A 53,753-nucleotide genomic window follows, 5' to 3' on the forward strand; every position below is an offset into this window, starting at 1 on the left:
GAGCGCGAGCCGCAGTCCGACGACCTCGGCCACGCCGCCGATGATCACCGGCCCGAGCATGAGCCCCGCGTACCCGAGCGTCGCGACCTGGGCGAGCGCGAGCCGCAGTCCGACGACCTCGGCCACGCCGCCGATGATCACCGGCCCGAGCATGAGCCCCGCGTACCCGAGCGTCGCGACCTGGGCGATCGCCGCCCCGGCCCGCGCGGGGTCGTGCTCGCCCGCCGCGGAGAACACCTGCGGCACCATGGTGGCCAGGCCCAGGCCGAACAGCCCGAACCCGGCGATCGCCACGGCAGGCTCGGCGAGCAGCAGCGCGAGGCCGAGCCCGGCGGCGGCCAGCACCCCCGACGCGCGCACCAGCGCGACGGGCCCGAACCGCAGCGCGAGCCGGTCGCCCGCGAACCTGCCCACGGTCATCGCGGTGGAGAAGGCCGCGAACGCGATCGCCGCCAGACCGGTCGCGGCGCCGAGGTCGTTGTGCAGGTAGACGGCGCTCCAGTCACCCGCCGACCCCTCGCCGAGCAGCCCCGCGAACGCCATCGCGCCCATGAACACCACCCTGCCGTGCCACCTGACGCGCCTGCCGGGGGGCCGCTCGTGGTGGGCGGGCGAGGAGGGCAGCAGCGAGCTCCGGGCCAGGACGGCCAGGACCGCCAGCGGGATGGTGACCACGGTGAACGTGACGCCGGGGGAGACCTCCAGCCATGCCGACAGCGCGCCAGCCGCGGCGCCGACCAGCCCGCCCGCGCTGTACATGCCGTGGAAGGAGGACATCAGCGGCCTGCCGTACGCGCGCTCCACCTCGACCGCGTGGGTGTTCATCGACACGTCGAGGAAGGCGTTGAGCAGCCCCCACACGAACAGGACGACGATCAGGACGGCCAGGTTCGGGGCGAACCCCGCGGGGATCATCGCCAGGCTGCAGGCCGCCCCCGCGGGGGTGACGACCCTTGCGCTGCCGAGGCGGTCGGTGAGGCGCCCCGCGACCTGCATGCCGGTGACCAGGCCGACGGCGACCGCCAGCAGGGCCAGGCTGAGCTGGCCGTCGCCGAGCTGCAGCGATGCCTTGACGGTGGGGATGCGGGCGGCCCACACTCCTGAGACGAGGCCGAGCAGGGCGAAGGAGAAGCAGACGGCGACCCTGGCGCGGCGTGCGATCACTCGGTGAGTCTGTCAGACGAGCACCTTGTCGACGAAGGCCGACAGTTTGCCCCTGGTGCGCTCGATCTGCTCCTCCACCGAGAGCGACTCCTCCATCCGGCCGCCCGGGTCGGGGGACTTCACGCCGCGAACGTAGAGCGAGCAGTCCAGGTCGGTGCAGATGTAGACGCCCACGGAGTTGCTCTGCCGTCCCGCCTCGCCGGCCCTGCGGGCCGTCATCAACGACACGCCGTTGCCAGGGTGGGTGGTCAGGCACAACGAGCACATGCTGCGCTGCAGGAAACTGCGCTGCTGGGCGGGGAACCTGAGCGCGACGCCGACGAGCCGCCCGGCGTGCTCGGTCACGATGTAGCTGCGCTCGGGCGCGCCGGGGTCGCGCCAGCCCAGGAAGTCCAGGTCCTCCCATGATCTGCCGGCGAGATCACGTGGTACGGCCAGGCGCTTGGCATCGCCCTTGGAACAGTTGACGAACGACGCACGAATATCCTGCTCGGTGAGTGGCTTCATGCGGCGAACGGTATCCTTGCCTAGGAGTATTAGGCAAAGGAGTTTTCGTGGCGCGTGCTGGGCTGACGACCGACCGCGTGGCGACCGCCGCGGCCGACCTGGCGGACCGGATCGGCTTCGACAAGGTGACGATCTCGGCGCTGGCGCGCGGGTTCGGGGTCAAGGACGCCAGCCTGTACTCCCACGTCAGGAACCTGCAGGATCTGCGCAACAAGGTCGCGATGATCGCCGCTCGCGACATGGCCGAGCGCATCGTGCCCGCCGTCGCCGGCCGGGCGGGCAAGGACGCGCTGGTGGCCTTCGCCCACGCCTACCGCGACTACGCGCTCGCCCATCCCGGACGCTACGCCGCTGGGCAGAGCCAGCTCCCGCCCGAGCTGGTCGCCGAGTCGCAGGCGCACCAGCGCGTCTTCGAGGCGTGCTACGCGCTGCTGCGCGGCTACGGCCTGTCCGAGCCCGACATGACCGACGCGGTGCGGGTCCTGCGCAGCGCCTTCCACGGATTCGTGAGCCTCGAGGCGAGCGGCGGCTTCGGGCATCCCCGCGACGTCGGCGCGTCGTGGGAGCGCGCCATCGACGCCCTCCACTCGATGCTGGAGCACTGGCCCAGCTGATCAGCGCGGTAAAGCGGTGGCACCTGGCGTCGACGGCGGCGGTCGGTCATGTCGCTGGCGTCGACGGTGACGGCGACGGTCAGGCAGCGGTCAGGCGATGGCGGCGCCTGGCGTCGACGGTGACGGCTGCGGTCAGGCGGTGGTGCCGGCGTCGACGGTGATGGCGGCGCCGGTGATGTTCCTGCCGCCCTCGCCCGCCAGGTGCGCGACCGTGGCGGCGACGTCGCCGGGGTCGAGGTAACGGCCCAGCGCGGTGTAGGCCCGCTCCTGCTCCGCCTCGGGGCTGTCGGCCGGGTTCATCTCGGTGTCGGTCGAGCCGGGATGCACGAGGTTGACCGTGATGCCGCGCGGGCCCAGATCCCTGGCCAGGCCCTTGGTCAGGCCGATCAGCGCCGACTTGCTCATCGCGTAGAGCGTCCATCCCGGGTACGGCACGCGCTCGGCCAGGCTGCTGCCGATGCTGATGATCCGCCCGCCGCTTGTCATGTGCCTGGCGGCGGCCTGGGCGAGGACGAACGCGGCGCGGGCGTGGACGGCCAGCGTGGTGTCGACCTCGTCGAGCGTCACCTCCTCCAGCGGGCCGAACGGCGCGATGCCGGCATTGCTGACCACGATGTCGATCCGGCCGAAGGCGGTGACCGTACGCTCGACGGACGCGACGAGCTGGGCGGCGTCGCTCGCCTCCGCCTCCACGGCCAGCCCGCGGCCACCGGCGGCTTCGATCTCCTTGACCACCGCGGCGGCGCGTTCGGCCGAGCGCGCGTAGGTGATGACCACGTCAGCGCCCTCGGCGGCCAGCCGCGCGGCGATGGCGGCGCCGATCCCGCGGCTTCCTCCGGTGACGAGTGCGACCTTGCGCGTCATGACATGCTCCTTATCCGGAATGCGTTCCGCTTGAGAGTAAAGCGGAATGCGTTCCGGTTGCAAGGGGTCCAGTAGCCTGGTGATCGTGAACGCCGTCGCGAACCCGCGGCGCGAGCGGGTCGACGCCGCTCGCAACCGGGCGAAGATCCTCGCCGCCGCCGCCGACATCGTCGCGATCCAGGGCGTCGAAGGGCTGTCCATGGCGGAGGTGGCCGCGGCCGCCGGCGTGGGCGTCGGCACGCTGTACCGGCGCTTCGGTGATCGCTCGGGGCTGGCGTACGCGCTGATCGACTCGCGGGAGCGGGAGTTCCAGGCGGCCTTCATCGAAGGTCCGCCGCCGCTGGGGCCGGGCGCGGGCGCGCCGGAACGGATCCGGGCGTTCCTGCACGGGCTGACCGACAGGACCGTGGAGCAGCTGGACCTGTTGCTGATGGCGGAGACCGCCTCGCCGTTCGCCCGGTACGGCGGCGCGTACGACGCCTACCATGCCCACCTGTCGATGCTCATCGGGCAGGTCAGGCCGGAGGCCGACGGCTACGTGCTGGCCGACGCGCTGCTGGCGCCGCTGGCCGCGCCGCTGCTGGCGCACCGGCTACGGGCGTGCGGGGTGACAGCCGAACGCGTGAAGGCGGGCCTGGACGACCTGGTGGCCGCCTTCGCCTGACCGGCCGCCCTGGGCTCGGCGCCGAGTGCGGCACCATGCGGACGCGGGAGCGCTGCCCTCCCGCCCGGGGCTCGCGCACGGGCGGGACTGTCGGTGGCGGGGTGCAGGATGGTCGGATGAGTTCGTGGCAGGAGTTCGAGAAGCAGGCGCCCGACCTGGCGACGCGGGTCCGCGGCCTGTTCGACACTCGCCAACACAAGACGCTGGCCACCATCAGGAAGGACGGCTCGCCACGCATCAGCGGCACCGAGGTCGACTTCAGGGACGGCGAACTGTGGCTGGGGTCGATGCCGGGCGCGATGAAGGCGCTCGATCTGCGGCGTGATCCGCGGTTGGCCCTGCACGCGGCGCCGACGACGCCGGACGAGGACGACCCGTCCCAATGGGCGGGAGACGCGAAGCTTTCGGGCAGGGCGGTCGAGGTCACCGATCCGGAGGTGGTGGCGAGGTTCGAGATGCCGGGTGAGGGCCCGCACCTGTTCCGGATCGACGTGACGGAGGTGGTGTGGACCAGGGTCGAGGGCGACCAGCTGATGATCGACATGTGGCACGAGGGCCGCGGTGTCCGGCGGGTGGAACGCCAGTAGGAAATCTACTTTGTAAAGGCATCGGGCTGGTTCGACCCGACGCCTCAGTGCACGGAGAAGCCGCCGTCGACGTAGAGGATCTGCCCGGTGACGAAGGCGGCGGCCTCGCCGGCCAGGAAGACGGCGGCGCCCGCGAAGTCGGCCGGCACGCCGTTGCGGCCGACCATGTGGCGGGCGGCGAGCTCCTCGACGCGTCCGGGGATCGACTGGGCGGGCTCGGTGAGCGGGGTGAGCACGAACCCGGGAATGATCGTGTTCACCCGCACGCCGTACGGTGACCATGCCTCGGCCTGGGAGCGGGTCAGGCCCGCGATGGCCGCCTTGGCCGCGCCGTACACACTGCTGTTGCCGAAGGCGCTGACCGTCTGCTGCGAGCCGATGTTGATGATCCTGCCCCAGCCCTGCTCGACCATGTGGCGGGCGACGTGCTGGCCGAGCAGGTAGGGGGCGGTGAGGTTGACGGCGATGGTCTGCTCGTAGTCGTCGTCGGTGAGCTCGGCCATGGGCTTGCGGATGTTGTTGGCCGCGTCGTTGACGAGGATGTCGACCTCGCCCGACTCGGCGCAGACCCGGTCGACGTCGGAGCGCACGCCGAGGTCGGCGCTGATCCACGAGGCTTTGACGCCGTGGGCGTGGAGTCTGGCGGTGGCCTGTCGCAGCTCTGGTTCCCTGCGGGCGACGATGGTGATCTCGGCGCCCGCACGGCCGAGGGCTTCGGCGATGGCGTAGCCGATGCCGGAGCTGCCGCCGGTGACCAGTGCCTTGCGGCCGTGCAGGGAGAAGAGCTCGCGCAGGTAGTCGGACACGAGGCGACAAGCTATCACTCGCGCGGATGCCGCCTGGATCAACCCCGGAGTTGGCGGGTGATGGAGGGGTCGGTGATGGCGGTGTCGTTCGCCAGCAGGAAAGCCTTGCTGAGGATGAGCGCCAACCGGCCGTCCTCCTCGAACGGGAGGAACAGCCCGGCATGGGGGTCGCGTCCGGAGACGATGCACAGGTAGGCGTCGTTGGGTTCCATCAGGATGTTCGCCGACCCCAGGTGGATCTTGTAGGTGCGCAGGTCGCCCCGGACCACCAGGAAGCGGTCGGTCATGGTGCACCGGTCGGCGATGGCCGTACGCCCGATCAGTCGCGACAGCGCGTCGCGGCGCACCTCGGCGGAGGGCGGCAGCGCCGCGAACGAGCCGGTCCGCCAGTAGTCGCGCAGCCGGTCGGGCCCTTGATCGGCCCACTGGGGGTCGGCCGCGATCGAGGTGACGGCCACGAACAGGTCGACGTCGCGCATGGCCTCGCTGAACACCAGCGGCGGGACCTGCGTCAACGGCGCCTGGTGCCATCTGCCCTCGGCCGACCGGTGGAAGCGGACCTGGTCGGTGAGCGCGTAGCCCTCGTCGTACAGACCGTGGTCCAGCGTCACCCGCCACTGTCCGCCCGCCAGCACCCGCCGGGCACCGTCCCCTTCGCTGCCGCCGTCCCACCACCCCAGGTATTCGGACTGCCAGCCGCGCTGTTTGAACAGCGCGCGGAGCTTGCGGTAGTCGACCACGTGCCCGGCGAACCGGTTGGAGTAGGTGGCGGTCGTCTCCTCGGCCGGGGTGAGCAGGTAGACCTCGCGGAAGGCCTGCTTGTACGGCTGGCGCAGCTGCTTGTCCTGCACCACCTCGCGCCAGGCGCGGACCTCTTCCAGGGACGCGCGGGCCGGATGCCACAGCCGTACCGGCACGTCGGGCACGGCCAGCCCCAGTTCGCTGCGCCACACGCCGGGCGAGATCTCGAACTCCCAGATCAGCCGGTCGGTGAGTGAATGGCCCTCCAGCTGCCGGTACGGCGGGGCCGTCTGGCTGGTGTATCCGGCTTCCAGCGCCCTGATCAGGGTGGCCTGCTGCTGCAGCGTCTGCTTGGCCAGCTCGCGCAGCCGCTTGACCTCGTCGGGGTGCTCCCGCCTGACCGCCGCCGGGACGGCCTTCAGCTTCTTGTCGCCGTGCCACCACGACAGCTCGACCCCGCCGTCGGTGGAGATCACCGCGGTGTGCTCGCCGACGGCCTGCCGTACCCGCCCGTCGGGCAGCCGGAAGGCCACCTCCAGCCGGTCGGCCAGGGCGGGCTCGATGCGCTTGAACATGCGGTCCAGTTGCTTGGGCACTCCGGCGTGCCGGGTGGTCTGGCGGGCGGCGCGCAGTGAGGAGATGGCCTCGGGGGTCGGGTGGTCCTCCACGGCGCGGGCGATTTCGAACAGCAGCCCCTGCGACGGCAGGGTCTTGGCCTGGGTGGGCGCCACCGCGATCCCGCGCAGCAGCCTGTCCAGGAGGTCGGGCAGCCAGGGCTCGTCGCGGAAGAGTGCCAGCCGTACGGCCCGGCCGAGGGTGGCCTTCTCTCCGTCGTCGAACGCCTTGTCCGCCTGGTAGGCGATCTCGCCGGTGTGGATGGCCGCGACGCGGGCCTCGGCCGCCTCCAGCGCCGTTCGGGCGAATTGCGGGTAGCCGGGCTGGCCGTTGAGCCATTCGATCACCCGGGGGAGTGGCGGGGCGGGGTATGGCTGGTCCCGTACCGTCTCGGCGAACAGCGCCCGCCGTTCCACGTCCCAGCCGAGCAGCAGGTCGATCTCGGCGATCGCGATGGGCCCGCGCCCCTCGGCGAGCTGGGCGCGCACGTCGGCGTCCATGGCCGCGATTCCCGCCGCCACCAGCACGGGGAAGGGTTTGACAGGTCGTCTTTCCTCGCGCAGCAGGAATCCGACCAGCTCGCGGGCCGGCGCGGCCATCCGCTGCCTGGTCTGTTCGTCGAGCGCGCGCTGAGCCGATATCGGGCTGCCGTCGTCGACGGGGACCGGCGCGCACAGCGCGGTGCTCAGCTGGGAGGCCTCGGGCCAGTACGTGGCGTCCTTGGTGGCCCCGGTGATCAGATCGAGCAGGCGCTGGGCGAGGGGGGAGAGGTGCATGCCGATGTCTATAGCAGTCGTGAACGACAGAAGCCTCGGTGTCGGCGGCTACGGGGTCTCGTCGGCGGGGGTGCGCTCGGCCAGCCGTTCGTAGCGCTGGCGGGCGGCCTGTGGGGTGCCGAGGCCGAGGCCGAAGGCGATCTCGGACCAGGTCATGCCGCGCCCCCGTGCCATCTGCAGCAGCCCTGCCTCCAGCGCGTCCAGCTCGCCGCGCACCAGCGGGATGAGGCTCAGGGCGGCGGTGATGTCGGGCTGGTCCACCTCGGGTTCGCCGTCGTCGAGCTGGGCGGCCCCGCTGAGCAGGAACGAGACGAGCCTGACGGCCTCGTGCGGGGCGATGGCGGAGGAGTGGATCTGGCGGCTGCGCTGTGCGTCGGTGGCCGCGTGGCGCTCGGCGATGCGCAGCAGGGAGGCGTGGACGCGGTGGGCCCGCGCCTGGTCGGGGTGCGGGGGAGTGAAGGGGTCGGTCGATGTCATGTGATCAGCATGGCGGGACCAACAAACTGCTGTCAACTCATCATTGTGAACATTCTGTTCATAGCGTGGTCTTTGCGATGGCGTGACCGTCGGGAACGGCGACCGCGGGAAACCCTCCACCTCATGACGCGCGACCCGGGAGATCCCGAGCGGGCGGCAGCGCAGCCCGGCGTCTCGTCCGGCCGGGCAGGGGTCTCGGGCATCGCCGCGTCGACGTGGCTCGGCCTGGCCGCCGCCGGCACCATCGGCGCGCTGTTCGGCACTCCGGTCGCCGCCGCGCTGATCCGGGGGTCGAAGTGCAGCGGAACGAAAACGTACGCTAAGCCCGTTCTTGCAGGTCAACCGTGAGGTCTTTCCTCCCTGGTCGCGGGCGGGTACGGGTTCGCCGTGTTCCCGCTCCCGGTGGCCGACGAGCTGCCGGGCACGGCCGCGGTGCGAGTCGCCGCACCCCGCCAGGTCCACCGGACCGAAGCGCCCCACCCGAGGAACCCGGACGATCGGGGTGCGCGCCGCCGTCACCGCGCTCATGCACCCCTGAGGCGCTCCGGTCCAAGCCTCAGTAGGCCGTGACCCGGTCGGGTTCCGGGGCAGGTTCGGTCGCACGGTCCTGCCTGTGGCCGCCTGCGGTGGGCCGCGGGCGGATCGGCCACCACATGGCCCGGCCGAGGAGTGCGGCAAGGGCGGGGAGCAGCACCAGCGACACGACGAGCGCGGAGAGCATGATGCCGAGCGTCATCGCGAAGGCCATCTGCTCGTTGCCCGGGGACGTGATGAGGCTGGCGAAGGAGGCGGCCAGTACCACGCCGGCCGTCGCGATGGCCGGTGTCGTGTGCTGTACGGCGCGGGCCACGGCGGCGCGAGCCGTACCCGGTCGCCGCAGCTCCTCCCGGATCCGGTCGGTGATCAGGATGTTGTAGTCGGTGCCCAGCGCCACGACGAACAGGAACAGCACCAGCGGGAGGGCGAAGCTGACGCCCGGCTTGCCGAGAACGTGCTGGAACAGCAGGGTGGCGGCACCGAGGGTGGCGGCGAAGCCGAGCCCGACGGAGAGCATCAGGATCACCGGTGCGAGCAGGCTGCGCAGGAGCAGCAGGAGGATCAGTGCGATCAGCCCGGCCGCGACCGGGAACACGATCTTCAGGTCGTGGTCGACGGCGGTCGACATGTCGGCGATGATCGCCGGCGTCCCGCCCACGTGTGCCGTCGTCCCGGCGGGCGTGTGCTGGGCGACCGCTGCCCGGATCGGTCCGGAGGCCAGGTCGCGGGCCTGCTGGCTCTGCGGGTCCGCGGTCGGGTAGAGATCGATCCGCGCAGCACGGTGGTCCTTGTTCAGGACGGTCCGTGCGACCTGGCCCACGCCCTTGACCTGGGTGAGCGCACGGGAGAGACCGTCGAGCCGGTCTGCTGTGAGGGCGCCGCCGTCCGTGGCGGTGACGAAGACGCTCGTCGGGTCCGACACGCCGGCTGGCAGCGTGCGGGAGATCTCGGCCGCGGTGGCCGCGGCGGGGGTCTGGGCACCGGAGCCGCCCTGACCGTAGTCCATGCTGATGCCGATCAACCCGGCGGCCAGCGCGGCGAGCAGGGCGACGGAGGCGGTCAGCATCATCAGTGGTCGTCGCGTGACCAGCGTGCCCAGGCGGGCGGCACGACCCTCGCGCGGCTCGCCGCTCAAGGCCGCCCGGGAGGGCCAGAACATCTTGCGCCCGGCGGCCGCGAGCAGCGCCGGCAGCAGGGTGAGGCTGCCGAGCAGCATCACCAGGACCGCGACGGCGATCGCGGGGCCCATCGAGCGGAACTGCCCGAAGGTCGCCAGGCCCAGTGTGGCGAACGCGGCCACAATGGTCAGCGCCGCCGAGGTGATCGCGGTGCCCACCCGGCCGGAGACCTGTGCGGCCACCTCGCGGGCGGACTGCTCGGGCCTGGCCCGCAGCTGCTCGCGGAAGCGGAACAGCAGGAACAGCAGGTAGTCGATGCCGATGCCGAACAGAACCACGTTGATCAGCCCCGGGGTGCTCGCGTCGAGCTTGAGCCCGGTGAGCATCGCGGCACCCGCGACGGCTCCCGCCGCCACGAAGCCGATCACGGCGACCGCGAGCAGCGGCAGCAGGGCCGCCAGCACACTGCGAAACACCAGCACGTTGAGCAGGATGATGAGCCCCATGATGAGGCCGCTCCCGACCGTCGTGGCGGTCTTGCGGGAATCGACGGTGTCGACGGTGTCGGCGAGAGCACCGGTGAAACCGGCACGCATCCCCGCCTCGGAGAACTGCGTCCGGGCGGCCTCCCGGAAGGTCCGGTAGACGCCCTGGACCCCCTTGTCCGCGCGATTCCCGATCAGCTCGACGGAGAGCAGTTCGAAACTCCGGTCGGGCGCCGTCATCGCCACGGCGATCCGCGGGGTCTGGGAGCGGTCCGGGACCAGGAACTGCTGCGGGCCGTCGTCTTCCCTGGGCATGATCACCCGGCGCTTGGCCAGCTTCGCCGCCTCGGCCCCGACCCGCTTCTGGTCGGCGGCGCTGAGTGCCTTGCCGTCGGACCGGGCGACCAGCACCGTCACCGTGGTGGCGTCGGGGTTCACCCCGAACTGCTCCTCGGCGATGTGCAGCGCGGCGGCCGAGTCGTAGCTCCGGGGCAGGAAGTCCCCGGTCTGGTTCTGGGTGACGCGGTCGAACAGCGTCGGGGTCAGGGCACTCAGTGCGACACCCAGCGCCGCCCAGAGGGCGATGACCTTCCATGGGTGTCTGGTGGAGTATCCGGTCAGGGCGCGGATCACGATGTCCTCCGGCGGACGGACTTGAATGCGGACGTCTGCCGGGGGCTCCCGGCCGGTATCCAGACCATCACTCCGAGAGGCGGCAAGCCTCCTGGCAACGGATGATCCGGACCGGGGCCCTGGGTCCTTCCCGCGGCTCGCGACCAGGCCCCTGGTCCTGGTCCTGGTCCGCGAACCACCGTCGCCGGTGCTGGCACCGCGGCTGCTGTGCAACCCTGGTCCGGGGGCCAGGAGGCCGGATACAGGGGGAACAGACATGCCCAGGAGCCGACACGTCGGGCCTGGCGATGCCCGAAAGCTGCCGCATATCGACAGCGCCGAGCCGCCGTGGACCCGTAACGACGCACTCGTGACCGGCGGGGCGTGCGTGATGAACCTGCTCAGCTACGTGTTCTTCAACGCCCCCGACGGCCGGCACGCCGTGAGCGTGACAGGGTTCCTCCTCGTCGCGCTGGCAGCCCTGCCGCTGCTCGCCCGGCGCCGCCACCCGGTCGCGGCGCTCGCCGCCGTACTGGTACTCGATGCGACGGCCACCCTGACCGTGCCGCTGCCCACGCACTTCGGTGCCGTCCTGGTGGTCGCCCTGTACTCGGTCGCCAGGGCCTGTCCCGGCTGGGTTACGGCGGTCGCGGCCGCCGCAACGGTATCGCTGACGTTGCTGAGCCAGAGCAACGGCCGCATTCCGCCCTGGCAGGACGCCGTTACCTCGCCCCTCACCACCCTGATCGTCGTCGGCACCGCCATGGCGGTCAACCGTTGGCAGCGGGAGGTAGCGGCCAACCGCAGACTCCTTGCCGACCGTGCGGTGGCCGACGAACGCCGCCGCATCGCACGGGAGTTGCACGACATCGTGGCCCACCACATCACCACCATGCAGCTGATGGCCGGCGGAGCCCGGGCCAACATCGCCCAACCGGAGGTGGTCCGGGACGCCCTGGTCACCCTGGAGGCCTCCGGGCGGCTTGCGCTGCGTGAGATGCGGCAGCTCCTCGACGTGCTGCGGGACGGCGACGAACCGGAGGCCGCGCCGTCACAGCCCCAGCCAGGCGCCGACGACCTCGGCCGCCTGGTGGCCGAGTCCCGCCTTGCCGGACTGCCGACCGAGTTCAGCGTCCACGGGCCGCAGCGCCCGTTGCCGCCGACCGTCGGCCTCACGGTGTTCAGGATCGCCCAGGAGGCCCTCACCAACGCCCGCAAGCACGCGGGGCCCGCCCGCGCGTCCGTACGGCTGACGTACGGACAGGATCGGGTCACCGTCGCGGTGCGGGACGACGGCGGGGGCACACCGCCGCAGGAGGGGGCGCCGACGGTGGGCTCCGGCGGATACGGCCTGATCGGCATGCGCGAGCGCGTCGCCCTGCACAGCGGCACCCTCACGGCCGGCCCGCAGGCCGACGGGGGGTTCGCCGTGGTGGCCGACCTGCCGCTGACCACGGACGAGGCGGCCGAGGCAGCCGTCCAGCACGAGGGGGCACGCCGATGACCGGGACCGGGCCGACGCCGCCGCCGCCGCCGCCGAGGATCAGGGTGCTGATCGTGGACGACCAGCCGCTGGTACGGCGCGGGCTGTCGCTGATCCTCTCCCCCGACCCGTCCTTCGAGGTGGTGGGAGAGGCCGAGAACGGCGCGCAGGCCGTCACCCTCGCCCGCCAACTGCACCCCGACGTCGTGGTGATGGACATCCGGATGCCCGTCCTCGACGGGGTCGGCGCGACCAGGGAACTCGCCGCCACCGTGCCCGGCTCCCGGGTTCTGGCCCTCAGCACCTTCGACATGGACGAGTACCTCGTGGGCGCCCTGCGCGCCGGAGCCTACGGGTTCCTGCCCAAGGACAGCTCCCCAGAGGACCTGAGCGCGGCGATCCGCACCGTCCACGCCGGCGAGGCTGCCGTCGCCCCGCGCCTGCTCACCCGGCTGATCTCCACCTACGTACGCGCACCCCACGGTGCGCCACCGACCCCCACGGGCCTGGGTGAACTCACGCCCCGCGAGGTCGAGGTATGGCGTCTGATGGCCACCGGCCTCGACAACACCGGGATCTCCCGCGTCCTGGACATCAGCCTCTCCACCGTCAAGAACTACATCACCAGCATCTTCGACAAGCTCGCCGTCCGCGACCGCGCCCAGGCGGTCATCGCGGCCTACGAATCGGGCCTGGTCACTGCCCGAGCGGCAGTCGGCGACCCGCCGGGCGACGGGCACACCGGATAGCGGGGACCGGTGCGCTCACTTCCCGCACAGGGTGGTGTCGAGAAGGGCCAGGACATCGGGGGCCCTGCTTGGCGGGTGCGCCGGCGGCGGCGACGGCGGGGCAGTCCTCGGTAGCACCGGTGCGCGTCCGGGGATGTCACCACCGCGACCCCAGCTCAGCGCGCCGCAGCTCAGCGGCGTGCTGGCCAGCCCGAGGCCGTACCGGGCGCCGGACCACCATCCGGCCTCGTCGGAGACCTTGACAGTGGTACGCGTCTGGGCAAGCTGCTCGGGCTTTGAGGAGCTTGCCGCCGAGCAAGGCGGAGAAGAAGCGGTTCAGATCGCTCGGGGTGGAAACGATCTGGCCGGCCGCCCAGGCCAGGAGGGGTCCATCTCCGTGATGTCCTGCAGCGGCGCCCTCGGCCTCTCCGCCGGCCCCGGCCGGATCACCTTCGCCGCGATCAGGTACTCGCACACCGGCCGGAACAACAGCGTCGGCGAGTCGTGCTCCATCGCCCGCGCCAGCAGGAGTTCGTCCAGCTACTTCAACTACAGCTCGCCCGCCGGCCGCCGCCGCAGGTACTTCGCCACCAATCGCAGATGATCCGTCCGCGTCTTCACTCGCCGCCTGTACGAGCGGATCGAATCCGAGTCGATCTGAAAGCTGCTCAGCCAGCCGCCGCGGCAACACATGATCATCGCTACCGGTCCTGCCGCACGGGATGATCTCAGTCGGTCGGTGAGGTGCCGCAGAGTGCGTTGTCGATCAGGCGGGCAGTGGCTTGGCCCTGCTCTCGTGTGCCGGGGTAGGTGGTGCGTGAGACGATCACGCTGGTGCGGCCGTCCTGGGTGACGGCGTTGTCGGTGATGAACCCGGGTGTGCCGCCGGGGTGCGACCAGGCCGTGACCCCGCAGCTCAGTTGCTGCTTGGCCATGCCCAGGCCGAACTCCCTGCCGGGCGCGCCGATGGGAACCGTGGTCGTCATCTTCTTCAGCTGTTGCGGCGGCAGTAGCTTCCCGCCCAGCAGCGCACGCCAGAACCTGCTCAGGTCGCCGGTGGTGGTGACGGCCTCGCCCGCCGCGCCGGCCCAGCCGAGACTGAGCAGGGTGGCGCGGAACGGCCGGGAGGTCTTGGCGTCCTGGGTGTAGCTCTGCACGTGCGGCTTGGGCAGGAGCGGGGAGTCGCCGGGCAACGTCGTGTTCCGCAGCCGCAGCGGCGTGATGATCCGGCGCTTCACCTCCTTGCGCCAGGAGTTCCCGGTGGCCCGCTCGATGACCAGCCCGGCCAAGAGGTAGTTGATGTTCGAATAGCTCCAGCGGGAGCCGGGGGCGAAGAGCGGGCGGTGGCCGACGCTGAGAGCCACCAGCCGCCGCGGGTTCATGCGCAGGAACCGGTAGGTGCGGTAGCCCCGCTCGGTGCGCATCTTCTTCTCGATGTCGCCCACGGAGTCATACAGGCCGCTGGTGTGCTGGAGCAGGTGTCTGATGGTGATCGCGCGCCCGTCGTTGCCGTTGCCGCGCACCAGTCCGGGAAGCCACCGTTCGACGCTGTCGTCAAGGGACAGGCGGCCCTCCGCTTCCAACTGCAAGATCACAGCAGCGACGAAGGTCTTGGTGTTACTGCCCATCCGGAAGTGCCCGTCGAGCGGGATCGGCACGTTGCGGCCCCACACCGCCGTACCGCTCGCCGCGGCCAGGTCACCGCCGGGTGAGACCACCCGCGCCTGCACTCCCAGCGTGCCGGCGTCGCGGATCGCATCCAGATCCGCCTGCAAGGCCGCCCGATCGTATCCGGACGACGATGCGTGAGCCGGACCCACCGCCAGCGCACCGACGGACGCGGCCACGGCCGCTGACGCCACGACCGCATGGAAACGACGCCAGCCCACACTCTTCATAATCATTCTTTGCCTCCCGGCAGATTCAATGCTGCCCATGGGTGTCTGGTGGAGTATCCGGTCAGGGGGCGGATCACGATGTCCTCCGGCGGACGGACTTGAATACGAACGTCTGCCGGGGGCTCCCGCCCGATATCCAGTCCATCACTGCGAGAGGCGGCAAACCTCCTGGCAGCGGATGATCCGGACCGGGGCCCTGGATCCTTCCCTCGGCCCACGACCAGGACCCTGGTCCTGGTCCTGGCCCCGATCCGGATACGGCTCCGCTGACTGCCGCCGCCGGTGCTGCCACCCGGTGGCGGCGCTCACCGCCGTCCTTGGTACTCGATTCGACGGCCACCCTGACCGTGCCGCGGCCCAGGCACTCGTCACCACGGCGAACCCCCGTCGGCCTGCGGGCCGACGGTGAGGGTGCCGCTGTGCAGGGCGACGCGCTCGCGCATGCCGATCAGGCCGTATCCGCCGGAGCCTCCGCCCCGCTGATCGCCGCGGGGACGGGCGCGATCACCACCGTGCTGATCGCCGACCCGATCCTGTCGGTCCAGGTGCCGGACTACACGCCGCGGGGCTTGCCCTGATCGTCGTGGTGAAGCTGGCCGCGTTGCTGGTCGCCTCCACCGTCGCGTTCGTCGGCGGCCGGATCTTCGCCGCGGTCTTCGCCGGGGTCGCGCTGGGGCTGCTGGCGGCCTCGCTCGTGCCGGCCGTACCGGTGAGCCTGGCGATCGTCGGCGGGGTGATGGGCGTGGTGCTGGCGATCAGCGGCAGGGGTGGCTGAGCCTGTTCATGGCGGCGGCCATCGTGACCGGCCTCGACCTGCTGCCGGTGCTGTGCCTGGCGGTGCTGCCCGCGTGGCTGCTGGTGACCGGCAAACCACACATGATCATCGAGGAGGAGGGGGTGTGACCCCGGTCAGGAGGCGCCGTGGAAGCGGCGGTGCAGCTCACGCACCTCCTCGTCGAGGCCGGGAACCGGTCCCTCGACCGCCAGGCCGGGGACGACCTCGTTGATCGGCAGCGTCCGCACGGGAGGCGCGGGAGCTCCCAGCTCGGCCAGCCAGCCCGCCAGTTGCTGCGACGAGGCCACGTACACGATGCGGCCCAGGCCGACCCAGCCGTGCGCGGCGGCGCACATGGGGCAGTGCTCGCCCGAGGTGTAGACGGTCGCCGCCGCGCGCTGCTCGGGGGTGAGGTTCGCCGCGGCCCAGCGGGCGAGCTCGAACTCCGGGTGGCGGGTCTGGTCGCCGGAGGCCACGTGATTGTGGTCCTCTTGGAGGACCTTTCCGTCGCCGGCGACGAGCACGGAGCCGAACGGCTCGTCGCCTGCCTCCAGGGCCTCGGCCGCCAGCTCCACGCAGCGGCGCAGGTGCCGCAGGTCGGCGTCGCTCACCATGATGACCTCCCCGAAAGCGCGATCTTCACTGCCATGGTAGGCCGCGCCGGCCGTACCCCCTGGCAGGCGTGTACGGCCGGCCGCGCGGTCCAGTCGTACTCGTGCGGCACGGTCAGGGCTCCTGGGTGTGCTGGTCGACGCTGGGGTGGACGGCGACGATGATGCGGTGGTCGCGCCCGCCCTCGGCGGACTCGTCGTGGTATTTGCTGACGAGGGCGGTGACGGCGGTGGCCAGTTCCTCGGCGAAGGCGGCGCGGTCGGCGGCCGAGGCGAAGCGGACCTGGCCGTCGATGGCGAAGGTGGCCACGCGCTTGCGCGCCTTGGCCGCGCCGGTGATGAGCAGGCCGACGTCGCTGACGAGCCGTGCGGCGACGGCCAGCAGCCAGCGGGCCGACAGGCGGTCGGGCGCGCGGCTCGGGTCGGGCTGGACGCCGGCCAGTGCGCGGGGGGAGATGACGTAGGAGGCGGCGGTGGCGCGCATGACGCGCTCGGTGACGTTGCCTTTCCTGCGTTCTTCGACGAGTTCGACCAGGCCGTGCTTCTCGAGGGTCTTGAGGTGATAGTTGATCTTCTGCCGGGGGAGGCCGACCTTGGCTGACAGCATGGTGGCCGAGTTGGGGTCGGCCAGCTCGGCCAGGAGCCTGGCGCGGATCGGGTCCAGTGAGGCCTCGGCGGCCGCGGGGTCCTCGATCACCGTCACGTCGAACATGCCTCCACTGTCGCACCGACAATAATAGTTGTCAATGATGGTGAAGGCTGTCGGCCTGCGCCTGGAGGAAGGCGCATTCGGCGGCGTTGCCCGCCAGCGCGATCGCCGTCGCGTACGCCTCCCGCGCCGCCGCGGGGCGGCCGAGGCGGCGCAACAGGTCGGCGCGGACGGCGTGGAACAGGTGGAAGGCGCCCAGGTCGAGCTCGTCGACCAGCTCCAGCGCCGCCTCGGGCCCGGCGACCTCCGCCACGGCCACCGCCCTGTTGAGCGCCACGACTTGGCTCGGCGCGATCGCCATCAGCTGGTCGTACAGCGCGAGAACCTGCCGCCAGTCGGTGGCGGCGCCGTCGCTGTGCACGGCGTTGATCGCCGCCTGGATCTGGTAGGGGCCAGGCCGGTCGCGGCGCAGGCAGGCGCGGACGATCGCCTGCCCCTCGGCGACCAGGCCGCGGTCCCACAGCGCGCGGTCCTGCTCGGCCAGCCGTACCAGCCGGCCCTGCTCGTCGGCGCGGGCCGCGCGGCGCGAGTGCAGCAGCAGCATCAGCGCCAGCAGCCCCCACACCTCGCCCTCGTCGGGCATGAGCTCGGCCAGCAGCCTGCCCAGGCGGATCGCCTCGGCGCACAGGTCCTCACGCACCAGACGCGCGCCCGCGCTGGCCGCGTACCCCTCGTTGAAGATCAGGTAGACGGCGGCCAGGACGGCGCGCAACCGGTCGGGCAGGTCCGCCTGGCGGGGCACGCGGTAGGGGATCCCGGCGTCGCGGATCTTGCCCTTGGCCCGGACCAGCCGCTGGGCCATGGTCGGCTCCGGCACCAGGAAGGCGTGGGCGATCTCGCCCGTGCTCAGCCCGCCCAGCAGCCGCAGCGTGAGCGCCACCTGGGCGGCGGGCGCGAGCGAGGGATGGCAGCAGGTGAAGATGAGCCGCAGCCGGTCGTCGTGCACGGGCCCCTCCCACTCGGGCTCTTCCTGGGCCGCCAGCAGCGCGGCCTGCGCGTGGCGGTCCTGGCGTGAGGCCTCGCGGCGCAGGCGGTCGATGGCGCGGTTGCGGGCGGTGGTGATGATCCAGCCGGCCGGGCTGGGTGGCGTCCCCGTCACCGGCCAGCGGCGCGTCGCCTCGGCGAAGGCGTCCTGGACCGCCTCCTCGACGAGGTCGATGTCACCGAAGGAGCGAACCAGGACGGCGACGGCGCGGCCGTACTCCTGACGGAAGACGCCTTCGACGGACGGCACGGCTGTCAATCCACCAGAGGGCGGACCTCGATCGGCAGGGTGGTGGCGAGGCTGGCCTTGCGCCCCCAGTCCAGGGCCGCGTCGAGGTCGGGCGCCTGGATGACGACGAAGCCGCCGACGTGCTCCTTGCCCTCGGTGTACGGCCCGTCGGTCAGCAGCGGCTCGCCGTCCTTGGGGCGGACCACGGTGGCGGTGCCGGCCGGGTGCAGGCGCCCGGTGAACACCCAGGCGCCTGCGGCCTTGAGCTCCCGGTCCCACTCCTCGACGTCGCGCATGATCGCCGCGAGGGTGTCGGGCGCGGGCGGCTCGCCGTCGGGCTGGTAGATGCTGAGCAGGTACTGCTTCATGGTGACCTCCTGGATGTCTTGTCACCCTCTACACGAACGGGCTGCCGCCGGATCGACACCTGCCCCAGAAGATCTTCCAGGACGTGCGCGGGAAGGCGCGCCGGTAGCCGCCCGCGAGTACATCCGCGACCGCACCCTGGAAGGCCACGAATCCGCACCATCGGCGGCGCCAGCGTCACCGACGACACTATGCTCACCCTCGCCCTCCACCTTTGCGAGCAGAACCTCTGCCTGCGCGACATCGCAGCCAAGCTCGTCATCACCAAGGGTAAAAGCACCCCTCTCCCGCCACTGTCCTACGAAACCGCTGGTGGATCGGCTCTGCCAAGACCGGCGGGAAGGCGCGAGGGTGCCACGGACGTTTGAAACGCTTGTTTGCGGCACTGGTAAAATCGCCCGCGTGGGAGTCCCCGAGGATTTGCTGGCCGCCGCCAAGCAGTGCCTGTCCGAGCGCGGATACGCACGCACAACCGTCCGAGACATCGTCGCCGTCTCCGGCAGCAACCTCGCCGCGATCAACTACCACTTCCGCTCCAAAGACGCCCTGCTCGCGCAGGCGATGATCGAGACGACCGGAGAAGCGGTCGCAGAGGTCCTCAAGGCGTTCCCAGATGACTCCCAGGAGTGGTTCGAGCCGTTCTGGGCGGAACTGATCGAGTCCTTCCGAGCCAATCCGATGGTGTGGCGAGCCAACGTCGAGACCCTGGCGCAGGCGCCTCATCTCCCCGGAGTGCGAGCCCGCCTCGCTGAGGGGCAGGAGCTCGCCCAGCGCGAACTGGGCCAGCGCCTGCCCCACCAGGACGAGGCGGGCGCTCAGGTACTGTTGACGCTGCTCATCGGTCTGCTGGTGCGATGGCAGATCGATCCGGACAACGCCCCGACGGCCCACGACCTGGCCGCCGGTATTCGGTCGGTGGCTGACGCAGCCGCCGGCTAACGCATGACGTGCCGTCCGGAGCGGTCCGGGTGAGGCCGCGGCTGGCCCGCACGCCGTACAGAGCGCAACATGACTGGCGCGAGCAGCGCCATCAGGGAAAGACCCGCCGCGGCGGCGATCATGGCGTAGTGCTGGCCCTGGGTGAAGGCCTCGCGGGCCGTGGCGGACAGGGTGATCCCTGCCGGTTCGGACAGGTGCCGCGCTGTCTCCAGGGCGCCGCCGAGGGTGTCCAGCGCCGACGCGGGAGCGCCGGAGTCGGCGAGGTGTCCTCGGTAGACGGCCGTGCCGATGCTGCCGAGCAGGGAGATGCCGAGCGCGCCGCCGAACTCGGTGGCCACCTGCGACAGCCCTGCCACTGAGCCCGCCCGTTCCGGCGGGGCGGTGGCGATGATCAGGTCGGAGGAGACGGTCAGCACGAGGGTGACGCCGCCGGCCATCAGCATGATCCCGGCGATCAGCAGGCCGGTCTGGCCGGTCACGTCCAGTTGGGACAGCAACGCGAACCCAGTGGCGCCGACGAGGAGCCCGGCGCAGACCACCAGCCCGGGACGGACCTTGCGCACCAGGGCGGGAGCCAGGCCCGCGGCGAGCATCGCCATGCCGGCCGAGGGCAGCGCGTACAGGCCGGCGATGAGCGGCCGGGCACCCATGACCATCTGCAGGTACTGGGTGGTGAAAAGGCTGGAGCCGACCATGGCGAAGACGCCGAGGGTGTTGGTGCTGATGGCGGCGGTGAACGCCCGGCTGCTGAACAGGCGCACGTCCAGCATCGGGTCGGCCATCGAGCGCTGGCGGCGCACGAAGACGACCCCGAGCGCCAGGCCGGTCGCGATGGCCAGCACCGGCAGCCATCCGATGCCGTCCTGGGCGATGTGCTGGACGCCGTAAATCGTGGGCAGGATCGCCCCCAGTGACAGGCCCACGCTGAGCAGGTCGAACCGGCTCGGGCGGGGGTCACACGACTCGGGGAGCAGCAGCGGTGCCAGGATCAGCAGCAGCGCCATCACCGGCAGGTTGACCAGGAACACCGAGCCCCACCAGAAGTGCTCCAGCAGCGCGCCGCCCATCAACGGCCCCAGCATGGCGCCACCGGCGAACGCGCCGGTCCAGATGGCGATGGCGGTGCGGCGCTGGCCGTCGTCGTGGAACATGTTGCGGATCAGCGAGAGCGTCGAGGGCATCAGCGTGGCTCCGCCCACCCCGAGCAGGGCCCGGGTGACGATGAGCAGGTCTGCGCTGGGCGAGAAGGCAGCGACTGCGGAGGCGGCGCCGAACGCCGCCGCCCCGGCCATCAGCAGCCGTCGCCGTCCGACCCGGTCGCCCAGCGTGCCCATCGGCAGCAGCAGTCCGGCCAGCATGAAGGGGTAGATGTCGATGATCCACAGCAGCTGGGAGCCGCTCGGTGCCAGGCTGGCGCTGATGAACGGCAGCGCGTAGGACAGCACGTGCAGGTCAACGGAGATCAGGAGCACGGGCAGGACCAGGACGGCCAGCCCGATCCACTGCTTGCGTCCGGCTTTCATGAGCGGCCTTTCTCGCGGAGGGGAGCACCGGCGTGGTGCAGGTGGCGGAGGGCCTCGCTGTGCGAAGCCACGAAACCGACTTCGTGGTACGGCAGGCCGAGCTGGTGGCAGTAGGCCCGCACGATGGGTTGCGCCAGGCGCAGGTTGGGGGTGGGCATGTGGGGAAACAGGTGGTGTTCGATCTGGTAGTTGAGCCCGCCCATGGCGATGTCGATGAACCGGCCGCCGCGCACGTTGCGGGTGGTGAGCACCTGCTTGCGCAGGAAGTCCAGGGAGGCCCGCCCGGTCAGCGTCGGCATGCCCTTGTGGCCGGGGGCGAAGACGCAGCCCATGTAGAGGCCGAACAGCCCCTGGTGCACGGCGAAGAAGACCAGGGCCTTGCCCGGCGACAGGACCCAGGCGAGCGCGCCCAGGTAGAGGGCGACATGGGCGAGCAGGGCTCCTTCCAGAGCACGGTGTTTCATCCAGGGCTGTCGCAGCGCGCGCAGGCCGCCCAGGCGCAGGTTGAGTCCTTCCAGCAGGAGCAGCGGATAGAACAGCAGCGCCTGCCGGCCGCCGATGAGCCGGGCCGGCCCACGGCTGTCGCGTGCCTGTTCCTGTGACCACACCAGGACGTCGGGCACGACGTCCGGATCTTCCTGTGACCACACCAGGACGTCGGGCACGACGTCCGGATCTTCCTGTGACCACACCAGGACGTCGGGCACGACGTCCGGATCGAGGTCCTCGTGGTTGGAGTTGGCGTGGTGGCGGGTGTGCTTGTTCATCCACCAGCCGTAGCCGAGCCCGATTCCGAGATTGCCGCAGAGGCGGCCGAGGATCTCGCTCGGCCTTCGGCTGAGGAAGATCTGCCGGTGCGCCAGATCGTGCAGCACGAGGGCGACCTGGGCGAAGACGATCGCGAACAGGGCGGCCAGCGGCACCTGAAGCCAGGAGTCGCCGAGCCAGAAGAACGCCGCTGTGCCCGCCAGGTAGAGACCTGCCACCGCGCTGAGCCGTACCAGGTAGTAGCGGGGACGGCGGTCGAGGAGGCCTGCCTGCCTGACGCGTCTGGACAGGCGGCTGAAGTCGCTCGCGGCCATGGCCGTGGCGGTTGCTTGTGCCATGCCGCAGACCATACACACGTTTAGAACACTCGTGCAAAACATATGTTTGTGACAAATGTTTGGATAGGGTTTGCGGCATGAAAGAGCGAGACAAGCTGATCGAGGGCGCCACACGCTGCCTGGAGGAACGCGGCTACGCGCACACCACGGCGCGCGACATCGCCCAGACCTCCGGCGCCAATCTGGCCTCCATCGGCTACCACTTCGGATCGAAGGACGCGCTGCTGGTCGAGACCATGCTCGAGGCGACCGCCGACTGGGCCGACAAGCTGCGCCACGCTCTGGCGGACGACGTGCCACGCGAGGGGTACGAGACGCTGTGGCAGCGGGCGATCGAACTGCTTGACGTGCACCGCCCCGTCTTCGTGGCCAACATCGAGGCCTTCGCCCAGGCCGAGCGCCGGCCACGGCTGCGGCAAGCGCTGGCCGACGCACAGGAGACCGCCCGGCTGGAACTGGCCCGCTGGCTCGCCGAGGCGACGTTGCCTCCTGCGAAGCAGCGGGCAGTCGGTGCCTTCTATCTGACCCTGCTGACGGGGTTGATCCTGCAGCACCTCATCGATCCGGAACGGGCTCCCACCGCTGAAATGCTGACGGAGGCGCTGCATGCCGTCCCGGGGGCGTGCCGCCGGATGCCTCCGCTCACTCTGCGTCAAGCCCTGTTGATCGTGGATGCGGTGAACGGGTTGTCCTCCACCGATCGCCTGGCCAAGACGCAGTTGCTGGCGCAGGAAGTGGCGGCTGTGATCGCGTTGGGCAGGCCAGAGATCTGGGCGGCCGACGGGTGCGCCCTGCTGTGCATGATCGAGGCGTGGACCACGTGCCAGCGTCTGGCCGTCATCGATGCCGCCGAGCGATTCTGGGCATGTTCCGAAGGGGGCTATGAGGAGGGGCTGCGGGCAGTTGGCCTGTTGTCCGGGTCATGAGTTCGATGGGCATTCGCCGACCGCTCATATGTCATCCGCGCTGGGCGACCGTACATCGCCTTCCGGACGAGTTCCTCGGGCAGGTCCCGGGCACCTGGGCGAGCCGGGCCACGATGCCGTGCTTGCCCTGCACCCGCCGGAACTCAGGCCGTCGATCATCTCCGCCTCGCGTACCCAGCACAGCGCCGCCGGCAAAGTCGGACGGGTACCTGCGCATCGCCCGTGCCCGCCACACCTCCACGACCTTCTCCGACACCCCCTCCGCGACGCCCCCGGTCCGGACCAGAAGCCCGGCCTCGGTGAGGATGTGCCGCTGCCGTAGCGGGGACTGGGTCGCAGTGGACGAATAGGAGTGGATGATCCGCACCGAACCCTCCTCAGGAAGGGCTACCTGTCGTCAATTCAGCCTCAGAATCAGCCACCCAGTGCGGCGTTTGATCCGCCGATGTCCGGGTTTCCGGGCCGCCGAGGGGCGCGTCGGTGGCCTGTCGGGAAACCGGCTAATCCCCTGGCGGCTGGGGACACGTTCGGGAGCGGAGCGCCAGCACCGGTCGCCCGCCCTCCAGGAGCAGGTCGGTATTGCTGGGATAGCCTGCGTCAACGGCCGTGGCGACGGCGGCGAGTTCGTCGCGGTAGTGCTTGGTCAGCTCCGGCGCCTCGGCGGGGATCCCGGCCTGGGCGCAGAACGCGGCCACCAGCGACCGGCACTCCTCTGGAGCCCGGACGCCACGGGATGGCGGCCGGTGTCACCGTCGCCGCTGAGAGGCGGCCGCGCGGATGGCCACAGCGTAAGGCTCGTCGGCGGCCCGGGTCGACGGCGGCAGGTCGGCGAAGGGGACGAGCGCCGGGTGCTCGGGATCGCGTGTGCTCATCCACGCTGACCAGGCATCATGGACGTCCTCGGCGCTCACCCCCTCGCCCTTGGCCCGCAGCAGCACCGCGTACAGGACGAACAGCCCGGCGGCGTCGTCCGGCGGCGCGGCCCCGGCCGACAGCAGGCCGAGAACATGCCATCCGGGGTAGGGGGCGTCAGGAATCTCGGGTGTGAGGTTTTCAACGTGGCCGGCGGCGATGTCGTCGGGCGGCGCGCCAGGCCGGCGGAGGTCCCGGCGGTGGTCAGGTCTGCTGCAGTGTCGTGTGAGCGGTCGCGTCAGCACGGCAACGGCCCGGTATCAGCGCGATCGGTGATGGTGGATGCCATGAACGGTTCAGCGATTGCGGCATTCGCGACCGCGCTCGTGGTCGCCGATACTCCCGTCGCGTCCGCGACGGCGGAGCCGAGGATCGAAATCTTCGGCGGGCTGACGCAGCCCGGCCTCTCCTGAGGGGCGCCGACGGGCTCGCTCACGAGCAGCGATCGGGTCGCCCGCATCCACATGCTTGTGGTCTCGGCTTGCACCTCTGCTATTCGGTGTTGCTAAGTACCAGTAGTCAGTGTTACTGTGTACTGGTAGTAAGCGACACCGAGTAGATGAAAGGGGGTGTTCCATGGGAAAACAGCTGACGGAGATGCTCAAGGGAACGCTGGAGGGCATCGTCCTGGCGCTCCTGTCCGACCGGCCCGCCTATGGCTACGAGATCACAGCCTCGCTGCGCGACCAGGGCTTCGCCGACATCGCCGAAGGAACCATCTACGCGCTGCTGGTTCGCATCGAACAGCGCGGCCTCGTCGACGTGCAGAAGGTCCCGTCGGAGAAGGGGCCGCCGCGCAAGGTGTATTCCCTCAACGCTCAGGGACGCGAGCACCTCGATGAGTTCTGGAGGACCTGGAGCTTCCTCGCAGAACGGCTCGAACAGCTCCGCAAAGGAGGCAAGTAACCATGTCCGACGCTGAAAAGAGTGGCTTCCTCGCAAAGGTGATCGGCCCCAAGCGGCGGTGGCGGCAGTACAAGGCGCGCGTGAGACAACTTCCGCCAAACTACCGCACGGCGGTCGAAGCGATCGAGCGGTACATGATGCACTTCGTGCCGACCGACGGCGACAGCGATGCGTCGAGGTTCGAAGACCTCGCCGACCTGTTCGAACAGGCCGCGGCGGACGGAATGCCGATCCGCGAGATCGTCGGGCAGGACCCGGTGGAGTTCGCCGAGGCGTTCGTCCAGAACTACACCGAGGGCGGCTACGTCCCCACCCGTGCGCGGAAGCATCTGACCGACGCCATCACGCGCGCCGCCGGCGAAGACACCGGAAAAGAAGACACGACAGTCTGATAACGACACAGCTCATCGTGCCCGGAGCCGAGCACCACTTCATCGACTGTCTGCACTATGCGGCGGGTCGTGCCCGGCCGGCTACTTCTCGCCGCGGGTCAGCGGGGGCGCCAAGACGGCGACAGCCGGTATCAGAGCGGCCGGCGATGGTGGATGCCATGAACGGTTCAGCGATTGCGCCCTCGGGGCTGCGAACCGGGGCCACGCCGAGCCCCTCCCCCGACCCTCGTGCGTAGCCCAGGCAAAGCCCATGAGCGCCACTCCGGGACGGGTCTCGCAAGATCAAACACTGTGTGTGTATCGAACACTGTAGGTAAGGAAATTCATGATGGGACAAGGCAACAGCGGCTTCTCCGAAGCAGGGCTGCGCAGACTGCGCGAGGTGCTGACACGGCATGTCGAGTCCGGGAAGATCCCCGGGCTCGTCGCCCTGGTCGGCCGAGGCGAGGAGACACACGTCGAAGCGATCGGGACTATGCGCCATGACGGTGGCGCGCCGATGTGCCGCGACACCATCTTCCGGATGGCCTCGACGACCAAGCCGGTCGCGGTGGCGGCGACGATGGCCCTGCTGGATGAGTGCCGGCTGCGGCTGGACGACCCGGTGGATCCGTGGCTGCCCGAGCTCGCCGACCGGAAGGTGCTGACGCGGCCCGACGGCCCGCTGGAGGACACCGTGCCGGCGCGGCGGCCGATCACCGTCCGGGACCTGCTCACCTCCACGTGCGGGCTCGGACTGGATATGACGGCGCGGACCGCTCCGATGATGGGCGCGTTCTTCGAGCAGGGGGTTTACGGCCAGGAGGATGGATGGCTGTTGCCGGCACCGGAGCCGGATGAGTGGATGCGCCGCCTGGGCACGCTCCCGCTGATGTACCAGCCCGGAGAGCGGTGGCTGTACAACGTCAGCGACGACGTGCTCGGCGTACTGGTGGCCAGGGTCACCGGCCAGTCGTTTGAGGCGTTCCTGCGCGAACGCATCTTCGATCCGCTGGGCATGAAGGACACCGGTTTCCATGTGCCCGCCGACAAGATCGACCGGCTGCCGCCCCTGTACGCCCCCGATTGGCAGACCGGAGAGTTCCTCGTGGAGGACGAGGTCGAAGGGGGACACCACAGTAAGCCTCCGGCGTTCCAGTCAGGCGGCGGCGGACTCGACTCGACCGTCGACGACTACCACGCCTACTTCCGGATGCTGCTCAACCACGGGATGCACGGGACCCAGCGGATCCTGTCCCGGCCCGCCGTCGAGCTGATGACCACCAACCGCCTCACGCCCGAGCAGACAGTCGCCCTACAGGCCTGGGCCCGCAGCGTCGTCCATTTGTCACACGGCCAGGGGCAGACCGGCGGCTGGGGCTTCGGCATGACAGTGCGCACCTACCGTGGTGACTACGCGCCCATCGGCCAGTTCGGCTGGGACGGCGGAGCCGGGACCACTACATACGCCGACCCGGACAACCAGCTCGTCGGAATCCTGCTCACCCAGACCGGGATGTCCACCCCGGATTCGGCGCGGGCCATCCACGACTTCTGGACCACCCTCTACCAGGCAATCGACGACTGACAGAGATGATGTAGGGGAGCACCTCCCGCCAGGGCCTGACCCAACGACTGACTGACCTAAGGCGTTGGCCAGGGTGCGCCGGGCCGAGACCCGGTCGGCCATCTCCACCGCGATCTTGTAGAGCTCGATCACCGGAGCCAGGTCGTTGCCGGGAGCGGGCGGCGGGGACAGCTCAGCACGCGGGGCGGGCACCGTCGATCACCTCAGTCGTTTGTGCGCGTGGGCCAGTAAGTGGTGGGTGGCCGCCTGGCCGCCTACGGCGATCTGGCCGACCAGCAGGCTTCTGGTGCCATCGCCAGCGTTGGGCGAGTCGGGCGCCATCCTCGACCAGGCGTGCCGGATGTGCGTGGCCAGATAGCGGGTGTCGCTGCCGGTGTCGGCGAGAACGATCACGCGGTGGATGGGGTAGCGGTCGATGACGCGCTGAAGTTCGTAGCCGGTGCCGATGTTCTCCTTCTGGAAGCCTGACAGGTCGATGACGACGAGGTCGGCGAGATCCAGCAAGGTGTCGACCGCGCGTTTCCAGTAGGCGCCGTGGCACAGGTAGGCGGACATGGGGTAGCTGCCTTTGCGGTCCCAGACGCGCACGCCTTTGCCGCCGACGGCCCTGATGGTGCGAAAACCGCTGGGCAGCGGATCGAGGGGCCGCGCGTTGAGCTCGCGCAGCATGCGCCGGTCGGAGGCGATGAACAGCTCCCCGAGCGTCCCGGCGCGCCGCATCCGCGCCAGCTCGGAGTAGCGCACGGAGGCGGCGCTGCGCAGCAGGTGCACGTACCCGCAGCGGCGAAAGGCCCCCTTGACGAAGTCACGCACCCGCAACTCGTTCTCGAACAGCCGGAAGTAGGCGATGCTCAGCGGCGGCTGACCGAAGACGTTGCGCGCGGTGCTGACCTTTGGCAGGCCGAAGACGATGCTCCGGGGCGGCGCGTAGTAGGTGATCTTCAGTTCGGGGATGACCGGCGCCCGGTAACGGGAGAGAACGGCGGTGGCGGGCGGCATCAGCTCGGCGAAGGCTGGGTCCTGCGACAGTACGCGCACCTGCCTGGCCAGCAGGCGCCGGCGCGTGACGTCGACGCCGACCACGAGCAGCACGACCGCCGCCGCCCCGCCGCCCACGGCGGCGACCAGCATCGCCTCCTCTTCGCGCGACCCCATCCGCTCGGGCGTGAGCAAGGCGCCCAGCGCCACGATCACCAACGGGAAACCCACCCACAGCAGGGCCAGCGGCACGACGTTGCCCAGCGTGGTACGGCCGGGCCGCGACTGCCGCAGGGCGGCGCCGTGCTCGGCCGAGGGCGGCAGCAGCAGCGCCTTGGCCGGATCGCGCGCCTGCCGCCGCTGCGACAGCGCGATCTGCCAGCGGACCACGCGCACGACCAGCGCGACGGCGAACAGCGCGGAGGCCAGGCCAGTGCCGCCGGCCAGCCAGGGGAAGAGCTCGAAGGTGCGCGGGATCTCCACGACGACGGTCACCGCTCGAATCCGGCCGGTCATGTAGGCGAAGACGAGCGAGGCTATGCCGCCGGTGTAGAGGCCGCCGAGCAGGTTGCCGCGCGCCGCTTCGGCCTCGGCCGCCGGGTCAAGCCGATACCGCATGATCCACCTCCGTTCCCACCAAGTGTGACCACCCAAGATCCCCGGCACATGAGTAGCCCCTACTCGAGATACGGGGGCCATCCGGAATGGAACGTCAAGATCTCTACGGCAGTCAACGCGTAGACCTGATCTTGCCTGTAGCTGTAGCGCGCGTTCCCGCAGGTGGGCATATCTACCACGGCGGTAAATCCGGGGATTCTGCGGTACGACCTTCGCGAGCAATCAGGGGCCGGAACTGGGAAACGCTCGCTAGCCTTCAATTTCAGCCGCATGGCCCTAGTGTCATGCGGCTGAAATTCGTCGGCAATATTTACGGTAGACCGTCTCCAACACGAACACGATCAAGCAGAGACCCTGACCACCGGCCGCATTCATCCCTCCGTGACGACCACGAACCGCAATCGTGATCATTCACTCAGCTACTTTGGGGCTGAGGACACTCTCGGGAGCAGAGAGCTCTGAGGGAACGTCTTTGAGTGGCGGCGCTGGTGGAAAGGGAGCGCATCGCGATCGGGTCGGGCGAGGTTGGGGAGGGCAGGGTCGGGGTGGTGGCCTGCGATGCCGTCCATGCGGCGGTGGCGGCGCGGTTGCCGGGCAGCGACGATCTGGACGCGCGTGTGGTGGCGCTGATGGTCACACAGTCGAAGGGCCTTGAGTTCGACTCGGTGGTGGTGGTCGACCCCGCGGGGAACCTCGCCCAGTCGCCAGGGACCTGTACGTCGCGATGACGAGGGCGACCAGACGTCTGACCGTGGTGTACGAGGACGTGCTGCCCGATGTGCCCCGGCGTATGAAATCTACTTTGTAAAGGCACTCAGCGGGGCGACCTTCGGTCGCCCACCATTCAAGGACTAAAGACTCTCTCCAACAAACATGTGCGCTGCAGCGATCTTGTAGGGTCCGGGTCATGATCTGCATCTACGCCTATACCCCGAACGCCACCGCGTTGAGAAGGCCGGGTTCACCAAGGACGGTGTGACGCGTCTTGATGAAGGGGACGGCACGGGAGTGCCGGAGGCGCGCTTGGTCAGACGCGCGCGGGTGCTCGCGGCACGCTTGCATATTCCATAACTGAACTCGTGAGTACGGATATGCCTTGTACAGTTCAGGTCATTACTGCAGTGAGAGGCGGACGTGAACGAAATTTGGGCGGTGGTCCACGCCGAACGCGATGCACTGATCCGAGACCTCAAAGCCCTCCCGACCGAGCGGTGGAGCACACCGTCACTGTGTCCTGGCTGGGACGTTCACGACGTCTTGGCTCATCTTGTCGATGACGCCAAGGCCACCCGGCTGGGTTTCTTTCTGCGTCTTGCCGCTGCCCGCATTGACTTCGACCGCTGCAACAACGCGGGAGTCGCCCGGGAGCGTGCGGGGGAACCGCAACTGACGCTCGCCTCGTTTCGTGCGGCGAGTCGCAGGACTTCGAGTGCTCCGGTGCCGAGGGTTACCCGGCTGGTTGAGGTGTTCGTGCACGGAGAAGACATTCGGCGGCCGCTTGGCCTGGGCAGGGACTACCCGGTCGCGCACGTCGTCGCAGCGCTGCGGTACCAACTGAGCACCGGCGTGGCGGTGGGCGGAGGTAGAGAGCGAGCGCATGGATTGCGCTTGACGGCGACTGACGCGAGTGTCGACGTTGGCGAAGGTCCGGAGGTGCGCGGCACGGCTTTGGCGCTTCTGCTGGCGGTGTCGGGGAGGCCTCTTGGTTCCGATGAGCTGAGTGGCCCAGGTGTCCCTGCGCTGACGCGTGATGGAGGATTTCACCATGGTTGAAATCGACGCGGTGTTCACCGCCTCTATCGTTCCCGATTCCAACAGTGGTTGGCCGTGTGTGCAGATGCCTGGTTCGGCGGATTTCTTCGGCACTGGGAAGGCTGTCAAGGTGGCGGGCACCGTGGACGGGCACGCATATGAGGCGACAATGTTGCCGGTCGGCGGGGGAACACACATGATGCCGCTTCGTGCGCCGTTCCGGAAGGTCATCGGTAAGGATCTTGGCGACGAGGTGACCGTGCATCTGACGCATCGGTTGTCGTAGGTAGGGTGTCGTCGGACATTCCTTAGAGGAACGCCCCGAGCCGATGCGCTCGGTTGTGACCAGGTCGACCGTAGGCCGGACAGCCTCGACGCCAGTTTTCGGGACAGTGGAACGTCCCGTTTGCGAGTAGCCGGCGTCCCACTGGCGCGTCGAGCCCGAAGTCAGGTAGCCGACGGCTGTGGAGACCGATGCCGGGCTGATCCAGAGTCTGCTGGCCAGTTCGGCCGCGGTGAGCTTGCCGTCGGTCAGAACAGGCAGATGAGCACGCGCACCATCATCTTCGGCATGCCCATCCTGACGGCCATCGTCACGGCGCCGTCTTCTACTTCGCTCGCTGTAGCGACCTCACCGTCCCGTAGGGCACGATCGACGTGCTGGGAGAGGGGCGACGAGCTGCCGCCGGGGGTGAACGAGCTGGTGAGAGTGCATGTCGCGCAGAAGCGTAGGATCACCGACGGTGACAAGCTCGCCGGCCGTCACGGCAACAAGGGCGTCATCTCCAAGACCCTTCTCGTCGAGGACATGCTGTTCCTGGAGGACGGCACGCCCGTCGACATCATCCTCAACCCCCTCGGTGTGCCTGGTCGCATGAACGTCGGCCAGGTGCTGGAGACCCACCTCGGGTGGATCGCCGTCGGCGGCTGGGACATCTCGGGCATCGAGGAGGCGTGGGCCGAGCGGCTGCGCGACAAGGGCTTCGGCCACGTCGAGCCGTACCCGATCTCGGTCGGCTACTTCTGCATCCTGAAGCTGCTGCACCTGGTCGACGACAAGATCCACGCCCGGTCGACCGGCCCGTACTCGATGATCACCCAGCAGCTGCTGGGCGGTAAGGCGCAGTTCGGTGGCCAGCGCTTCGGTGAGATGGAGGTGTGGGCCATGGAGGCGTACGGTCGGCCCGGACGTCGGCGGCGAACGCCTCGCCGGTCAGGAGTTCACCGACCTGGTCGCGATCGAGTCCGGCCGCGACACCGAGCGCCTGCAGTACCTGCGGGTCAGCGTGGTTGCGAAGGAGTTGACGGGCCGGGCCCGGTGCAGGTTGAGTTCCAGTCCTTCGGCGGCGCCGAGCGCCTGGATGTGGGCCACGCGGGCGGCGACTCGGGCCGGGTCGTTCGTCTGGTAGGAGCCGATCTCCTGCGCGGCCGTCAGTGTGGGGACGGGCTGCCGTCGGGGTCGAGTTCCAGGCTGCGCCAGATGACGTTCACGTCGTTTCGGCCGTGGAGGGCGGCCGCAAGGCGTCTTTTGCCGATGTAGCACCAGGGCACAGGATGTCGAATGAGCCCTCGACTTGCATGATCGTCAGGTCCTTTCGGTCCTGATGCGCGAGCTGGTGGCCCGTGTGGATGCCGCCGGAGTGCTCAGGCCGGACGCCACGGCCATGGACATCTCGCTGCTGATCGAACAGCTGGGCAGGTCTTCCCTGATCGAGCAACTCGACCGGCAGGGCCGCGGCGACCTGACTGAAGGGGGTGGGACCGGAATATGCCAGAAACCTGTCGCGAAGGCCGGTAGTCGCTGGTCAACGGCACTGACACTGTCTCCGGTGATCGTGCGGCTATGGTGATCACGTCCTATGGGGTGATCTTCCGGGGTTCTGGGTGGCGTCGATTGATCGGTCCGCGTGTCCGCGGTTCAAGAGGGTGGTGTCGGCGCGGGAGCTGGCGGAGGCGTTCACGCCCACCTCGGACGAGGCCGAGTGGGCTCGTCCGAAGACCACGACGGAGCAGCATTTCTTGGCGCTGATGGTTGCTGAAGTGCTACCAGCGTTTGGGGTACTTCCCGAAGCTGGCCGAGGTGCCGGCGGTGGTGGTCGAGCACGTGCGCGGCAGGTTGGAGGTGGCCGAAGCCGTGGAGGCGGTGCACGAGTCGAACCGGACGCTGTGGCAGCACCGGGACTTCGTGCGCACGCGGCTGGGTGGGAAGTACACGCCGGCCAAGGTTCGGGAGGTGGCCGATCCGGCGATCCGCAAGGCGGTGCAGTCCAAGGACAACCCGGCGGACCTGATCAACGTGGCGTTGGACGAGTTGGTGCGGCAGAGCTGCGAGTTACCCGGCTACACCACGCTGGACGCGATGACCGCCTCGATCCGTACCGAGGTACGGCGGCATGTTCGCTGCGGTGGCGGCCCGGCCGGACCGGATGCAGCGGGCACGGCTGGACCGCATGCTGTGGGTTGACCCGGCGTAGCGAGTTCGATCGGGCTGAAGCACTCGGCGCAGGCCGCGACGCTGGGCAAGTTCAAGGACCGTCTGGCGCACCTGGCCGCGTTGGACGCGCTGGGGCCGACCGAGGCGTGGTTGGAGCGCATCCCGCCGGGCAAGATCGCGCATTTCGCCGGCGAAGCGCGGGTGACCGACGCGGCGGACATGCGCAAGGTGCTCAACGACGACAAGCGGCTGACGCTGCTGATCAGCCTCGTGCACGAGTGCCGGACCACGGCGCGCGACGAGGTGGCGACCATGTTCTACCGATCCGACCGCCGGAACGCCGGCCAACGCCGAGGATGGGCCTGGTCCGGGCACCGAGGGCGTGGAAGAACGAACGGGCCGGCTGGTGCTCAAGGCATTGGAGGACGCCGGCGGCATCGACGACCTGGCCACCGCAGCCGAATCCGTGTCGGACTACCACGGCAACAAATACCTGCCGCTGCTGGTGCGGTTCTACCGCTCGCACCGACCGGTGCTGTTCACCCTGGTCGACGCCATCGAACTGGAGGCACCAGAGCGGATGCGTCGGTGCTGGACGCGGTGGAGTTCACCCGCGCCAACCGGGACCGGCGCAGCGACTGGATTCCGGAGACCACCCCGATCGAGGTGGACGGCCAGAACACCATGGTCAGCGTGAACGTCGACGGCTTCGCCAGCGACGCCTGGCGCAAGGTGCTGTGTGACCGGCAGCGGCCGGGGATGCTGGCCCGTCGGCACCTGGAGGTCTGCGTGTTCTCCTACCTGGCCGCCGAGCTGCGGTCCGGGGACATCGCGGTCGCCGGCTCGGACTCCTAGGCCAACCTGCACGCCCAGCTCATGACCTGGGACGAGTGCCGGCCGCTCGCCGTGGACTTCTGTGCCCAGGCCGGCATCCCGACCGACACGGCCGACTTGGTGGCGCCCTGCCGGCACGAGCTGACCCGCACCGCCGTCGAGGTGGACACCGGGTATCCGGCCAACACCGACCTGGTTCTGGACGGCGACCGACCGGTGCTCAAGCGCCGCAAGGGCGCCGATCGGCAGCCCTCGGCGAGCGCGTTGGAAGCCGCGATCCGCCAGCGGCTGCCCGCGCGCAGCCTGCTGGACATCCTCACCCGCACCGCGTATCTGATCTGCTGGCACCGCCACTTCGGCCCGGCGTCCGGGTCGGACCCGAAGATTCGCGACATCCTGGGGCGCTACGTCACCACGACCTGCGCCTACGGCACCAATCTCGGTCCGGCCGAGGTCGTCCGGCACATGCGCGGCAAGGTGTCCGCGCGCGAGATCTACCCCGCGGGCAACAAGCACCCCGTACATCACGCATATCATTCGTCGGCTCGGCGACCTCGTGCTCGAACCTGGACCCACCCGGCGCGGTGCCGTCCACTCGGCTGGACCTCGAACCGCGCGCCCTGTTGCCCGGCGGACCCGCCGCCTGACGGGCCGAGGGGCCACTCTCAAAACCAAGGTTCCGCGACAGCCGTGGACACGACTCAGGACATCGACACGAATCTTGCGCACTCGGGCGGCCGCGCGGAGTGGTCCCGTATGCCGTTCCTCCTTGGGACATGGCCGACGGCCTGGCGCAGCTACGAGGAGTTGGTGGCAGCGAGGTTGGCCGCGTTCAGGCGCTGGCGAACACTCGGTGATCGCGCTGGGAGTTTGGAGCCAAGGTGCTCGCGGCGAAGCTCGTCCATGAACTCTTGCCAGAGCGCGGGGCCGCCTTGTTCAGGCAGCACGGCGCGAGCGTTCAGCGCGTTGCTCGTGGGTCGGTGGCGAAGTCCCCAGCTGCCCAGCTGCGCGAACACGGGTATGAGTTGGATCGCGGGTTCGGTCAGGCTGTAGCGCGCCCGCTGGCCGGCTCGCGTGTCCTCACGGGTGAGCAGTCCCGACTCGAGGAGTCGCTTGAGTCGGTCGGCGAGAATATTTGAGGCGATCCCCTCGATTGAGTTGGCCTGCAGCTCTCGGAAATAGCGGCGGTCTCCGAAGACGAGGTCGCGGAGGACGATCAGGCTCCAGCGATCGCCGAACACCTCGATGGCGGCGTTGATCGGGCACCCCGAGCGCGGCTCATACGCTTCGCCCATAGTGCTTGCAATCTACCACCGCCGGGTACTAGCGTCTCGACGAGCGGTTGCAAATCACAAGCGGAAGGGGCCACCGTGCTGAGGCAGGTCGCGGAGGGTGTGCTGGTCCACGAGAGCGAGTTCGTGCAGAGCAACGCCGTTGTCGTGCATGGCCGCGCCGGCGTGTTGCTCATCGACCCCGGGGTGCAGGACCACGAAATGGCCTGCCTCGCGAGCGACCTGTCCCATTTGGGCCAGACCGTCGTGGCGGGTTTCTCGACGCATCCGGATTGGGATCACCTGCTCTGGCACGCCCAGTTCGGCGCGGCCCCTCGTTACGGCACGGCGCGCTGCGCGGCCACTGTCCGGGATCAGCTGTCCGACCCGGGTGCGAAGGCCGAGATATCCGCCCACCTGGAACCGACGGGCATCGCCGAGCAGGTCCCGCTGGACCTGTACGGCCTCATCACCGCCCTGCCCGCTGAGACGGCGCAGATTCCGTGGGATGGCCCTCAAGTCCGGATCATCGAGCATCAGGCGCACGCCCCGGGCCATGCGGCGCTGTTCATCGAGGAACGCGGGGTTCTCGTCGCCGGGGACATGCTTTCTGATGTCTTGATTCCGATGCTCGACTTGAACGGCACCGCGGACCCGATCGAGGACTACCTCGCCGCGCTGCGGCTGCTGGAGGGCGTGGCGGGCGATGTTGATGTCGTCGTCCCTGGCCACGGGTCGGTCGGCGGAGCTGATCAGGTACACGCACGGATCGAGCGGGATCGGGCGTACGTGCTCGCCTTGCGTGAGGGCCATGTTCCCAGTGACCCGCGGGTCGGCCCATCGGCTAAGCCCGGCTGGGAGTGGGTAAGCGATGTGCACGACGGGCAAGCACAGCGCCTCGCCCGACGAAGCGAGCGCGACGGGACGCCCGGCTAGCTCGCGGTAGTGCCAGCCCGGCGAGCCGCGGCTTCGTCGAGGGACAGCGACCGGTCCAGCCCCTCGGCCCGCTTCTCGATCACCGGCCGCACCTGCCCGGGAGTCACGGCGTCGATGTCCGCCAGTGCGTACAGGTCGTAGGAGCGGCCCTTCTTCTCGAACACGTCGGCCACGGCCAGGTGGCCCGCCTCGGCGAGGGTGCTGATGTCGGCGGGCTCGACGTCCAGGCCAAGGCGCTCGCCGAGCCGATCCGCGCACCGGTCGGCGCCGACTTTCTTGACGGTCGCGGGCACCAGATGGCGCACCTCGTCAAGCTGGTCGGGGCAACCAGCCGCGGGCGTGTCCCGGTTTGGGCAACATGCCGGCCGCCTCGGCGCGCTCGAACTGCCACCGGGCCAGCCCGACCTCGTCGGCCAGGGCCGAGGGGCTGAAGTAGCTGGGGTGCTCGCCGTCGTCGGTCGTCGCCTCGCCTGCTGCTCGTAGCCGTGCAACTATGCCTTGTTATCGGACAGGTTGAGTGTCGCAAGGGGTACCGACAATTCCGCCCTCGTCGCCGATTTACCGGATAATAGGCCATTGTCCGGTTGAGTGATCCACAACGGAGGTCGGCGACCTGGGTGGATCTGAGCGACGAGATCCTGTCGCACATCTCGCCCGGACACAGCGACAACATCAACTTCTTCGGCGTCATCAACGTGGACGTTGAGGCGGAGCTGGCCAAGCTCGACACCAGCGGCTGGCGGCCCTTGCGGCCCGCGCAGCTACGTGAGCTGGGATTGACGCCCTGAGCCGCCCCGGGGTGGGGCCTCTCGGTCTGCGGTGATGGCCGGCGCGGTACGTCGGCCATCGGCAGCGGACGGGATAGTAGGCGAGCCGCTCGGTGGAGACCTGCCAGAGGCGTGCGGCCTGGCCTGGGTCTTGTGCGTAGGCGGCGACGCGTCCGTGGGGGTTGCCCGGATGCAGCAGCTCGGCTTCGTTGCCGTCTTCGACGTAGCGGCCGCCGATGCCCGCCGGCAGCGGCGAGGTTGCGAGAAGAACCGGGGTTGCCGCTCCTTGTTCTGCTGTCTTCCACGGCAGGGCGGGGGCGCCGCTCGCCTCGAACCGTGCCAGCAGGTCACGGTCGACGTGGCGCATCAGGTTGGTGCGGGCCACGCCGGGCATGACGGCGTTGACGGTGATGCCGTCACCGGCCCATCGCCGGCTGGCCTCGACCGCGAACAGCGCGTTGGCGGTTTTCGACTGCCCGTAGGCGGCGTGCGCGTCGTAGGGGCGCCGCTCGAAGCGGAGGTCCTCGAAGGCGACCGGAGAGAGGCGAAGCTGTGAGGAGCTGACCGCGGCGAGCGCCGGGTGCAGGGCGGTGGTCAGCGCGAAGTAGCCCAGGTGGTTGGTGGCGAAATGCAGCTCCCAGTCGTCCGGAGTCCGGGTCAGCGGGCCCCCATGATTGTTGACCAGGATGTGCAGAGGGCCCTGCCAGGCGGCGGCGAACGCCGCCACCGACACCTGGTCGGCGAGGTCCAGCACGGCGACATGTACCTGCCTGTTGTCGGCGACGATGTCGCGTGCGGGGCGCTCGCCGGCGGCCGGTCACGGACCAAATCCGGCCCTCGGCGGGTGGCACGCTCGCGCGCACCATGAGCTGGAGCGACACTACTCGTCTGGGCCGTGTGCCGCGATTTCTTACCAGCGGGCCATCTACCGGAGGATCCGTACCTCCGCACCGGGTAGATCGGACCACCAGCGGTCATAGCGGCGGTAGACCCCCGGCTCGCGGTCGGCCAGGAGCGCCGCCAGCGCCTGCGCCTCGGCGGCCAGCTCGTCCCACACCTGGCCGGGCAACGGATGGAACGCGGTGGCCTCGATTTCATCCTCGGCCGGCCGCCACACGCCGGCGACATAGCCGTCGACCAGGAGGGTCGGCAGGACATCGCCGTTGGTTCGGGTGACGAGCTTGCGATACTGCGGCGGGATGACCCGGCTGCGGTCGGCGTGGGCGAGCAGGACGTTGTCCCACATGGGCAGCAGCCGTGCCGGGGCGGGCGTGTCCTCGGCCGGGCGAGGCGCGCCTGGCAGGTCGAACAACTCCGAGCCGTCCGGCCCGGTCAGCCGCTGGAGTGTGCCCGCGAGGGCGTCTATCGCGCCGCGGGCGCGCTTCCGGGTCACCAGCGCGAATTGCGCCACGTCGAGAGCCGATGCCGGGCCGAACCCCTCCAGATAGCGCAGGACCAGCGTCTGCAGGGCCTGGTCGGCTTCCGCTCCGAGCGTCGGCAGGATTCCGGCGGCGACGTAGGCCGGGCGGGCGCCGAACGACCACGGCGCTCCCGTGGCCGCGTGCAGGAGCGGCGCGTAGGTTCGGAGCGCCCACCACACGCCCTTCGGTGGAACGCCGAGCCGTTCTTCGATCCATGACTGGATCTCGTCCGCGAACCGGGGCTGATCCGCGAAGGCCAGCAGGTCGCCGACCAGTGCGTCAGCGTCGGCCGGGGTGATGCCACTGCGCGTGAAGCGCGGGTCGCCGAGCCGGGCGCCGCGCAGCGAGGGCTGCATCGCCTCATGGATGTGGGGGTGGTCGTCGGTGTGAACGGCGTGCAGCGTGATCCGCAGGAGCGTGGCCTTGACGATCTTGCGGTCGGCGAAGGCCGCGTCCAGGTCGCCCGGGTCGAACGCGGTGACCCGATTCCATAGGGCCAGGTACGGCGAAGCCGCATGTTGCGCCTGCAGGGCGACCACCCGGCGCACCGCCTCGGCGACATCGAGGGCCTCCCGCCCCAGAAGCAACTGGCGGGCGAGGGTGGACCGGTTGAGTTCGCGCGCGGTGAGCATGCCGTCATTCCTCCTCGACCGGCAGGGTCGGATAGTCCGTCATGGGATACAGGCCGACGGCGAATCCGTAGGTCGTCTCACCGGAGCGAGGCATCAGGTCGAACTCCTTCACGAGGTCCTTGATCCGGTGCCAGAACTCGGTGGCCCTATCCGGCGAGATGCGGGCATGCCGGATGAACGCGTACAGCTGGTGAGCCTGATAGGCCGCGGCGGATTCTTTGGCCGCGACCTCGAAGTCGTTGAAGTCCAGCGGCAGCGGGCCGCCGCCCGGAGCTTGGCCGACGCCGACGTAGAACATCCGGGCCGTACGGCCGTAGTAGCGCTCGTCGATCGCCCGTACGCGCCGGGTCCGTACCACGTACAGCAGCCCGGCCTCGGCCAGAACGTTGACGTGGTGCGCGACCGTGCTCTTGGGCCGTTTGACCGCGGTGGCCAGCTCGGTCACGGTCGCGGCCCGCTCGTGCAGGAGGCCAAGGATTGTGGTCCGCAGCGGATCGCCGATGGCCCGGACCTGCTCCGGAGTGGTGAGCATGATCGTGTCGGCGAGCTCGTAGTCTGGAACATTGATTGACATATCCAGATTAATCTACGATCTTCGACTGTTCGGGACATCTGGTTCATAGGAGGCGGCCTCATGCCGGAGATCGGACGGGTGCGGGATACTGCCTCAATGACTGCTGAGTACGCCCAGAGTGACCAGTTCCGTGGTGCCCGCATCCACCTGTGCGACCTTGCCGGTCTGGAGATCCGCGATTGCGAGGTCAGCGGTCTGAAGATCGTCGACTGCTATGGGAGCGACGTCTACCTCGGTGGCAACTTCGAGCGTCTCGTCGTCAACGACGTCGACGTGACCGCCTACGTCGAGGCCGAGCTTGACCGGCAGCACCCCACGCGGGTGCTTGCGCGTGACGCCGCGTCCCCCGACGACTATCGGGCTGCTTGGGATGCCATCGAGACGCTGTGGGCGGCGACGCTCGACCGCGCCAGGCTGTTGCCCGAGGCCAAGCTGCACGAGCAGGTCAACGGCGAGTGGTCGTTGGTCGAGACCCAACGGCACTTGCTGTTCGCCGGCGATGCCTGGCTCGGCAATGCCGTGCTGGAGGAGGAAGCGCCGTACCACCCGTTGGGCCTCCCCGGCGGCGGGATGCCGCCCGACGCGACGGCGAAGCTTGGTCTCGCCCTCGAAGCCACCCCGACGCTCGACGAGGTGCTCGCGCCGCGGCTCGCCCGCATGGCCACGATGCGGCGTGTCGTCGACGGGCTCACCGAGGCCGAGCTCGATCGGGTATGCGGTCGCAAGCCGGCGGACCCGTATCCCGACCACGAGTACGTCGTGCGCCGATGCCTCAAGGTGGTGCTGGAGGAAGAGGCCGAGCATCACCGTTATGCGGTGCGCGACCTCGCCGTGCTCGAGGTCGGTGCCTGAACTGGCGCTGACCCCGGGCGGAAATGACCTCCAGCCGCATCGCGTGCTGCTACTCCCGGCTCCTTAACCCTGCGGAAACGGCCCAGTATTCGTTATCGCGCCGGGCCATCCCTCGATGTTCGAGCCGTAAACCTCGCGCGCACACCTGCCGCGACCAGGCCACTTCCCTTTCGCCGTTACTTGGTCTGCGCCTCCATCAGACCAGGAGCCCCGGGGTTTTGCGGCAGCCGGCCTTCGTACTGAGTGCAGAAGTTAGCGGTAGCGACCTGTGGCTTCTTCGCCTGTTAGCGGTCCGTGATGGTCCGGAACTCATATAGCTCCGGCAAGCCGCCAGTCAGTTGATCAGTGGGTACGGCGACGCGGTGCCAGGACCTCGGTGACCTTGGCGATGGCTTCGGCGCCGGATTTGACGTAGCGCATGGCGGTGCGGGGGTTCTTGTGCCGGGTCTTGCCCATGATGAGCTGCAGCGGGACCTCGGCCTCGCCGAGATGGGTGGCGGCGCTGTGACGCAGCTGGTGCAGATCGAGCCCGGCGTATTTCTCCAGCAGGACGCGGGCGCGGTCGTAACCGAGGCGAGCGCGGCCGGTGTGCGGGCAGATGTCGGCGGCCGCCGGGCGGCGTTCGGACAGCAACAGCGGACCGTGCGTGCGCGTGCTGCCGTCGGGCAGCCGAAGGAGTCGGAGCAGCCGGGGCAGCAGGTGGGCGGTGCCGCTGTCCCAGTACACCCACTCGATGGCGCCGCCTTTGGAACGGACGGGAGCGCGGCGGTGCTCCAGGTCGAGGTCTTCGACGTTGAGGGCGAGGATCTCGGCCGCTCTGGCCGCCGTTTCATAGAGCATCCGCCACAGCGTCCTCTCGCGCAGCGGGATGTCGCGGCAGGACAGCAGCCGGTGGATGGTGGTCTTGGCGACCGCGCGAGTCTCGTCGGGGCTCTCCTTGCGGCGTTCGGCCTCAGCCGGGACCGACGGGGCGGCCCGGTGCTTCTTGGTCTGGCACCAGAGCAGCCAGGAGGTGACGGCGGCGCGGTTGCGGTTCCAGGTCGCCGCCGCGCTCGCGCCCCACAGTTCGCTGAGCGCGGCGCCGATCTCGGTGTCGGTGACGTCGGCGAGCGGCTTGTCGCGGCCGAGCAGTGCGGTGACGCGGTCGATGGCCGAGGCGTAGGCGCGGTGGGTGTTGGGGTTGGCCGTGCGCGGGGTGGCGAGGAAGGCGTCGGCGGCCGCGGCGAGGCTGACGCCTCCACCCTGAAGGGCGGTGACCTTCGGCCCGGCGCTCAAGCCGGCCGCCGCGCGGCGGTCGCAGTGCCGGCCTGGGCGATGTACCGGATAACGTGCGCGAGACCTCAGCCGCAGGGCTCTCTGTTACCGCAGTTCATGTGCTACTTCGTTGGAAGTTTCCTTTGCTACCGGGACCCCTCGACGGCCTGCGCGCGCGGGCCACCCCCACTGCCGGGGACCGCGCCCGTCCCCGGCCTGCTGTCCGACCGGTGGGCGCACAGCCCGGCGAAATAGAACGGCAGGCCTATCTCGCGGCGGGGGCTTCGTCGTCGTGCCAGGGGGGCAGGTCGGCGGCGATGGCGGCGATCTTGGCGGTGATCTCGGCCAGCGTGCGCAGGGTGTCGGTGTCGAGATGCCGCATGATGCGCCGGTAGTGGCGCAGCCCGGTGTCGTTGATCTGTTCGACGAGGGCGCGGCCCTGGTCGGTGAGCTCGACGCGGCGCACCCGGCGGTCGTGGGGGTCTTCGCGGCGGGTGACCAGGCCGTGGCCGATGAGGCGGTCGACGATGCCGGTGACGGTGGCCAGGCCGACACCGAGGTTGGCGGCCAGGTCCTGGCCGGAGGCCGAGCCGGTGCAGGCCAGCACGATGACGACCTTGAGCTGGCGCATCGTCAGGTTGGAGCGGAACAGGGGCGAGGACCGGTCCTGCGCGAAGAGGCGGCCGATGGTGCGCTGGGTGTCGCTGATCTGCCTGATCAGGTCGTCGCGTTCGTCGTCCACTCTCACCTCTCGCTTCCTGAGAAGGTTATCAGGAAACGTGAGCGCGGCTAAATATTCGTGCAAGGCAAAGTGTTAGTCTGTGGCGAATTCTTTGCCCTTTGCCTGTTAAGGACCCCGGATGACAGCTCTGGCCCGGTTGAGCCTTGCCAACCGCAGTCTCGTCATATTGGTGGCGATCGTGTTGAGCGCGTTCGGCGCCTTCACGATCCCGCAGCTGAAGCAGCAGTTGCTGCCGTCGCTGTCGTTTCCCGGCGCGTTCGTCATCGCGCCCTACGCCGGCGCCTCTCCCGAGATCGTCGAGGACCAGGTCACCAAGCCGATCGAGGACTCCTTCTCCGGCATCGACGGCCTGGAGGAGATGACCTCGACCTCCAAGGAGGGGCTGGCGCAGGTCCAGGTCTCCTTCGCCTACGGCACCGACATCGAGGAGTCGGTGGCCTCGATGCAGACGGCGATCGGCCGGATCAGGGCGCAACTGCCCGACGGCGTCGACCCGCAGGTGGTGGCCGGCAACACCGACGACATCCCGGTGCTGGTGCTGGCGGTCGGTGACGGCGGCGACGAGCGGGCGATGGCCGACAAGCTGGGCCGCGTCATGGTGCCGGAGCTGCAGGGCATCGAAGGGGTGCGCGAGGCGGAGGTCACCGGCGCCAGGGACGAGCAGGTGGTGATCACACCCGACGCCGAGAAGATGGCCGACAAGGGTGTGACGGCGGCGCAGATCCCCGAGGTGCTCAAGGCCAACGGGACCCCGGTGCCGGCGGGCACGCTGAAGGAGTCGGGCAGGGCGCTGACGGTGCAGGTCGGCTCGCGAATCGAGTCGATCGAGGCGCTGAAGGAGCTGTATCTGGTGCCGGCCGCCCCTGCGCAGGCGGCCATCCCCGCCCAGGCCCAAGCTCAGGCACAGGCGCAGGCTCGGGCACAAGCACAGGCGCAGGGCCAGGCGCCGGTACAGGCCGCGCCGAAGCCGCCCAAACCGCTCAAGCCCGTCAAGCTCGGCGACGTGGCCGACATCGAGCGGCGCAAGAGCGAGGCGACCACGTTGACGCGCACCAACGGCGAGCCGAGCCTGGGCGTGTCGGTGACGATGAAGCCGGACGGCAACGCGGTGGCGATCTCGCATGCCGTACGGGAGAAGCTGCCGAAGCTGGAGTCGGCGCTGGGCGCCACGGCGACGGTCATCTTCGACCAGGCCCCCTACGTGGAGCGTTCGATCGAGGATCTGACGACCGAGGGTCTGCTGGGCCTGGCCTTCTCCGTGCTGGTGATCCTGGTGTTCCTGCTGTCGGTGCGTTCGACGCTGGTGACGGCGGTGTCGATCCCGCTGTCGGTGGTGATCGCGCTGATCGCGCTGTGGGCGGGCGACTACTCGCTGAACATGCTGACGCTGGGCGCGCTGACGATCGCGGTGGGCCGCGTGGTCGACGACTCGATCGTGGTGCTGGAGAACATCAAGCGTCATCTCGGCTATGGCGAGCCCAAACGCACCGCGGTGACGGCCGCGGTGCGGGAGGTGTCGGGCGCGGTGACGGCCTCGACGCTGACGACGGTGGCGGTCTTCGCGCCGATCGCGTTCGTCGGCGGCATGGTGGGCGAGCTGTTCGCGCCGTTCGCGATGACGGTGACGGTGGCGCTGCTGGCCTCGCTGCTGGTGTCGCTGACGGTGATCCCGGTGCTGGCCTACTGGTTTTTGAAGGCGCCGGCGCTGGAGCCTGAGCAGGCGCGGGCGGTGCGCGAGGCGGCCGAGGCCAAGGAACTGCGCAGCCCGCTGCAGCGGATGTATCTGCCGGTGCTGCGCTTCGCCACCCGCAGGCGGCTGGTGACGCTGCTGATCGGCGTGGTGGTGTTCGCGGGCACCATGGGCCTGGCGGGCAGGCTGGAGACCAACTTCATCGACTCCTCCGGCCAGGACACGATCTCGCTGAGCCAGAAGATGCCCGCCGGCACCGACCTCGCAGCCACCGACAAGGCGGCCAAAAAGGTGGAGAAGGTGCTGACCGGTCTGGACGGCGTGCAGTCGTACCAGGTCAACGTGGGCGGCGGCAACGCGATGACCGGCGGCGCCGGCGGCGGCGCCGACCGGGCCTCCTACTCGGTGACGGTCGCCGAGGGCGTCGACAGCGCGAAGGTGGAGGAGCGGCTGCGCGCGGAGCTGAAGGGCCTGTCGGACGTCGGCGAGGTCAGCGTCGGCGCACAGGGCGGCGGTTTCGCCTCCGACTCGATCGCGGTGATCGTCCAGGGTCCCGACCCCGACACGCTGCGCCGCGCCGCCGAGCAGGTGAGCACGGCCGTCGGGCAGGTGCGGGGGCTGCGGGACGTCTCCTCCGACCTGGTCTCCAGCGCGCCGCGCATCGAGGTGGTCGTCGACCGGAAGAAGGCGGCCGACAAGGGCGTCAGCGAGGCGCAGGTCGCGCAGGTGGTGGCCCAGGCCTTCCGGGGCGCGCCGCTGGGCCAGCTGACGCTGGACGGCATCGCCGGCGACCTGATCCTGCGCGGCGGCGACGCCCCCGCCGACGTCGAAGAGGTCGAGAAGCTCAAGATCGGCCCGGTGAAGGTGTCGCAGGTGGCGAAGGTGTCACAGGTCGACGGGCCCACGCAGATCACCAGGATCGACGGCAAGCGGTCGGCGACGGTCTCGGCCAACGCCTCGGCCAGCGACCTGGGCAGCCTCACCCAGGCGCTGCGCGACAAGCTGGACGGGCTGGCGCTGCCGGCGGGCGCCTCCTACACCATCGGCGGCGTCTCGGCCGACCAGGCCGACGCCTTCGCCGATCTGGGCGTGGCGATGCTGGCGGCGATCGCGATCGTCTTCATGATCATGGTGGCGACGTTCCGGAGCTTCGTGCAGCCGCTGATCCTGCTGGTGTCGGTGCCGTTCGCGGCCACCGGCGCGCTGGGCCTGCTGCTGGCCACCGGTACGCCGATGGGCGTGCCGGCCCTGATCGGCATGCTGATGCTGATCGGCATCGTGGTGACCAACGCGATCGTGCTGATCGACCTGGTCAACCAGTACCGGGACCAGGGCATGGGCGTGGTGGAGGCGGTGATCGAGGGCGGCAGGCGAAGGCTGCGGCCGATCCTGATGACGGCCGTGGCGACGATCTGCGCGCTGACGCCGATGGCGCTGGGCGTGACCGGCTCCGGCGGGTTCATCTCTCAGCCGCTGGCGATCGTGGTGATCGGCGGGCTGATCTCCTCGACGCTGCTGACGCTGGTGCTGGTGCCGACGCTGTACACGATGGTGGAGCGGACCAAGGAGCGGCTGCGCCGCCGGCCCGCCTCGCCGGAGCGGGCCGAGCAGAAGGTGGGCGCCCCCGCGTAGGGCACCGGGCGGCACTGCGGGCCCGCCGTGACCCGGTCACGGCGGGCCAATACACTGGGGCAACGTGACTTCCAAGCCGCGCATCCCGAACGTTCTGGCCGCCCGCTACGCCTCCGCCGAGCTGGCCCGCCTGTGGTCTCCCACCTCGAAGGTCGTCGCCGAGCGGCGGCTGTGGCTGGCGGTGCTGAAGGCCCAGGCCGAGCTGGGGGTGGCGGTGCCGCCGCAGGCCATCGACGACTACGAGAAGGTCCTCGAGCACGTCGATCTGGCCTCCATCGCCGAGCGGGAGCGGCTGACCAGGCACGATGTGAAGGCGCGGATCGAGGAGTTCAACGCGCTGGCCGGGCACGAGCACGTCCACAAGGGCATGACCTCGCGTGACCTGACCGAGAACGTCGAGCAGCTGCAGATCCGCGACAGCCTGATCCTGGTTCGCGATCGCACGGTCGCGCTGCTGGCGCGGCTGGCGCAGCTGGCCGAGCAGCACGAGGCGGCGGTGATGGCGGGCCGTTCCCACAACGTCGCCGCCCAGGCCACCACCCTCGGCAAGCGGTTCGCCAGCGCGGCCGACGAGCTGCTGGTGGCCTTCGCCAGGCTGGAGGAGCTGATCGCCCGCTACCCGCTGCGCGGCATCAAGGGCCCGGTCGGCACCGCCCAGGACATGCTCGACCTGCTGGGCGGCGACCGCGCCAAGCTGGCGGCGCTGGAGGACGGCGTGGCCGCCCACCTGGGCTTCGAGCACCGCCTGACCAGCGTCGGGCAGGTCTACCCGCGCTCGCTCGACTTCGAGGTGGTCAGCGCGCTGGTGCAGCTGGCGGCCGCCCCCAGCTCGCTGGCCAAGACGATCCGGCTGATGGCCGGCCACGAGCTGGTGACCGAGGGGTTCAAGGAGGGGCAGGTCGGCTCCTCGGCGATGCCGCACAAGATGAACACCCGCTCGTGCGAGCGCGTCAACGGCCTGACGGTGATCCTGCGCGGGTACGCCTCCATGACGGCCGAGCTGGCGGGCGACCAGTGGAACGAGGGGGATGTGTCGTGTTCGGTGGTGCGCAGGGTCGCGCTGCCTGATGCGTTCTTCGCCTTCGACGGGCTGATGGAGACGATGCTGACGGTGCTGGCCGAGTTCGGCGCCTTCCCCGCGGTCATCGCCACCGAGCTGGACCGCTACCTGCCGTTCCTGGCCACCACGAAGATGCTGATGGCCGCGGTGCGCGCTGGCGTGGGCCGCGAGCAGGCCCACGAGGTGATCAAGGAGCACGCCGTGGCCTCGGCGCTGGCGATGCGCTCGCAGGGCGCCGCCAACGAGCTGCTGGAGCGGCTGGCGGCCGACGAGCGGTTCCCGCTGGAGCGCGCTGAGCTGGAGGGGCTGCTGGCTGACCGGGTCTCCTTCACCGGCGCCGCCGCCGACCAGGTCGAGGCCGTCTGCCGGCAGGTCGCCCAGATCCTCGCCCGCTACCCCCAGGCCGCCGCCTACGCTCCCGGCGCCATCCTGTGATCCATGAGCTTGTCACGCCGCGGCAGGTCGCGGCCGCCTGCGACGATGACGACCTGGTGGTGTGGGCCGCCCAGGATCTGACCGGCGGGGCGCGGGCGTGGGCGGGCGGTCAGGCGGTGCTGGCCGCCGCGCCCGACATCTGCCGCCGCGACCGGATCGCGGTGTGGGGGCACCCGGCTGACGCCGCCGATCTGGTGCGGCACGCGCTGGCCGAACTCGGCCCCGGCTACCGCCCCTTCGGCGAAACCACCCTGATGGGGGAGGTCATCGACCGGGTGGAGGGCGTGGAGCGCACGCATGGTTTTTCCTGGATGAGCCTGGACCAGTTGCCGATCGGCCCCAGCGACGGCGTGTCCTGGCTGGAAGGCTCCTTCGACGGCGAGATCACCCGGTTGCTGGCCGCCGACGCCCCCACCGCCTTCGCCACGCCCGGCCTGCCGGGCGTGGCCCGGTGGGCGGGAGCGCGGGTGGACGGCGCTCTGGCGGCGGTGGCCGCCGACGCCTGGAGCGCGCCGACGGTCGGGTTCATGGCGGGGGTGGCCACCGCCGCCGCCCAGCGCGGCCGAGGGCTGGCCGGGCGGGTGTGCCGGTGGCTCAGCGGGCGGCTGGTGGCCGCCCACGGCAGGGCGGCGCTGATGGTCGACGACGGCAACGCCGCCGCGCTCGGCCTGTATGCGGCGCTCGGCTACCGGCGCCGGCCTGTGGCGGTGGCGGCCGTCTCGGCCGCGGCGGCCTGAGGGGGCCGCCGGCGTTCGCGGCGCATCTGGCGGCGCTCGAACCAGATCGTCGCCAGCGGCGGCACCGCGCACACCAGGCCGACCACGACGGTGGCGCGCGACCAGCCCCGCTCGCGCGCCACCAGCAGCACGGCGGCCACGTACAGCAGGAACAGGCCGCCGTGGATCGGCCCGAACACCTTCACCCCGATCTCGCTTGCCTGGGCGATGTACTTGACGTACATGCCGGCCAGCAGGCCGACCCAGGAGAAGGCCTCGGCGATGGCGACGGCACGGAACAGGCGCAGCACAACAAGGGCCCTTTCATTGGGTTTCGGGGGGACCGTCAGTCAGCCTAACGGCAGGATGTGGCGCCCCTTGCGGCGGCATGTGCGCCGGTCAGCGGGCCGGGGGAAAACCGGGTGAGGTTCCTGCCCCGGTCAGGCACAGTTGACATAGTGATGTCTGGATTTGTGCCTGGTCTTGAGTTGAGCCGCGCCTTCTACGGCGAGGTCGTGGCGCCGCTGACGGCTGACGTGCCGCACAGCGCGGCGCTGATCGGAGCCGGGTCGGAGGTGCAGGCCTTCGACACCGAACGCAGCGCCGATCACGACTGGGGGCCGCGGGTGCTGCTGTTCGTGCCGCCCGGTGCGGTCGCCGAGGTGGAGGCGCGGGTGACGGCAGCCCTGCCGGAGTCCTTCGGTGGCTATCCGACGGTGTTCGCCCAGGGGGGCACGCCGCGGCACGGCGTGGCCGTGGCGGAGATGGGCGGGTGGCTGAACGAACGCCTCGGCTTCGATCCGCGTGAGCAGATCACGACGCTGGACTGGCTGTCGACGCCCTGGCAGGCGCTGGCCGAGACCACCGGCGGCGAGGTCTTCCACGACGGGCTGGGCGAGCTGGAGCCGGTACGGCAGGCGTTGCGCTGGTACCCCGACGACGTGTGGCGACACGTGCTGGCCTGCCAGTGGCGGCGCATCGGCGCCGAGGAGTCGTTCGTCGGCAGGAGCGCCGAGGTGGGCGACGAGTTGGGCTCGGCCGTACTGGCGGCCGGGCTGGCCCGGCAGGTGATGCGGCTGGCGTTGCTGCAACGCAAAAGGTATCCGCCCTACGGCAAGTGGCTGGGCAGCGCGCTGGCCCGCATGTCGGGCGCCGCCGAACTCGGCCAGGCCCTGGCCAGGGCGCTGCAGGCCCGCTCCTACCATGATCGCGAGCAGGCGTTGTGCGAGGCCTACGAGCGGCTGGCCGCCGTGCACAACAGGATCGCCCTGACCACGCCGCTCGAAACAGCCGTGCGGCCCTTCCATACCCGCCCGTTCCGGGTGATCGGCGGCGACCGGTTCGCCGCCTGCCTGACGGAGTCGATCGGCGATGCGGCCGTGCGGGCGCTGCCGCCGACCGGCAGCATCGACCAGCTGTGCGACAACACGGACGTGCTCAGGACCCCCGCCCGTGCCAGAGCGCTGGCTATGGCCGCGCTCGCGCCGTCGCAGGCGGCCGCCTGAAAGGCAAGTCCGCCGCGAACATGATCGCGACCGCGCCGCCGACCGCGTTAGGTTGCCGGGATGCTGAGCCATGACGTGGCGGGCCACGGGCCCGCGGTGATCCTGATCCACGCGGGCATCGCCGACCGCCGCATGTGGGACCACCAGTTCGCCGCCCTGGCCGCCGATCACCGGGTGATCCGCTACGACTGGCGCGGATACGGCCACTCGCCCGACCCGAAGGACGATCTGTGCCATCACGAAGACCTGCTGGCGTTGATGGACGACCTCGGCGTCGAACGGGCGACGCTGGTGGGCTGCTCCATGGGCGGCGCGTACGCGGTGGAGGCCGCGCTGGCCGCCCCGTCCAGGGTGAGCGCGCTGGTGCTGATCGCCTCCGGGCTGGCCGGCCACACCTGGCCGCAGGAAATGCTGGCCCAGGCCCGTGAGCGCGTGCACGGCGCGGTGCCCGCCGAGCGGCTGGCCCGCTACCGCCAGGGCGGCGCCGAGGTGGCCGAAGGCGACGCGGCGGCGATGGCGCGGGCACAGGTGCTGTGGCAGGTCGCCGGTCCCGCACGCAGGCGAGCGGACCTGCCGCCGCAGGTGTGGGAGCGGGCGGTAACGATGTGCGAGGGCGTCTTCGAGCGGATGTGGCGCGGGCCCGCCGTAGCGGAGCGGCTGCTGGATCCGCCGGCCGCGGGACGGCTGGGCGAGGTGCGCGCGCCGACGCTGGTGATCAACGGGCTGGCCGACGTGCCGGGCATCCAGCAGGTCTCGGACCTGCTGTCGGCGGGCATCGGCGGCGCGCGCCGCCTCGACCTGCCCGACACCGGTCACCTGCCGCCGCTGGAACGGCCCGAGCAGGTCACCGCGCTCATCACCGCTTTCCTGGCCGAGCGGGCGGGCTGAGCGTCACGGTTGCCTCAGGGCCGGCTCGGGGGAGGGGACGGGCGGCAGGCCGAGCACGCCCCGGACCGCCCTTTCGGCGAGCTCGACGTCGAAGGGAGCCTGCCCGGCCAGCTCGATCGCCACGGCCTCGACCACGCCGAGGTAGGCGTGCGCCGTCTGCTGGGGCGGCGGACCGTCCGGCATCGCGCCGGCCTTGCGCGCGGCGGTGATCAGCGCCGCGCACTCCTCGACGAGCCCGTCCACGATGTCGGTGATCGCGCGGCCGACCGGATGGTCCTGTCCGGCGAACTCGACCCTCAGGGTCATCATGACGCGGGCCACGTCGCGGCGGCAGTAGACGGCGTGGCCCCGCGCTATCGCCAGCAGCGCCTCGACCGGGTCGGCCGCCTCGGCGGCCAGCCTGCCCACCTCGGCGTTCCAGGTCTCCTCGACCCATTTCACCACCGCCAGCGCCAGCTCCTCCTTGCCCGCGAACAGGTGGTACAGGGCGCCGCGGGTGTAGCCGGCCTCGCCGGCCACGCGTTCCAGCACCAGGTTGGCGTACCCGTACGTGGACAGCCCGCGCGCCGCCGCCTCCAGCAGGGCGTTCCTGGTGCGGGCGCGCCGATCCGCCTGCGTCAACCGGTTACCTACAGACATGTACGTAGATTACATGGGCGTGAACGGCACCCCGCGTGCATGGCACGAGAACGGCTCCGGTATCGTGGCGATCTCCAGCAGGCCCCCGACCCAGGAGGTGAGACCCGTGTCGCCACGTCAGGCTGGGTGCTCCCACCTCACAGCCATCCGGGCCGCCACACGCGCGTGACCGGCGGGGAGCGCCCACAGGCAATGTTCTGAAAGGGCTCCCATGCCACCGCTGTCCCTCATCGTCTCCACCCTCCGCTCGGCGGGCTGCGTCTTCGCCGAGGACGAGGCCGAACTCCTGCTCCAGACCGCCACCACGACCGCCGAACTGACCGCCATGGTCGAACGGCGCGCCGCCGGCCTGCCGCTGGAACACGTCCTGGGCTGGGCGCATTTCTGCGGCCTGCGCGTGGCCGTCGACCCCGGGGTGTTCGTCCCCCGCCGCCGCACCGAGTTCCTCGCCCGCCAGGCGATCGAACTGGCCAGGGCCGCGGGCGGGTCAGAGCGGCGGGCCGTCGTCGTCGACCTGTGCTGCGGGTCGGGAGCGCTGGGCGCCGCCGTCGCCGCCGCCGTGCCCCACCTCGACCTGCACGCCGCCGACATCGAGGCGGCCGCCGTACGGTGTGCCCGCCGCAACCTGGCCGGCCTTGGCGGGCACGTCCACGAAGGCGACCTGTTCGCGCCGCTGCCCTCCGACCTGATGGGCCGCGTCGACGTCCTGATCGCCAACGTCCCCTACGTGCCCAGCCAGGACGTCGAACTGCTGCCGGCCGAAGCCCGCGTCCACGAGCCGCGGGTGGCGCTCGACGGCGGCTGCGACGGCCTCGAGGTCATGCGCAGGGTGATCACGGCCGCGCCCTCCTGGCTGGCGCCGGGCGGAAGCCTGCTGGTGGAGAGCAGCGAGCGGCAGGCGCCGCACGCCGTCGACGCCTTCACCGGTGGCGGCCTGCGCGCCCGTCTGGCCACCTGCGACGAGCTGTACGCGACCGTCGTCATCGGCACCCGCTGAGTGCGCGCCGCCCGCCGTACCGACAAGGTCACAGGCGGGCGGTGTTGGCGCGGATGGCCGCGCACAGGTAGGCGGCAAGACCGGGCGCCATCGCCTCGAACGTGGCAGTGAAGCGGGCATCGCTCACATACAGCTCGCCGAGGCCCTGATGGATGGCGGGCGTGCACGAGTAGAACCAGCGGCTGATGTGCCCGCGGTGCCGCTCGGCCAGGTCCATCACCTGCTCGCTGTCGGCGGGCACGTCCGCCTTCATCGTCGCCACCAGGTCGCCGACGATGCCGGCCCCCTCGGCCTGCTGCCGCAGCCAGTCCGCCTTGGTGTAGGAGGCGACCCTGCGGCGGCTTTCGGCGTACTCCTTGCCGCCGCCCCAGCGCTGCTCGGCCTCCGCCTCGTACTCTTCGGGACGGAAGTCGCCGAACACCTCGAACCGTTCCTCGGGCGTCAGCGTGATGTTCATGCTGCGCGCCTCCATCGCGATCTCCACCGCCGCCACCATGTCGCGCAGCCTGCCGATGCGCGAGGTCAGCAGCTCGTGCTGGCGCCGCAGATGCGTCATCTCGTCGCTGCCCGGATCGTCGAGGATCGCGGCGATCTCCTCCAGGCCGAAGCCGAGCTCCCGGTAGAACAGCACCTGCTGCAGCCGCTGCAGATCCGTCTCGCCGTAGCGGCGATAGCCGGCGCCGCTGCGCTCGGACGGCGACAGCAGCCCGATCTCGTCGTAGTGGTGCAGCGTGCGCACCGTCACCCCGGCCAGACGCGCGACCTGCCCCACCGACAAACTCATGCTCCCAGGATGAACCCTCACCTTACGTAAGGGTCAAACCGTGGTTGGACTCTGCCGCCGGGGGAGAGTCCATGCTGGTGCCATGGATCTTTTGCCGATCGGGCAGTTCGCCCGGCTCAGCAGGCTCAGCGTCAAACAGCTGCGGCACTACGCCGAACTCGGCCTGCTGACCCCGGCACACGTCGACGAGGACAGCGGCTACCGCTACTACCACCCGTCCCAGGCCCGCCAGGCGCTGTCGATCGGGTTGCTGCGCTCGCTGGACGTGCCGCTGGCGGTCATCGGCCAGGTCCTGTCGGGTACGGCCGGCGCGCTCGGTCACGTCCGCGACGACCTGGAAGCCGAGCTGCAACGCCGCCGCCGCACGCTGGCCGCGCTCGAACGCGTGATGGAGCACGGCCTGCCCGCCGCCCGTGTCGTGGAGGTGGAGGTGCCGTCGATGCTGGTGGCGGTGACGGCCGAGCAGGCCGCCGGTGACCTGGACGTCGGCCGGGCCACCTCGGCCTGCGTCGAGCGGCTGCTGGCCGCGTGGGCGGTGGGGGAGCGGCAGCGGGCGCCCGAGCTGATCGGGCTGTTTCCCGTGGAGCTGAGCGAGCCGTGCACCGTCGAGGTGGCGCTGGTGACCGGCTTCCCGCTGCCCGGCACCAGCCCGCGGGTGCTGCCGGGCGGCCGGTTCGCCCAGGCCACCCACCTCGGCCCCTACGAGCAGATCACGCTGACCTCCCACGCCCTGCTGTCGTGGTGCGCCGAACGCGGCCACCCCGCCGCCGGCCCCGTCCGCGAGGTGTACGTCTCCGACCCTGCCGTGACTGCGCCTGACCAGCTCATCACCCATGTCCAGATCCCCTTGGAGGAACACTCGTGAAGACCACCTATGGCCCTGTCACCGCGCTGACCGTCACCGGAATGGGCGAACCCGGCGGCACCGAGCACGCCTCGGCGATCGCCGCCCTCTACGCCGTCGCGGGCGCCATGAACGCCCTCATCGGCCCGCTGGAAGGCCGCTGGTGGGTGGAGGACTCCAGGCCCGCACTGAGCGTGCCGCGCCAGCAGTGGCGCTGGCACCTGCACCTGCCGCTGCCCATCGCGCCGGAGCCCGGCGAGATGGAGGCGGCCAGGGAGGCCGCCCGCCCGTCGGGGATGGCGGTCGACCGGGTGCAGGTGGTCACCTTCACCGAGGGCGAGTGCGTGGAAATGCTGCACGAAGGCCCCTACAGCCAGGAGCACGTGACGCTGGCGGCGATGCAGGAGTACATGGACGCCCACCACCTGGTGGCCAACGGCCTGCACCACGAGGTCTACCTGTCGGACCTGCGGGACGGTGACCCGGCCAAGATGCGCACCGTGCTGCGCCAGCCCGTCAGGAGCGCCGCGACCGCCTGACCCCCCCTCGATCGAACAGGGCCTTGAACGCCAGGACCGGCCCTAGTCTGAGCAGAGCTGAGCGCGCAGCGTCTGACCGGCCCACCGCTCCCAGCGCTCCCGCGGCCAGCCGCGCTCCTGCACCAGCAGCAGGTACAGCTCGGGGCTGAGCAGGCCGTACAGCAGGTCGGCGGCCTCCTCCGCCGACACCTCCGCCCGCGCGCCGGGTTTGCCGACCAGCGCCTTGGCCGCCCGCTGCTGGACGACATACCGGGGGTCGACGTCCTGCGGCCACAGGGCGGCGACCTCGGGGTCGCTCGCGCACGCCCCGTCCAGCACCTTGCCGATCGGCGCGACAC

General features: G+C 70.2%; 60 protein-coding genes and 3 pseudogenes (1 of these 63 cut by a window edge). 33 read left to right on the top strand and 30 right to left on the bottom strand.

Going from position 1 to position 53,753, the window contains the following annotated elements; translation table 11 throughout:
* Together ACFXJ8_RS34330 and ACFXJ8_RS34335 are read right to left on the bottom strand one after the other, a co-directional pair.
* A partial coding sequence (locus ACFXJ8_RS34330) for an MFS transporter (protein WP_379648159.1) occupies positions 1-1,164 on the bottom strand: 1,164 nt, incomplete at its 3' end.
* A 12-nt stretch (positions 1,165-1,176) separates the two neighbouring features.
* Positions 1,177-1,671 carry an FBP domain-containing protein gene (locus ACFXJ8_RS34335; protein ID WP_379648160.1) on the bottom strand — a complete coding sequence of 165 codons (495 nt, stop codon included), beginning with the start codon at positions 1,669-1,671 and terminating at the stop codon, positions 1,177-1,179.
* A 47-nt stretch (positions 1,672-1,718) separates the two neighbouring features.
* On the opposite strand from ACFXJ8_RS34335, the gene ACFXJ8_RS34340 reads away from it, so the two are divergent.
* Positions 1,719-2,285 carry a TetR/AcrR family transcriptional regulator gene (locus ACFXJ8_RS34340; protein ID WP_379648161.1) on the top strand — a complete coding sequence of 189 codons (567 nt, stop codon included), beginning with the start codon at positions 1,719-1,721 and terminating at the stop codon, positions 2,283-2,285.
* 132 nt (positions 2,286-2,417) lie between these two features.
* On the opposite strand, the gene ACFXJ8_RS34345 is transcribed toward ACFXJ8_RS34340, so the two are convergent.
* Positions 2,418-3,149 (bottom strand): SDR family NAD(P)-dependent oxidoreductase, encoded by a 732-nt coding sequence (locus tag ACFXJ8_RS34345; RefSeq protein WP_379648162.1) that lies wholly within the window; start codon positions 3,147-3,149, stop codon positions 2,418-2,420.
* A gap of 85 nt (positions 3,150-3,234) precedes the next feature.
* Between ACFXJ8_RS34345 and ACFXJ8_RS34350 the strand changes: the two genes are divergently transcribed.
* Both ACFXJ8_RS34350 and ACFXJ8_RS34355 read left to right on the top strand, forming a co-directional pair.
* Positions 3,235-3,813, top strand: a complete 579-nt coding sequence (locus tag ACFXJ8_RS34350; protein WP_379648163.1) for a TetR/AcrR family transcriptional regulator — start codon at positions 3,235-3,237, stop codon at positions 3,811-3,813.
* Between the two features lie 116 nt (positions 3,814-3,929).
* Positions 3,930-4,400 (top strand): pyridoxamine 5'-phosphate oxidase family protein, encoded by a 471-nt coding sequence (locus ACFXJ8_RS34355; RefSeq protein ID WP_379648164.1) that lies wholly within the window; start codon positions 3,930-3,932, stop codon positions 4,398-4,400.
* 44 nt (positions 4,401-4,444) lie between these two features.
* On the opposite strand, the gene ACFXJ8_RS34360 is transcribed toward ACFXJ8_RS34355, so the two are convergent.
* Genes ACFXJ8_RS34360 through ACFXJ8_RS34370 form a run of 3 tightly spaced genes read right to left on the bottom strand, consistent with a single transcriptional unit; the run spans position 4,445 to position 7,815 of the window.
* Complete coding sequence (locus ACFXJ8_RS34360; protein WP_379648165.1) at positions 4,445-5,206, bottom strand: SDR family NAD(P)-dependent oxidoreductase; 762 nt, start codon at positions 5,204-5,206, stop codon at positions 4,445-4,447.
* 38 nt (positions 5,207-5,244) lie between these two features.
* Positions 5,245-7,338 carry a DUF4132 domain-containing protein gene (locus ACFXJ8_RS34365; RefSeq protein ID WP_379648166.1) on the bottom strand — a complete coding sequence of 698 codons (2,094 nt, stop codon included), beginning with the start codon at positions 7,336-7,338 and terminating at the stop codon, positions 5,245-5,247.
* Between the two features lie 48 nt (positions 7,339-7,386).
* Positions 7,387-7,815, bottom strand: coding sequence for a DNA-binding protein (locus ACFXJ8_RS34370; RefSeq protein WP_379648167.1), 429 nt, complete (start codon positions 7,813-7,815; stop codon positions 7,387-7,389).
* A gap of 123 nt (positions 7,816-7,938) precedes the next feature.
* Between ACFXJ8_RS34370 and ACFXJ8_RS34375 the strand changes: the two genes are divergently transcribed.
* The gene (locus ACFXJ8_RS34375; RefSeq protein WP_379648168.1) at positions 7,939-8,163 is read left to right on the top strand and encodes a hypothetical protein; all 225 of its coding nucleotides are present in this window, start codon (positions 7,939-7,941) and stop codon (positions 8,161-8,163) included.
* A gap of 208 nt (positions 8,164-8,371) precedes the next feature.
* Here the strand turns inward: ACFXJ8_RS34375 and ACFXJ8_RS34380 are convergent, their stop codons facing one another.
* Positions 8,372-10,588, bottom strand: coding sequence for an MMPL family transporter (locus ACFXJ8_RS34380; protein WP_379648169.1), 2,217 nt, complete (start codon positions 10,586-10,588; stop codon positions 8,372-8,374).
* Positions 10,589-10,844: 256 nt separating this feature from the next.
* On the opposite strand from ACFXJ8_RS34380, the gene ACFXJ8_RS34385 reads away from it, so the two are divergent.
* The 3 genes from ACFXJ8_RS34385 to ACFXJ8_RS34395 all read left to right on the top strand — a co-directional run bounded on the left by ACFXJ8_RS34385 (position 10,845) and on the right by ACFXJ8_RS34395 (position 13,382).
* On the top strand, positions 10,845-12,071 hold the full coding sequence (locus ACFXJ8_RS34385) for a sensor histidine kinase (protein ID WP_379648170.1): 1,227 nt from the start codon (positions 10,845-10,847) through the stop codon (positions 12,069-12,071).
* Positions 12,068-12,799, top strand: a complete 732-nt coding sequence (locus ACFXJ8_RS34390; protein WP_379648171.1) for a response regulator — start codon at positions 12,068-12,070, stop codon at positions 12,797-12,799. The genes ACFXJ8_RS34385 and ACFXJ8_RS34390 overlap by 4 nt, the downstream gene beginning before the upstream one ends.
* A 376-nt stretch (positions 12,800-13,175) precedes the next feature.
* Entirely contained in the window at positions 13,176-13,382 is a 207-nt protein-coding gene (locus ACFXJ8_RS34395; RefSeq protein WP_379648172.1) for a hypothetical protein, read from the top strand.
* A gap of 124 nt (positions 13,383-13,506) precedes the next feature.
* Here the strand turns inward: ACFXJ8_RS34395 and ACFXJ8_RS34400 are convergent, their stop codons facing one another.
* Complete coding sequence (locus tag ACFXJ8_RS34400) at positions 13,507-14,553, bottom strand: serine hydrolase domain-containing protein (protein WP_379648173.1); 1,047 nt, start codon at positions 14,551-14,553, stop codon at positions 13,507-13,509.
* Between the two features lie 542 nt (positions 14,554-15,095).
* On the opposite strand from ACFXJ8_RS34400, the gene ACFXJ8_RS34405 reads away from it, so the two are divergent.
* Both ACFXJ8_RS34405 and ACFXJ8_RS34410 read left to right on the top strand, forming a co-directional pair.
* Positions 15,096-15,254 (top strand): hypothetical protein, encoded by a 159-nt coding sequence (locus ACFXJ8_RS34405; RefSeq protein ID WP_379648174.1) that lies wholly within the window; start codon positions 15,096-15,098, stop codon positions 15,252-15,254.
* A gap of 5 nt (positions 15,255-15,259) precedes the next feature.
* Positions 15,260-15,451 carry a hypothetical protein gene (locus ACFXJ8_RS34410; protein ID WP_379648175.1) on the top strand — a complete coding sequence of 64 codons (192 nt, stop codon included), beginning with the start codon at positions 15,260-15,262 and terminating at the stop codon, positions 15,449-15,451.
* A gap of 134 nt (positions 15,452-15,585) precedes the next feature.
* Here the strand turns inward: ACFXJ8_RS34410 and ACFXJ8_RS34415 are convergent, their stop codons facing one another.
* The 4 genes from ACFXJ8_RS34415 to ACFXJ8_RS34430 form a co-directional block, all read right to left on the bottom strand.
* Complete coding sequence (locus ACFXJ8_RS34415) at positions 15,586-16,065, bottom strand: nucleoside deaminase (protein ID WP_379648176.1); 480 nt, start codon at positions 16,063-16,065, stop codon at positions 15,586-15,588.
* Positions 16,066-16,177: 112 nt separating this feature from the next.
* Complete coding sequence (locus tag ACFXJ8_RS34420; RefSeq protein ID WP_379648178.1) at positions 16,178-16,774, bottom strand: ArsR/SmtB family transcription factor; 597 nt, start codon at positions 16,772-16,774, stop codon at positions 16,178-16,180.
* A gap of 31 nt (positions 16,775-16,805) precedes the next feature.
* Entirely contained in the window at positions 16,806-18,005 is a 1,200-nt protein-coding gene (locus tag ACFXJ8_RS34425) for an RNA polymerase sigma factor (RefSeq protein WP_379648180.1), read from the bottom strand.
* A gap of 5 nt (positions 18,006-18,010) precedes the next feature.
* The gene (locus ACFXJ8_RS34430) at positions 18,011-18,352 is read right to left on the bottom strand and encodes a YciI family protein (protein WP_379648182.1); all 342 of its coding nucleotides are present in this window, start codon (positions 18,350-18,352) and stop codon (positions 18,011-18,013) included.
* 400 nt (positions 18,353-18,752) lie between these two features.
* Between ACFXJ8_RS34430 and ACFXJ8_RS34435 the strand changes: the two genes are divergently transcribed.
* Positions 18,753-19,289 (top strand): TetR/AcrR family transcriptional regulator, encoded by a 537-nt coding sequence (locus ACFXJ8_RS34435; RefSeq protein ID WP_379648184.1) that lies wholly within the window; start codon positions 18,753-18,755, stop codon positions 19,287-19,289.
* On the opposite strand, the gene ACFXJ8_RS34440 is transcribed toward ACFXJ8_RS34435, so the two are convergent.
* Positions 19,286-20,812, bottom strand: a complete 1,527-nt coding sequence (locus ACFXJ8_RS34440; protein WP_379648186.1) for an MFS transporter — start codon at positions 20,810-20,812, stop codon at positions 19,286-19,288. The genes ACFXJ8_RS34435 and ACFXJ8_RS34440 overlap by 4 nt on opposite strands.
* On the bottom strand, positions 20,809-21,918 hold the full coding sequence (locus ACFXJ8_RS34445; RefSeq protein ID WP_379648188.1) for a fatty acid desaturase family protein: 1,110 nt from the start codon (positions 21,916-21,918) through the stop codon (positions 20,809-20,811). Before ACFXJ8_RS34445 ends, ACFXJ8_RS34440 begins: the two co-directional genes overlap by 4 nt.
* 77 nt (positions 21,919-21,995) lie before the next feature.
* Here ACFXJ8_RS34445 and ACFXJ8_RS34450 point away from each other — a divergent pair, with 77 nt between their 5' ends.
* Positions 21,996-22,844, top strand: coding sequence for a TetR/AcrR family transcriptional regulator (locus ACFXJ8_RS34450; protein ID WP_379648189.1), 849 nt, complete (start codon positions 21,996-21,998; stop codon positions 22,842-22,844).
* Between the two features lie 31 nt (positions 22,845-22,875).
* On the opposite strand, the gene ACFXJ8_RS34455 is transcribed toward ACFXJ8_RS34450, so the two are convergent.
* The 3 genes from ACFXJ8_RS34455 to ACFXJ8_RS34465 all read right to left on the bottom strand — a co-directional run bounded on the left by ACFXJ8_RS34455 (position 22,876) and on the right by ACFXJ8_RS34465 (position 24,001).
* Positions 22,876-23,211, bottom strand: coding sequence for a hypothetical protein (locus ACFXJ8_RS34455; protein ID WP_379648191.1), 336 nt, complete (start codon positions 23,209-23,211; stop codon positions 22,876-22,878).
* Between the two features lie 133 nt (positions 23,212-23,344).
* Positions 23,345-23,539, bottom strand: coding sequence for a hypothetical protein (locus ACFXJ8_RS34460; RefSeq protein ID WP_379648193.1), 195 nt, complete (start codon positions 23,537-23,539; stop codon positions 23,345-23,347).
* Positions 23,540-23,590: 51 nt separating this feature from the next.
* Positions 23,591-24,001: a hypothetical protein gene (locus tag ACFXJ8_RS34465; RefSeq protein WP_379648195.1), complete on the bottom strand. Its 411-nt coding sequence runs from the start codon at positions 23,999-24,001 to the stop codon at positions 23,591-23,593.
* Between the two features lie 42 nt (positions 24,002-24,043).
* Between ACFXJ8_RS34465 and ACFXJ8_RS34470 the strand changes: the two genes are divergently transcribed.
* The 4 genes from ACFXJ8_RS34470 (at position 24,044) to ACFXJ8_RS34485 (ending at position 26,621) form a co-directional block, all read left to right on the top strand.
* Entirely contained in the window at positions 24,044-24,169 is a 126-nt protein-coding gene (locus tag ACFXJ8_RS34470; protein ID WP_379648197.1) for a hypothetical protein, read from the top strand.
* A gap of 163 nt (positions 24,170-24,332) precedes the next feature.
* A complete protein-coding gene (locus ACFXJ8_RS34475) occupies positions 24,333-24,662 on the top strand; it encodes a PadR family transcriptional regulator (protein WP_379648199.1) in 330 nt (109 codons plus the stop codon).
* A 2-nt stretch (positions 24,663-24,664) separates the two neighbouring features.
* Positions 24,665-25,054, top strand: a complete 390-nt coding sequence (locus tag ACFXJ8_RS34480) for a DUF1048 domain-containing protein (RefSeq protein WP_379648200.1) — start codon at positions 24,665-24,667, stop codon at positions 25,052-25,054.
* Between the two features lie 325 nt (positions 25,055-25,379).
* Positions 25,380-26,621, top strand: a complete 1,242-nt coding sequence (locus tag ACFXJ8_RS34485; RefSeq protein WP_379648202.1) for a serine hydrolase domain-containing protein — start codon at positions 25,380-25,382, stop codon at positions 26,619-26,621.
* A gap of 198 nt (positions 26,622-26,819) precedes the next feature.
* Here ACFXJ8_RS34485 and ACFXJ8_RS34490 read toward each other — a convergent pair whose 3' ends face one another.
* Positions 26,820-28,217 carry a hypothetical protein gene (locus tag ACFXJ8_RS34490; protein ID WP_379648204.1) on the bottom strand — a complete coding sequence of 466 codons (1,398 nt, stop codon included), beginning with the start codon at positions 28,215-28,217 and terminating at the stop codon, positions 26,820-26,822.
* Positions 28,218-28,693: 476 nt separating this feature from the next.
* On the opposite strand from ACFXJ8_RS34490, the gene ACFXJ8_RS34495 reads away from it, so the two are divergent.
* The 7 genes and pseudogenes from ACFXJ8_RS34495 to ACFXJ8_RS34525 all read left to right on the top strand — a co-directional run bounded on the left by ACFXJ8_RS34495 (position 28,694) and on the right by ACFXJ8_RS34525 (position 33,258).
* Entirely contained in the window at positions 28,694-28,945 is a 252-nt protein-coding gene (locus tag ACFXJ8_RS34495) for a hypothetical protein (protein ID WP_379648206.1), read from the top strand.
* 424 nt (positions 28,946-29,369) lie between these two features.
* Positions 29,370-29,990, top strand: coding sequence for a maleylpyruvate isomerase family mycothiol-dependent enzyme (locus tag ACFXJ8_RS34500; protein WP_379648275.1), 621 nt, complete (start codon positions 29,370-29,372; stop codon positions 29,988-29,990).
* Positions 29,983-30,255, top strand: a complete 273-nt coding sequence (locus ACFXJ8_RS34505) for a DUF1905 domain-containing protein (protein ID WP_379648208.1) — start codon at positions 29,983-29,985, stop codon at positions 30,253-30,255. The genes ACFXJ8_RS34500 and ACFXJ8_RS34505 overlap by 8 nt, the downstream gene beginning before the upstream one ends.
* 378 nt (positions 30,256-30,633) lie before the next feature.
* Positions 30,634-31,149: pseudogene (locus ACFXJ8_RS34510) on the top strand (DNA-directed RNA polymerase subunit beta); the annotation flags it as partial.
* A 394-nt stretch (positions 31,150-31,543) separates the two neighbouring features.
* Complete coding sequence (locus ACFXJ8_RS34515) at positions 31,544-31,819, top strand: hypothetical protein (protein ID WP_379648210.1); 276 nt, start codon at positions 31,544-31,546, stop codon at positions 31,817-31,819.
* 182 nt (positions 31,820-32,001) lie between these two features.
* Entirely contained in the window at positions 32,002-32,433 is a 432-nt protein-coding gene (locus ACFXJ8_RS34520) for a DUF4158 domain-containing protein (RefSeq protein ID WP_379648212.1), read from the top strand.
* A gap of 558 nt (positions 32,434-32,991) precedes the next feature.
* On the top strand, positions 32,992-33,258 hold the full coding sequence (locus tag ACFXJ8_RS34525; RefSeq protein ID WP_379648214.1) for a hypothetical protein: 267 nt from the start codon (positions 32,992-32,994) through the stop codon (positions 33,256-33,258).
* On the opposite strand, the gene ACFXJ8_RS34530 is transcribed toward ACFXJ8_RS34525, so the two are convergent.
* Positions 33,255-33,632 carry a hypothetical protein gene (locus ACFXJ8_RS34530; RefSeq protein ID WP_379648279.1) on the bottom strand — a complete coding sequence of 126 codons (378 nt, stop codon included), beginning with the start codon at positions 33,630-33,632 and terminating at the stop codon, positions 33,255-33,257. The genes ACFXJ8_RS34525 and ACFXJ8_RS34530 overlap by 4 nt on opposite strands.
* Here ACFXJ8_RS34530 and ACFXJ8_RS34535 point away from each other — a divergent pair.
* A pseudogene (locus tag ACFXJ8_RS34535) lies at positions 33,574-33,693 on the top strand (hypothetical protein); the annotation flags it as partial. The gene ACFXJ8_RS34530 and the pseudogene ACFXJ8_RS34535 overlap by 59 nt on opposite strands.
* Positions 33,694-34,034: 341 nt before the next feature.
* Here the strand turns inward: ACFXJ8_RS34535 and ACFXJ8_RS34540 are convergent.
* A complete protein-coding gene (locus tag ACFXJ8_RS34540; protein ID WP_379648216.1) occupies positions 34,035-34,532 on the bottom strand; it encodes a winged helix-turn-helix transcriptional regulator in 498 nt (165 codons plus the stop codon).
* Positions 34,533-34,607: 75 nt separating this feature from the next.
* Here ACFXJ8_RS34540 and ACFXJ8_RS34545 point away from each other — a divergent pair, with 75 nt between their 5' ends.
* On the top strand, positions 34,608-35,444 hold the full coding sequence (locus ACFXJ8_RS34545; protein WP_379648217.1) for an MBL fold metallo-hydrolase: 837 nt from the start codon (positions 34,608-34,610) through the stop codon (positions 35,442-35,444).
* On the opposite strand, the gene ACFXJ8_RS34550 is transcribed toward ACFXJ8_RS34545, so the two are convergent.
* The 4 genes and pseudogenes from ACFXJ8_RS34550 to ACFXJ8_RS34565 form a co-directional block, all read right to left on the bottom strand.
* Positions 35,441-35,749: a hypothetical protein gene (locus tag ACFXJ8_RS34550; protein WP_379648219.1), complete on the bottom strand. Its 309-nt coding sequence runs from the start codon at positions 35,747-35,749 to the stop codon at positions 35,441-35,443. The genes ACFXJ8_RS34545 and ACFXJ8_RS34550 overlap by 4 nt on opposite strands.
* 385 nt (positions 35,750-36,134) lie before the next feature.
* A pseudogene (locus ACFXJ8_RS34555) lies at positions 36,135-37,004 on the bottom strand (SDR family NAD(P)-dependent oxidoreductase); the annotation flags it as partial.
* Positions 37,005-37,136: 132 nt separating this feature from the next.
* Positions 37,137-38,264, bottom strand: a complete 1,128-nt coding sequence (locus ACFXJ8_RS34560) for a winged helix DNA-binding domain-containing protein (protein WP_379648220.1) — start codon at positions 38,262-38,264, stop codon at positions 37,137-37,139.
* Positions 38,265-38,268: 4 nt separating this feature from the next.
* Positions 38,269-38,838, bottom strand: a complete 570-nt coding sequence (locus ACFXJ8_RS34565) for an ArsR/SmtB family transcription factor (protein ID WP_379648222.1) — start codon at positions 38,836-38,838, stop codon at positions 38,269-38,271.
* 96 nt (positions 38,839-38,934) lie between these two features.
* Between ACFXJ8_RS34565 and ACFXJ8_RS34570 the strand changes: the two genes are divergently transcribed.
* Positions 38,935-39,690: a DinB family protein gene (locus ACFXJ8_RS34570; RefSeq protein WP_379648224.1), complete on the top strand. Its 756-nt coding sequence runs from the start codon at positions 38,935-38,937 to the stop codon at positions 39,688-39,690.
* A 342-nt stretch (positions 39,691-40,032) separates the two neighbouring features.
* On the opposite strand, the gene ACFXJ8_RS34575 is transcribed toward ACFXJ8_RS34570, so the two are convergent.
* Both ACFXJ8_RS34575 and ACFXJ8_RS34580 read right to left on the bottom strand, forming a co-directional pair.
* Positions 40,033-40,965, bottom strand: a complete 933-nt coding sequence (locus ACFXJ8_RS34575) for a tyrosine-type recombinase/integrase (protein WP_379648225.1) — start codon at positions 40,963-40,965, stop codon at positions 40,033-40,035.
* A gap of 244 nt (positions 40,966-41,209) precedes the next feature.
* Positions 41,210-41,692: a MarR family winged helix-turn-helix transcriptional regulator gene (locus ACFXJ8_RS34580; RefSeq protein ID WP_379648227.1), complete on the bottom strand. Its 483-nt coding sequence runs from the start codon at positions 41,690-41,692 to the stop codon at positions 41,210-41,212.
* 112 nt (positions 41,693-41,804) lie between these two features.
* On the opposite strand from ACFXJ8_RS34580, the gene ACFXJ8_RS34585 reads away from it, so the two are divergent.
* The 3 genes from ACFXJ8_RS34585 (at position 41,805) to ACFXJ8_RS34595 (ending at position 47,240) form a co-directional block, all read left to right on the top strand.
* Positions 41,805-45,008, top strand: a complete 3,204-nt coding sequence (locus ACFXJ8_RS34585; RefSeq protein WP_379648229.1) for an efflux RND transporter permease subunit — start codon at positions 41,805-41,807, stop codon at positions 45,006-45,008.
* A 64-nt stretch (positions 45,009-45,072) separates the two neighbouring features.
* Positions 45,073-46,503 carry an adenylosuccinate lyase gene (gene purB / locus ACFXJ8_RS34590; protein ID WP_379648231.1) on the top strand — a complete coding sequence of 477 codons (1,431 nt, stop codon included), beginning with the start codon at positions 45,073-45,075 and terminating at the stop codon, positions 46,501-46,503.
* Positions 46,500-47,240, top strand: a complete 741-nt coding sequence (locus ACFXJ8_RS34595; protein ID WP_379648233.1) for a GNAT family N-acetyltransferase — start codon at positions 46,500-46,502, stop codon at positions 47,238-47,240. The genes purB and ACFXJ8_RS34595 overlap by 4 nt, the downstream gene beginning before the upstream one ends.
* On the opposite strand, the gene ACFXJ8_RS34600 is transcribed toward ACFXJ8_RS34595, so the two are convergent.
* Positions 47,189-47,530, bottom strand: a complete 342-nt coding sequence (locus ACFXJ8_RS34600) for a DUF3817 domain-containing protein (protein ID WP_379648235.1) — start codon at positions 47,528-47,530, stop codon at positions 47,189-47,191. The two genes, ACFXJ8_RS34595 and ACFXJ8_RS34600, sit on opposite strands and share 52 nt — an antisense overlap.
* Positions 47,531-47,680: 150 nt before the next feature.
* Between ACFXJ8_RS34600 and ACFXJ8_RS34605 the strand changes: the two genes are divergently transcribed.
* Positions 47,681-48,724 (top strand): DUF4037 domain-containing protein, encoded by a 1,044-nt coding sequence (locus ACFXJ8_RS34605; protein WP_379648237.1) that lies wholly within the window; start codon positions 47,681-47,683, stop codon positions 48,722-48,724.
* 60 nt (positions 48,725-48,784) lie between these two features.
* Positions 48,785-49,612 carry an alpha/beta fold hydrolase gene (locus ACFXJ8_RS34610; RefSeq protein WP_379648238.1) on the top strand — a complete coding sequence of 276 codons (828 nt, stop codon included), beginning with the start codon at positions 48,785-48,787 and terminating at the stop codon, positions 49,610-49,612.
* Between the two features lie 3 nt (positions 49,613-49,615).
* Here the strand turns inward: ACFXJ8_RS34610 and ACFXJ8_RS34615 are convergent, their stop codons facing one another.
* Entirely contained in the window at positions 49,616-50,251 is a 636-nt protein-coding gene (locus tag ACFXJ8_RS34615; protein WP_379648240.1) for a TetR/AcrR family transcriptional regulator, read from the bottom strand.
* 211 nt (positions 50,252-50,462) lie between these two features.
* Here ACFXJ8_RS34615 and ACFXJ8_RS34620 point away from each other — a divergent pair, with 211 nt between their 5' ends.
* Positions 50,463-51,248 carry a putative protein N(5)-glutamine methyltransferase gene (locus tag ACFXJ8_RS34620; RefSeq protein ID WP_379648241.1) on the top strand — a complete coding sequence of 262 codons (786 nt, stop codon included), beginning with the start codon at positions 50,463-50,465 and terminating at the stop codon, positions 51,246-51,248.
* 28 nt (positions 51,249-51,276) lie between these two features.
* Here ACFXJ8_RS34620 and ACFXJ8_RS34625 read toward each other — a convergent pair whose 3' ends face one another.
* On the bottom strand, positions 51,277-52,032 hold the full coding sequence (locus ACFXJ8_RS34625; protein ID WP_379648243.1) for a MerR family transcriptional regulator: 756 nt from the start codon (positions 52,030-52,032) through the stop codon (positions 51,277-51,279).
* A gap of 82 nt (positions 52,033-52,114) precedes the next feature.
* Here ACFXJ8_RS34625 and ACFXJ8_RS34630 point away from each other — a divergent pair, with 82 nt between their 5' ends.
* Together ACFXJ8_RS34630 and ACFXJ8_RS34635 are read left to right on the top strand one after the other, a co-directional pair.
* On the top strand, positions 52,115-52,897 hold the full coding sequence (locus ACFXJ8_RS34630) for a MerR family transcriptional regulator (protein WP_379648245.1): 783 nt from the start codon (positions 52,115-52,117) through the stop codon (positions 52,895-52,897).
* Positions 52,894-53,415 (top strand): GyrI-like domain-containing protein, encoded by a 522-nt coding sequence (locus ACFXJ8_RS34635; RefSeq protein WP_379648247.1) that lies wholly within the window; start codon positions 52,894-52,896, stop codon positions 53,413-53,415. The genes ACFXJ8_RS34630 and ACFXJ8_RS34635 overlap by 4 nt, the downstream gene beginning before the upstream one ends.
* Before the next feature lie 42 nt (positions 53,416-53,457).
* On the opposite strand, the gene ACFXJ8_RS34640 is transcribed toward ACFXJ8_RS34635, so the two are convergent.
* Positions 53,458-53,753, bottom strand: the 3' portion of a protein-coding gene (locus tag ACFXJ8_RS34640; RefSeq protein ID WP_379648249.1) for a TetR/AcrR family transcriptional regulator. Its footprint extends 337 nt past the window's final position; the window shows 296 of its 633 coding nt (coding positions 338-633); the start codon falls outside the window, past its right edge; it ends in the stop codon at positions 53,458-53,460.

This window comes from Nonomuraea sp. NPDC059194 (assembly GCF_042754765.1).
GTDB lineage: Bacteria > Actinomycetota > Actinomycetes > Streptosporangiales > Streptosporangiaceae > Nonomuraea.

What these genes read in the sequence shown, in the direction of transcription:
- ACFXJ8_RS34385 (WP_379648170.1), top strand. Translation starts at nt 10,845, where the DNA reads ATGCCCAGGAGCCGACACGTCGGGCCTGGCGATGCCCGAAAGCTGCCG.
- ACFXJ8_RS34625 (WP_379648243.1), bottom strand. Translation starts at nt 52,032, where the DNA reads ATGAGTTTGTCGGTGGGGCAGGTCGCGCGTCTGGCCGGGGTGACGGTG.
- ACFXJ8_RS34585 (WP_379648229.1), top strand. Translation starts at nt 41,805, where the DNA reads ATGACAGCTCTGGCCCGGTTGAGCCTTGCCAACCGCAGTCTCGTCATA.
- ACFXJ8_RS34390 (WP_379648171.1), top strand. Translation starts at nt 12,068, where the DNA reads ATGACCGGGACCGGGCCGACGCCGCCGCCGCCGCCGCCGAGGATCAGG.
- ACFXJ8_RS34620 (WP_379648241.1), top strand. Translation starts at nt 50,463, where the DNA reads ATGCCACCGCTGTCCCTCATCGTCTCCACCCTCCGCTCGGCGGGCTGC.
- ACFXJ8_RS34565 (WP_379648222.1), bottom strand. Translation starts at nt 38,838, where the DNA reads ATGTCAATCAATGTTCCAGACTACGAGCTCGCCGACACGATCATGCTC.
- ACFXJ8_RS34480 (WP_379648200.1), top strand. Translation starts at nt 24,665, where the DNA reads ATGTCCGACGCTGAAAAGAGTGGCTTCCTCGCAAAGGTGATCGGCCCC.
- ACFXJ8_RS34605 (WP_379648237.1), top strand. Translation starts at nt 47,681, where the DNA reads ATGTCTGGATTTGTGCCTGGTCTTGAGTTGAGCCGCGCCTTCTACGGC.
- ACFXJ8_RS34345 (WP_379648162.1), bottom strand. Translation starts at nt 3,149, where the DNA reads ATGACGCGCAAGGTCGCACTCGTCACCGGAGGAAGCCGCGGGATCGGC.
- ACFXJ8_RS34615 (WP_379648240.1), bottom strand. Translation starts at nt 50,251, where the DNA reads ATGTCTGTAGGTAACCGGTTGACGCAGGCGGATCGGCGCGCCCGCACC.
- ACFXJ8_RS34430 (WP_379648182.1), bottom strand. Translation starts at nt 18,352, where the DNA reads ATGAAGCAGTACCTGCTCAGCATCTACCAGCCCGACGGCGAGCCGCCC.
- ACFXJ8_RS34445 (WP_379648188.1), bottom strand. Translation starts at nt 21,918, where the DNA reads ATGGCACAAGCAACCGCCACGGCCATGGCCGCGAGCGACTTCAGCCGC.
- ACFXJ8_RS34450 (WP_379648189.1), top strand. Translation starts at nt 21,996, where the DNA reads ATGAAAGAGCGAGACAAGCTGATCGAGGGCGCCACACGCTGCCTGGAG.
- ACFXJ8_RS34375 (WP_379648168.1), top strand. Translation starts at nt 7,939, where the DNA reads ATGACGCGCGACCCGGGAGATCCCGAGCGGGCGGCAGCGCAGCCCGGC.
- ACFXJ8_RS34355 (WP_379648164.1), top strand. Translation starts at nt 3,930, where the DNA reads ATGAGTTCGTGGCAGGAGTTCGAGAAGCAGGCGCCCGACCTGGCGACG.
- ACFXJ8_RS34560 (WP_379648220.1), bottom strand. Translation starts at nt 38,264, where the DNA reads ATGCTCACCGCGCGCGAACTCAACCGGTCCACCCTCGCCCGCCAGTTG.
- ACFXJ8_RS34415 (WP_379648176.1), bottom strand. Translation starts at nt 16,065, where the DNA reads ATGGTGAGCGACGCCGACCTGCGGCACCTGCGCCGCTGCGTGGAGCTG.
- ACFXJ8_RS34485 (WP_379648202.1), top strand. Translation starts at nt 25,380, where the DNA reads ATGATGGGACAAGGCAACAGCGGCTTCTCCGAAGCAGGGCTGCGCAGA.
- ACFXJ8_RS34475 (WP_379648199.1), top strand. Translation starts at nt 24,333, where the DNA reads ATGGGAAAACAGCTGACGGAGATGCTCAAGGGAACGCTGGAGGGCATC.
- ACFXJ8_RS34505 (WP_379648208.1), top strand. Translation starts at nt 29,983, where the DNA reads ATGGTTGAAATCGACGCGGTGTTCACCGCCTCTATCGTTCCCGATTCC.
- ACFXJ8_RS34470 (WP_379648197.1), top strand. Translation starts at nt 24,044, where the DNA reads ATGAACGGTTCAGCGATTGCGGCATTCGCGACCGCGCTCGTGGTCGCC.
- ACFXJ8_RS34365 (WP_379648166.1), bottom strand. Translation starts at nt 7,338, where the DNA reads ATGCACCTCTCCCCCCTCGCCCAGCGCCTGCTCGATCTGATCACCGGG.
- ACFXJ8_RS34335 (WP_379648160.1), bottom strand. Translation starts at nt 1,671, where the DNA reads ATGAAGCCACTCACCGAGCAGGATATTCGTGCGTCGTTCGTCAACTGT.
- ACFXJ8_RS34490 (WP_379648204.1), bottom strand. Translation starts at nt 28,217, where the DNA reads ATGCGGTATCGGCTTGACCCGGCGGCCGAGGCCGAAGCGGCGCGCGGC.
- ACFXJ8_RS34370 (WP_379648167.1), bottom strand. Translation starts at nt 7,815, where the DNA reads ATGACATCGACCGACCCCTTCACTCCCCCGCACCCCGACCAGGCGCGG.
- ACFXJ8_RS34540 (WP_379648216.1), bottom strand. Translation starts at nt 34,532, where the DNA reads ATGGGCGAAGCGTATGAGCCGCGCTCGGGGTGCCCGATCAACGCCGCC.
- ACFXJ8_RS34440 (WP_379648186.1), bottom strand. Translation starts at nt 20,812, where the DNA reads ATGAAAGCCGGACGCAAGCAGTGGATCGGGCTGGCCGTCCTGGTCCTG.
- ACFXJ8_RS34530 (WP_379648279.1), bottom strand. Translation starts at nt 33,632, where the DNA reads ATGTCGCGAATCTTCGGGTCCGACCCGGACGCCGGGCCGAAGTGGCGG.
- ACFXJ8_RS34570 (WP_379648224.1), top strand. Translation starts at nt 38,935, where the DNA reads ATGACTGCTGAGTACGCCCAGAGTGACCAGTTCCGTGGTGCCCGCATC.
- ACFXJ8_RS34630 (WP_379648245.1), top strand. Translation starts at nt 52,115, where the DNA reads ATGGATCTTTTGCCGATCGGGCAGTTCGCCCGGCTCAGCAGGCTCAGC.
- ACFXJ8_RS34420 (WP_379648178.1), bottom strand. Translation starts at nt 16,774, where the DNA reads ATGTTCGACGTGACGGTGATCGAGGACCCCGCGGCCGCCGAGGCCTCA.
- ACFXJ8_RS34610 (WP_379648238.1), top strand. Translation starts at nt 48,785, where the DNA reads ATGCTGAGCCATGACGTGGCGGGCCACGGGCCCGCGGTGATCCTGATC.